The 57,671-nt window shown below is 30.0% G+C and carries 52 protein-coding genes and 1 tRNA gene (1 of these 53 running past the window's edge); 18 read left to right on the top strand and 35 right to left on the bottom strand.

Annotated features, from left to right (window positions below):
* The 4 genes in view from ACN0WB_RS09825 to ACN0WB_RS09810 are tightly spaced (at most 43 nt apart) and all read left to right on the top strand, a layout consistent with a single transcriptional unit that may run on beyond the window.
* Positions 1–681, top strand: the 3' portion of a protein-coding gene (locus ACN0WB_RS09825) for a tetratricopeptide repeat protein (RefSeq protein WP_417431283.1). The gene continues 51 nt to the left of window position 1, outside the view; 681 of the gene's 732 nt are visible here — the last part of the coding sequence; its start codon lies beyond the left edge, outside the window; it ends in the stop codon at positions 679–681.
* Entirely contained in the window at positions 681–2,414 is a 1,734-nt protein-coding gene (locus tag ACN0WB_RS09820) for a BatD family protein (RefSeq protein ID WP_417431282.1), read from the top strand. Before ACN0WB_RS09825 ends, ACN0WB_RS09820 begins: the two co-directional genes overlap by 1 nt.
* Before the next feature lie 43 nt (positions 2,415–2,457).
* On the top strand, positions 2,458–3,054 hold the full coding sequence (locus ACN0WB_RS09815) for a MarC family protein (protein ID WP_417431280.1): 597 nt from the start codon (positions 2,458–2,460) through the stop codon (positions 3,052–3,054).
* 9 nt (positions 3,055–3,063) lie between these two features.
* Positions 3,064–3,261 (top strand): hypothetical protein, encoded by a 198-nt coding sequence (locus tag ACN0WB_RS09810; RefSeq protein WP_417431278.1) that lies wholly within the window; start codon positions 3,064–3,066, stop codon positions 3,259–3,261.
* Here the strand turns inward: ACN0WB_RS09810 and ACN0WB_RS09805 are convergent.
* The 7 genes from ACN0WB_RS09805 to ACN0WB_RS09775 all read right to left on the bottom strand — a co-directional run bounded on the left by ACN0WB_RS09805 (position 3,251) and on the right by ACN0WB_RS09775 (position 10,376).
* Positions 3,251–4,234, bottom strand: a complete 984-nt coding sequence (locus tag ACN0WB_RS09805) for a chorismate-binding protein (protein ID WP_417431276.1) — start codon at positions 4,232–4,234, stop codon at positions 3,251–3,253. The genes ACN0WB_RS09810 and ACN0WB_RS09805 overlap by 11 nt on opposite strands.
* Before the next feature lies 1 nt (position 4,235).
* Entirely contained in the window at positions 4,236–4,658 is a 423-nt protein-coding gene (locus ACN0WB_RS09800; protein WP_417431275.1) for a PaaI family thioesterase, read from the bottom strand.
* 1 nt (position 4,659) lies between these two features.
* Positions 4,660–5,226 (bottom strand): 1-acyl-sn-glycerol-3-phosphate acyltransferase, encoded by a 567-nt coding sequence (locus ACN0WB_RS09795; protein ID WP_417431273.1) that lies wholly within the window; start codon positions 5,224–5,226, stop codon positions 4,660–4,662.
* Positions 5,227–5,600: 374 nt separating this feature from the next.
* On the bottom strand, positions 5,601–7,280 hold the full coding sequence (locus ACN0WB_RS09790) for a PspC domain-containing protein (RefSeq protein WP_417431271.1): 1,680 nt from the start codon (positions 7,278–7,280) through the stop codon (positions 5,601–5,603).
* A 4-nt stretch (positions 7,281–7,284) separates the two neighbouring features.
* On the bottom strand, positions 7,285–7,620 hold the full coding sequence (locus ACN0WB_RS09785; RefSeq protein ID WP_417431269.1) for a PadR family transcriptional regulator: 336 nt from the start codon (positions 7,618–7,620) through the stop codon (positions 7,285–7,287).
* 336 nt (positions 7,621–7,956) lie between these two features.
* On the bottom strand, positions 7,957–8,937 hold the full coding sequence (locus tag ACN0WB_RS09780) for a PLP-dependent cysteine synthase family protein (protein ID WP_417431267.1): 981 nt from the start codon (positions 8,935–8,937) through the stop codon (positions 7,957–7,959).
* A gap of 212 nt (positions 8,938–9,149) precedes the next feature.
* A complete protein-coding gene (locus tag ACN0WB_RS09775; protein WP_417431265.1) occupies positions 9,150–10,376 on the bottom strand; it encodes an ABC transporter permease in 1,227 nt (408 codons plus the stop codon).
* A 4-nt stretch (positions 10,377–10,380) separates the two neighbouring features.
* Here ACN0WB_RS09775 and ACN0WB_RS09770 point away from each other — a divergent pair, with 4 nt between their 5' ends.
* Complete coding sequence (locus ACN0WB_RS09770; RefSeq protein ID WP_417431263.1) at positions 10,381–11,577, top strand: exo-beta-N-acetylmuramidase NamZ domain-containing protein; 1,197 nt, start codon at positions 10,381–10,383, stop codon at positions 11,575–11,577.
* 6 nt (positions 11,578–11,583) lie between these two features.
* Here the strand turns inward: ACN0WB_RS09770 and ACN0WB_RS09765 are convergent, their stop codons facing one another.
* The 6 genes from ACN0WB_RS09765 to ACN0WB_RS09740 all read right to left on the bottom strand — a co-directional run bounded on the left by ACN0WB_RS09765 (position 11,584) and on the right by ACN0WB_RS09740 (position 17,025).
* On the bottom strand, positions 11,584–11,787 hold the full coding sequence (locus tag ACN0WB_RS09765; protein ID WP_417431261.1) for a hypothetical protein: 204 nt from the start codon (positions 11,785–11,787) through the stop codon (positions 11,584–11,586).
* A complete protein-coding gene (locus ACN0WB_RS09760) occupies positions 11,788–12,393 on the bottom strand; it encodes a DUF3575 domain-containing protein (RefSeq protein ID WP_417431259.1) in 606 nt (201 codons plus the stop codon).
* Between the two features lie 2 nt (positions 12,394–12,395).
* Positions 12,396–13,571 (bottom strand): thioredoxin family protein, encoded by a 1,176-nt coding sequence (locus ACN0WB_RS09755; RefSeq protein ID WP_417431257.1) that lies wholly within the window; start codon positions 13,569–13,571, stop codon positions 12,396–12,398.
* 196 nt (positions 13,572–13,767) lie between these two features.
* Positions 13,768–13,840: transfer RNA gene (locus ACN0WB_RS09750), tRNA-Phe, on the bottom strand.
* Positions 13,841–13,931: 91 nt separating this feature from the next.
* On the bottom strand, positions 13,932–15,773 hold the full coding sequence (locus ACN0WB_RS09745) for a lysophospholipid acyltransferase family protein (protein WP_417431255.1): 1,842 nt from the start codon (positions 15,771–15,773) through the stop codon (positions 13,932–13,934).
* 13 nt (positions 15,774–15,786) lie between these two features.
* Complete coding sequence (locus tag ACN0WB_RS09740) at positions 15,787–17,025, bottom strand: aspartate kinase (protein WP_417431253.1); 1,239 nt, start codon at positions 17,023–17,025, stop codon at positions 15,787–15,789.
* Between the two features lie 214 nt (positions 17,026–17,239).
* Here ACN0WB_RS09740 and fbp point away from each other — a divergent pair, with 214 nt between their 5' ends.
* The 7 genes from fbp (at position 17,240) to ACN0WB_RS09705 (ending at position 23,871) form a co-directional block, all read left to right on the top strand.
* Positions 17,240–18,250 carry a class 1 fructose-bisphosphatase gene (gene fbp, locus ACN0WB_RS09735; RefSeq protein ID WP_417431251.1) on the top strand — a complete coding sequence of 337 codons (1,011 nt, stop codon included), beginning with the start codon at positions 17,240–17,242 and terminating at the stop codon, positions 18,248–18,250.
* Positions 18,251–18,414: 164 nt separating this feature from the next.
* A complete protein-coding gene (locus ACN0WB_RS09730; protein ID WP_417431249.1) occupies positions 18,415–18,864 on the top strand; it encodes a hypothetical protein in 450 nt (149 codons plus the stop codon).
* Positions 18,818–19,729: a hypothetical protein gene (locus ACN0WB_RS09725; protein ID WP_417431247.1), complete on the top strand. Its 912-nt coding sequence runs from the start codon at positions 18,818–18,820 to the stop codon at positions 19,727–19,729. Before ACN0WB_RS09730 ends, ACN0WB_RS09725 begins: the two co-directional genes overlap by 47 nt.
* Positions 19,730–19,742: 13 nt before the next feature.
* Complete coding sequence (locus ACN0WB_RS09720) at positions 19,743–20,306, top strand: DUF6705 family protein (RefSeq protein WP_417431245.1); 564 nt, start codon at positions 19,743–19,745, stop codon at positions 20,304–20,306.
* A gap of 295 nt (positions 20,307–20,601) precedes the next feature.
* On the top strand, positions 20,602–20,871 hold the full coding sequence (locus tag ACN0WB_RS09715) for a hypothetical protein (protein WP_417431243.1): 270 nt from the start codon (positions 20,602–20,604) through the stop codon (positions 20,869–20,871).
* A gap of 181 nt (positions 20,872–21,052) precedes the next feature.
* On the top strand, positions 21,053–22,060 hold the full coding sequence (gene menC, locus ACN0WB_RS09710) for an o-succinylbenzoate synthase (protein WP_417431241.1): 1,008 nt from the start codon (positions 21,053–21,055) through the stop codon (positions 22,058–22,060).
* Between the two features lie 137 nt (positions 22,061–22,197).
* The gene (locus ACN0WB_RS09705; protein WP_417431239.1) at positions 22,198–23,871 is read left to right on the top strand and encodes a glutamine--tRNA ligase/YqeY domain fusion protein; all 1,674 of its coding nucleotides are present in this window, start codon (positions 22,198–22,200) and stop codon (positions 23,869–23,871) included.
* Positions 23,872–23,904: 33 nt separating this feature from the next.
* Here ACN0WB_RS09705 and ACN0WB_RS09700 read toward each other — a convergent pair whose 3' ends face one another.
* Both ACN0WB_RS09700 and ACN0WB_RS09695 read right to left on the bottom strand, forming a co-directional pair.
* A complete protein-coding gene (locus ACN0WB_RS09700) occupies positions 23,905–24,108 on the bottom strand; it encodes a hypothetical protein (protein WP_417431237.1) in 204 nt (67 codons plus the stop codon).
* A gap of 19 nt (positions 24,109–24,127) precedes the next feature.
* Positions 24,128–25,096, bottom strand: coding sequence for a YpdA family putative bacillithiol disulfide reductase (locus tag ACN0WB_RS09695; protein ID WP_417431235.1), 969 nt, complete (start codon positions 25,094–25,096; stop codon positions 24,128–24,130).
* 52 nt (positions 25,097–25,148) lie between these two features.
* On the opposite strand from ACN0WB_RS09695, the gene ACN0WB_RS09690 reads away from it, so the two are divergent.
* Positions 25,149–25,781, top strand: coding sequence for a hypothetical protein (locus tag ACN0WB_RS09690; protein WP_417431234.1), 633 nt, complete (start codon positions 25,149–25,151; stop codon positions 25,779–25,781).
* 11 nt (positions 25,782–25,792) lie between these two features.
* On the opposite strand, the gene ACN0WB_RS09685 is transcribed toward ACN0WB_RS09690, so the two are convergent.
* The 13 genes from ACN0WB_RS09685 to ACN0WB_RS09625 all read right to left on the bottom strand — a co-directional run bounded on the left by ACN0WB_RS09685 (position 25,793) and on the right by ACN0WB_RS09625 (position 43,280).
* Positions 25,793–30,007 carry a T9SS type B sorting domain-containing protein gene (locus tag ACN0WB_RS09685; RefSeq protein WP_417431232.1) on the bottom strand — a complete coding sequence of 1,405 codons (4,215 nt, stop codon included), beginning with the start codon at positions 30,005–30,007 and terminating at the stop codon, positions 25,793–25,795.
* A 52-nt stretch (positions 30,008–30,059) separates the two neighbouring features.
* Complete coding sequence (locus tag ACN0WB_RS09680; RefSeq protein ID WP_417431230.1) at positions 30,060–30,344, bottom strand: chaperone modulator CbpM; 285 nt, start codon at positions 30,342–30,344, stop codon at positions 30,060–30,062.
* 1 nt (position 30,345) lies between these two features.
* A complete protein-coding gene (locus tag ACN0WB_RS09675) occupies positions 30,346–31,257 on the bottom strand; it encodes a DnaJ C-terminal domain-containing protein (protein WP_417431228.1) in 912 nt (303 codons plus the stop codon).
* 285 nt (positions 31,258–31,542) lie between these two features.
* Positions 31,543–32,868: a hydroxymethylglutaryl-CoA synthase family protein gene (locus ACN0WB_RS09670; protein WP_417431226.1), complete on the bottom strand. Its 1,326-nt coding sequence runs from the start codon at positions 32,866–32,868 to the stop codon at positions 31,543–31,545.
* A gap of 431 nt (positions 32,869–33,299) precedes the next feature.
* Positions 33,300–35,807, bottom strand: coding sequence for a M1 family metallopeptidase (locus ACN0WB_RS09665; protein ID WP_417431224.1), 2,508 nt, complete (start codon positions 35,805–35,807; stop codon positions 33,300–33,302).
* A 185-nt stretch (positions 35,808–35,992) separates the two neighbouring features.
* Positions 35,993–36,301: a type II toxin-antitoxin system RelE/ParE family toxin gene (locus ACN0WB_RS09660; RefSeq protein ID WP_417431222.1), complete on the bottom strand. Its 309-nt coding sequence runs from the start codon at positions 36,299–36,301 to the stop codon at positions 35,993–35,995.
* A complete protein-coding gene (locus ACN0WB_RS09655; RefSeq protein ID WP_417431220.1) occupies positions 36,298–36,537 on the bottom strand; it encodes a hypothetical protein in 240 nt (79 codons plus the stop codon). The genes ACN0WB_RS09660 and ACN0WB_RS09655 overlap by 4 nt, the downstream gene beginning before the upstream one ends.
* A 52-nt stretch (positions 36,538–36,589) precedes the next feature.
* Entirely contained in the window at positions 36,590–37,384 is a 795-nt protein-coding gene (locus tag ACN0WB_RS09650) for a thymidylate synthase (protein WP_417431218.1), read from the bottom strand.
* 118 nt (positions 37,385–37,502) lie between these two features.
* A complete protein-coding gene (locus tag ACN0WB_RS09645; RefSeq protein WP_417431217.1) occupies positions 37,503–37,943 on the bottom strand; it encodes a hypothetical protein in 441 nt (146 codons plus the stop codon).
* 74 nt (positions 37,944–38,017) lie between these two features.
* Positions 38,018–38,779 carry a hypothetical protein gene (locus tag ACN0WB_RS09640; RefSeq protein WP_417431215.1) on the bottom strand — a complete coding sequence of 254 codons (762 nt, stop codon included), beginning with the start codon at positions 38,777–38,779 and terminating at the stop codon, positions 38,018–38,020.
* A gap of 107 nt (positions 38,780–38,886) precedes the next feature.
* On the bottom strand, positions 38,887–40,233 hold the full coding sequence (locus ACN0WB_RS09635; protein WP_417431213.1) for an alpha-amylase family glycosyl hydrolase: 1,347 nt from the start codon (positions 40,231–40,233) through the stop codon (positions 38,887–38,889).
* Between the two features lie 169 nt (positions 40,234–40,402).
* Entirely contained in the window at positions 40,403–42,859 is a 2,457-nt protein-coding gene (locus ACN0WB_RS09630) for a TonB-dependent receptor (RefSeq protein WP_417431211.1), read from the bottom strand.
* 70 nt (positions 42,860–42,929) lie between these two features.
* Positions 42,930–43,280 carry a hypothetical protein gene (locus ACN0WB_RS09625; RefSeq protein WP_417431209.1) on the bottom strand — a complete coding sequence of 117 codons (351 nt, stop codon included), beginning with the start codon at positions 43,278–43,280 and terminating at the stop codon, positions 42,930–42,932.
* Between the two features lie 90 nt (positions 43,281–43,370).
* Here ACN0WB_RS09625 and pfkA point away from each other — a divergent pair, with 90 nt between their 5' ends.
* From pfkA to ACN0WB_RS09610, 3 genes are all read left to right on the top strand, one after another.
* Positions 43,371–44,357: a 6-phosphofructokinase gene (pfkA, locus tag ACN0WB_RS09620; RefSeq protein WP_417431207.1), complete on the top strand. Its 987-nt coding sequence runs from the start codon at positions 43,371–43,373 to the stop codon at positions 44,355–44,357.
* Between the two features lie 32 nt (positions 44,358–44,389).
* Positions 44,390–45,394: a type I glyceraldehyde-3-phosphate dehydrogenase gene (gene gap / locus ACN0WB_RS09615; protein ID WP_417431205.1), complete on the top strand. Its 1,005-nt coding sequence runs from the start codon at positions 44,390–44,392 to the stop codon at positions 45,392–45,394.
* An 84-nt stretch (positions 45,395–45,478) separates the two neighbouring features.
* On the top strand, positions 45,479–45,850 hold the full coding sequence (locus ACN0WB_RS09610; RefSeq protein ID WP_417431203.1) for a DUF4345 domain-containing protein: 372 nt from the start codon (positions 45,479–45,481) through the stop codon (positions 45,848–45,850).
* Between the two features lie 37 nt (positions 45,851–45,887).
* On the opposite strand, the gene ACN0WB_RS09605 is transcribed toward ACN0WB_RS09610, so the two are convergent.
* From ACN0WB_RS09605 to ACN0WB_RS09590, 4 genes are all read right to left on the bottom strand, one after another.
* Positions 45,888–46,730: a mechanosensitive ion channel family protein gene (locus ACN0WB_RS09605; protein ID WP_417431201.1), complete on the bottom strand. Its 843-nt coding sequence runs from the start codon at positions 46,728–46,730 to the stop codon at positions 45,888–45,890.
* Positions 46,731–46,887: 157 nt separating this feature from the next.
* Positions 46,888–47,406 (bottom strand): hypothetical protein, encoded by a 519-nt coding sequence (locus ACN0WB_RS09600; protein ID WP_417431199.1) that lies wholly within the window; start codon positions 47,404–47,406, stop codon positions 46,888–46,890.
* 83 nt (positions 47,407–47,489) lie between these two features.
* Positions 47,490–49,703, bottom strand: coding sequence for a TonB-dependent siderophore receptor (locus ACN0WB_RS09595; protein WP_417431197.1), 2,214 nt, complete (start codon positions 49,701–49,703; stop codon positions 47,490–47,492).
* A gap of 222 nt (positions 49,704–49,925) precedes the next feature.
* Positions 49,926–51,824 (bottom strand): ABC-F family ATP-binding cassette domain-containing protein, encoded by a 1,899-nt coding sequence (locus ACN0WB_RS09590; RefSeq protein ID WP_417431195.1) that lies wholly within the window; start codon positions 51,822–51,824, stop codon positions 49,926–49,928.
* Positions 51,825–51,937: 113 nt separating this feature from the next.
* On the opposite strand from ACN0WB_RS09590, the gene ACN0WB_RS09585 reads away from it, so the two are divergent.
* Positions 51,938–53,071, top strand: coding sequence for a hypothetical protein (locus ACN0WB_RS09585; protein ID WP_417431193.1), 1,134 nt, complete (start codon positions 51,938–51,940; stop codon positions 53,069–53,071).
* Here the strand turns inward: ACN0WB_RS09585 and ACN0WB_RS09580 are convergent.
* Positions 53,068–53,931: a glycoside hydrolase family 25 protein gene (locus tag ACN0WB_RS09580; protein ID WP_417431192.1), complete on the bottom strand. Its 864-nt coding sequence runs from the start codon at positions 53,929–53,931 to the stop codon at positions 53,068–53,070. The genes ACN0WB_RS09585 and ACN0WB_RS09580 overlap by 4 nt on opposite strands.
* 126 nt (positions 53,932–54,057) lie before the next feature.
* Here ACN0WB_RS09580 and ACN0WB_RS09575 point away from each other — a divergent pair, with 126 nt between their 5' ends.
* Positions 54,058–56,070, top strand: coding sequence for a M3 family metallopeptidase (locus tag ACN0WB_RS09575; RefSeq protein WP_417431190.1), 2,013 nt, complete (start codon positions 54,058–54,060; stop codon positions 56,068–56,070).
* A 170-nt stretch (positions 56,071–56,240) separates the two neighbouring features.
* Here the strand turns inward: ACN0WB_RS09575 and ACN0WB_RS09570 are convergent, their stop codons facing one another.
* Positions 56,241–57,251 carry a lysylphosphatidylglycerol synthase transmembrane domain-containing protein gene (locus ACN0WB_RS09570; protein ID WP_417431189.1) on the bottom strand — a complete coding sequence of 337 codons (1,011 nt, stop codon included), beginning with the start codon at positions 57,249–57,251 and terminating at the stop codon, positions 56,241–56,243.
* A gap of 3 nt (positions 57,252–57,254) precedes the next feature.
* Positions 57,255–57,605: an aspartate 1-decarboxylase gene (gene panD, locus ACN0WB_RS09565; protein ID WP_417431187.1), complete on the bottom strand. Its 351-nt coding sequence runs from the start codon at positions 57,603–57,605 to the stop codon at positions 57,255–57,257.
* Positions 57,606–57,671: the final 66 nt, after the last annotated feature.

Here is a 57,671-nt window from a genome sequence, read left to right as displayed (position 1 = left end):
GCACAAGAAAGTTATAATTCTTTAGTTTACGAAGGCAATTCTGCTTTCGGTAAAAAGAATTATGAACGCTCGTCTTCAAAATTTATGGAAGCTGCCAAAATAAAAGACAAAGATTTTGCAGCACATTATAATCTCGGCAATTCTTTTTACAAAAGAAAAATGTACGAAGAAGCGCGTGCAGAATATCAAAAAGCGGAAACTAATGCCACTACTTTACAGGATAAAATGGCTGCTCAATATAATATTGGAAATACTTTCATGGAAACTCAACAACCAGAGAAAGCCGCAGAATATTATAAAAATGCTTTAAAACAAGATCCTTATAATGAAAGTGCGCAACGCAATTATCAAATTGCAAAATTGAAAGAAAAAGAAAAAAAAGAACAACAAAACCAAAAAAATAAATCTGGAGGAAACGGTAAAAATCAAAATAAAAACCAAAATAATGAAGACGGAAAAGGTGATACGCCACAACAAAAATCTGGTGGAAATAACCAAAATAGAATCGGAAATGGTGAAAATGGGAATCAACCCAATAAAAAAACAAACGAAAAAAATATTCCTGAAGATTTAGAAAAAGCAATTTTAGAACGTTCAGAAAACAAAGAAAGAGAAACTGCTCGGAGAATTTTAAATAAAAACGCAAACTCAATGCCACAAAGCAATGAGAAGGATTGGTAATGAAACAATTTCTTAGTTACATATTATTTTTAATTTCTGCCATTTCGGTTCACGCCCAAGTGAATTTGGCTGTAATTTCTGATACTCGTGATTTGCAAGAAAATCAACAAATTAAATTAACGATAATATTAGAAATCCATGGCAATGAATATACGCAACAAACGCCCATTCAACTTCCAGATTTTTCTAAATTTGATGTAGTTGGAACGGCCTCTGAACAAAATACTAGTATTAATCAACAACTAAATCAAATTATTTATCAAGTTGTTCTAAAGCCAAAGCATTCGGGTAAAATAAAAATTGGTTCTGCTCTTGTGACTGTAAATGACAGAATCTACAAGACAGAACCCTTCGATATTTTTATTTCTGAAACAGATAAAAAAATAGCTGCAAAAAAAGATATCGATAACGATTTACATATTAATCTTGAGATAAAAGATCGTAATGTTTATGAAAACCAACCTACAATTGCAGTTCTAAAAGCTTACAGCAAAAATTATAATAATTTTAGAAAGCTAAATCACATTAAATTACCTCAAATTAATGGTGTGAAATTTCATCCAGTTAATAATAAAAAATCGGATATTGAGCAAAATCCAACTACTAAATTAGCCTCCCAAATCATTGGTGTTTATCAAATAAGTACTACGGAAAATGGCAAAGTAGAAATTCCTGCTGTTTCTGCAATTGTGAAAAAAAGTTCAGGAAATTCAACACTTAAATCAAATAACGTATTTTTAAATGTAAAAAAATTACCTGAAAATGCACCAGAAAATTTCAAGAATGCTATTGGAAAATTTAAAATAAATTTTAAAACTTTTGCAGCAGAAAATTACATTGTAGGCAAACCTTTTCACGCAGATATTACGATTTCTGGAGAAGGAAATTTCCATTCTATGGATTTACCAAAACTTGAAAGTTCACCAGATTATACTTTTTTCGCTCCAAAAATTATTTATAATACTCAAAATTCAGAAAATGGTTCTAAAGGAAATGTCGTTTTAAAATATATTGTTATACCCAAAAAAGATGGACAAATCTCTTTAAAAACGGAAGATTTTTCTTTTTTTGAACCCACAAAAAGCGTGTATGAGAATTTAAATTCTGACACTTTATTAATAGCTGCAATGACGGCGGAAGACCTCAATAATTCCAAAAGCACTTTAGATAAAGTGAATGATTATACAAGTAATGTTTTAGAAACGGTAAGTTCACCTAAACTGATTTCTGAACAATTAAAAATCCCGGAAGTACACGAAATAAATTATAAAATAATATTTGCAAATCTAATCATATTAGGTGGATTGGCATTTTTTGTTTTTGCTTATAGAAAGAAAAAACGCAGAAAACATAAAAAACACAAACACGTAAAAACACCAATTTCAAGAATAGAAAATATTCAAGAAGCAGAAGAAAGATTAAAAAAAGAAACGCCCATTGATTACGACACGGAAATTATTTATTTAGAAAGATTAAAAAATTCAAAAGATTTTGAAGGATTTTTTAAAGCTTATGAAAATCTCCACCAAGAGTTAGAAAATAACAGCCAACTTCGTTTCAATACTACTTTTCAAAATTATTTATCCCAAAATAATGGTGAAAAAGTGGCAGAAGATTTCAGAAATTTAAACCAAGAAATAGCAATAGAAAAATTTGCACCTTTACATTCTGAAGACAATATTGATAATCTTTTTCTAAAATTAAAAAATATCTTTTCTAAAATTGAAAAATAATCATTTATAATTTATATTTTTGCGAAATTAATAAAAATTCAAAATGTTCGAATTATTTTCTTTGAAAGAAACACTTACCGCTACAATGGTACTTTTTGCCGTAATTGACATTTTGGGTTCTATTCCAATTATTGTATCGTTGCGACAAAAATTTGGACATATAGAAGCAGAAAAAGCCTCCATTGTGGCGGCAATTTTAATGATGGCATTTCTATTTATTGGTGATAAAATTTTAAAATTAATTGGAGTTGATGTTAATTCGTTTGCGATTGCGGGTGCATTTGTTATTTTCATAATTGCATTAGAAATGATTTTAGGAATTGAAATTAATAAAACCGGTGAAAGTTCTTCTGCATCCATTATTCCCATTGCATTTCCTTTAATTGCGGGAGCAGGAACTTTAACTACCACTCTTTCTCTTCGCGCAGAATACCACGATATTAATATCATTTGCGCCATACTTTTAAACTCTATTTTCGTTTATATTGTTTTAAAATCTGCAACTTGGCTTGAAAAAAAGATGGGAAAAGGAAGCTTACAAGTTTTACAAAAAGTTTTCGGAATTGTACTTTTAGCAATTGCTATTAAATTATTTACCGCTAACTTTGCGCAACTATTCAGTCAGTATATTCATTTTTAAAATTATCTAATGAAAACCGTTTATAAAATATTTCTAGCTCTTTTTGTAATTTTTATTGCAATCAATTTTTATGTAATTAATTGGGAAGCTGGTTTTTTTGCAGGAGAAAATTCAACATTTATATTTTCTATTGCAGCTGGTTTGGTGGGAATTTTTATAGTATTTGTTTTAAATACTTGGAGTAAACTTTCTACTGCTAAGAAATAAATTCTAAATTTTTTAGAATTGCTTCAGATTTTAATTCTGTTTCTTGCCATTCTTTTTTAGGATTGCTTTGCGCGGTAATTCCGCCACCAACAAATAATTCTGCAGCATTTTTGTAAATTTTTGCACATCTCAGATTTACAAAAAAATAAATTTCTGATTCAGTTTCTACTTTGCAAAAACCTGCATAGAATTCTCGAGGTTTTTTTTCGAAATTTAAAATTGCATTTTTACAAAAATCTTTGGGAATTCCGCAAACCGCAGGTGTTGGATGTAAATTTAAAATTAAATTCTCTAAATTTTCTTTTTCAATTTTTAATTTAAAATCGGTTCTTAGATGTTTAATATTTCCTGAAATATGGTCTTTTGTTTCAGAAATCTCAGTTTCTTTAGAATATTTTTTTAATACTGATTCTATATAAAAACTCACCGTTTTTTGTTCTTCAATTTCTTTTGAAGTCCAATCTTTTTCTAAAGCTAAAGTTCCGGCTAAACTCATGGTTTCAAACTCCGAAGTTTCTTTATCAAATTTCCCTAAAACCTCAGAAAATGCACCAATCCAAGATTCTTTTTCAGTTTTGAATAAGTAAACAAAAGCATTATTGTAAGATTTTATTAAGTTTAAAAAACTTTGAGAAAGATTAATTTTCTTTTGTTTTAAATCAATTATTTTTCGTCTGGAAATGACCAATTTTGGAATTTGATTTTCAGTAATGAAAGAAATAACTTCACTAATTTTTTTTGAATAATCAGTTTCAGATTCTTGCTTTAAATTCTCAAGTTTGAAATTTAAATCGTCAGAAAACCAAGATTTCTCTAATAAATCTTCTGATGAAATTTTTTGGAAATCACCTTTAAAATTTAATTTTTCTGATAAATCAAAACTGGTAAATCCAATTTTTTGACAGTCAGATTTTAAATCATTGAAGAAAATATCTTTAGAAAACGGAAGTCGAAAGAAAATTTGAGGAGGCATTTTATTTTGCAATCACGTTATTTGTCATTGTGGTGTAATTAATTAATTCCCCTTTTTCATTACGAATTTTAATTTCTGAAACATGCACTGTTTTTCCTTTTCTAATGAATTTTGCAGTTCCTGTAACCGTTCCTTTACTTATACTTCGAAGGTGATTAGAATTAATATTGGTTCCAACTGCGTAAAATTTTTCGGTATCCAGAAAAACATTAGACAAACAAGAACCTAAAGTTTCAGCTAAAACGCAACTTGCTCCTCCGTGCATAATTCCGAAAGGTTGATGTACTTTTTCGGTCACAGGCATTGTTGCGGAAAGTGAATCTTCAGTAAGTTGTGTAAAAAGAATTCCAAGATTTTTTGCTAAAAGTCCATTTCCCCAATTATTAAGAAAATCTAATGTTTCTTGTTTTTCTTGCTCTGTCATATTAATATATTTTGGGATTCCAATTTTCCGGAACTGCAGGTGTAATTTTATTGTAATACTCTTCTAATTCTGACATAATATCTTCGTAAGTACGTGTTTCCAAATCGTTAACAGAAATTATTTTGCCTAAATGGATTTCTTTTTTACCAAAATCACCTGCACCTAAAACGATTGGAACTTGTGCTTTAATCGCCATATGATAAAATCCTTTTTTCCATCTTGTAACCCAACTTCTGGTTCCTTCTGGTGTTATAACTAGGCTAAAATCTTCTTTTTTAAATTGATCACAAACAAAATTAACGAGATCATTTTTTTGTGAACGATCAATCCCAATTCCACCCATTGCTTTAATTGCAAAACCATACCACGCTTTTGTATGTTGATCTTTTATAATTACTTTTAAAGGTTTTCCTAAAGACCAATAGGCGAAGTTTCCTAAAATATATTCCAAATTAGCGGTGTGTGGCGCGACAACTAAAATACAACGATCTAAATTATCTACATCTCCATCAAGAACAACTTTCCAGCCGAGAAGTTTTAAACCTAATTTTCCTATTAATTTTTTCATATTTATATTTTTATTTCTCTTTGATTGCCATTTTTTTATTTGGCATTTTATTGTTTTTTAAACATGGTTTCATATAATTTTAAAAACAAAAAGTATAACCAACATGTGGTTATACTACAAATATTAAGTATATGATTTTGGTTAAAATAAACTGGTAATGAAATTCACTACTGTGAGAACGATATCTAAAACGAGCTGTACCATAGTTTTTTCTTTTTATTAATTTAATTTAAAATTAACGGAACGAAGATAATAATTTGAAATTACAAACCATCATAAAGTTTTGTTAATATTTAATAATAATTTGAGAGCGAGAAAAGTGAATGTATAATTTAGTTTAAAAGATCATTCACTTTTACTCATCCACTCTCAGGTTATTTTGTTTTAATATCAATATGTGCTTTATCCTTATCTACGTCAATTTTTATGTTTCTTAAATCCTTTGGACTTAAAATTACTTTTTTCACATAGTTTTCTGCTTCATCTTTTCCTACTTTTTTTCCATTTATAATAATTGAATCTGCATCATCTGACGGAATATTTATTGTTGTTCCATTTATTTTAATATTAGCAGAATTATCGGAATTATCGTCATCTTTATCATAATCGTCATCTAAAGAAAATCCGCGTTCTTCATTTAATGCAATCACTTTCATATTTTTTGGAACTACAAGTTCATAGTTTACATCGTAATCGCGTAATCTATAGCTATATGGATAAGAAATATAATTAGGAAATAAAATTTTATTATTTTGTATTTCTACCGGAACTTGCATTTTTAAAGGAATATTATATCCCTCTGCATTTTTCTTAATCACTAAATAAGGTGCAGAAACATCTTTGTGAGTTACATCTATTGATGGATAATCTCTTTTAAAAACTGTTTTTTTGTCAGAATAAATATTATCCCAATAAGATTTAAAATTAGAAGAAATTTCTACTTTTTTTACATCTACAAAAAGACTGTCGGACGTTGTATTAATCGCAATATTCTGCGTTTCTTCATTATCACCAGAATATTGTGAGTTATATCGTGCAGCGGAAAAACCAATAGTTGCCAAAAGCACAATCCATAAGAAAACCAATGCACCGATAACATATCCTGTAAATTTCAAAGTTGTTTTTGGTGAAATTAATTTAATTGCTAAAAGGAAAAATATAATCGCTGGAATAAATGTAGAGAGAAAAGCAAATCCGGTGATTAAATATTTTAAATTATAATCTTCTAAATAAAATCCAAAATTTCCAGAGAGATTCAAAGCACTGTCACTAAACCAAGTAGAACCAAATATGGCTGCAGATCCAATAAGACAACCGATACCCATTAATCCAAAAATTCCACCTAAAATATATCGGAAAGCGTTCCAAATTGCAGATCCTGCGTATTCTACATTTCCTTTATTGGCGTTATAAAATTGTCCAACTTTTTCACTAGATTCATTTGCAAAACTTACAATTTTATTTGATTCTTCTTTTAAATTGTCAAAATTAATTGGTTTGCCTTTCATTTTCAGAAAATCTGCAGCTGATTCTGCTTCAGGCAGAACCAACCAAAGAATTCCATATAAAAATGCAATTAAAAGTGCACTTCCAGCTGCAGGAATCATAATTAAAAATACCGCGACCCAAATAATACGCATTACTGTAATATCTAAACCAACATATTGCGCTAAACCTGCACAAACACCGGCAATTTTCTTCTTTTCTGGATCTCTGAAAAGTTGTTTTTGTCCATTAAAGTGTGAAGATTTTTCTTCTTTTTTTGCTGAAGAATTTTCAGAATAATAAGCCTGTTCTTGCTCTTCAATTTTTTCTGGAGCACCAATTTGGGCAATTACTCTTTCTACATCTTCATCATTAATCACTTCTCTTTTACCAAGAGATTCTTTGAAAATTTCCACCATACGGATTTCAATATCGTGCATTACTTCATCTGCTTCGTTTGCATCTAAAGTATTTCTAAGCGCTGCTAAATAATCGCTGAGTTTTATATACGCGTGTTCTTCTATTGTAAAAGAAAAACCAGCAAGTCCTATTGAGAGTGTCTTATTCATGGTATTAAATATTTGAAGGTTTTGTTATTTTGTTTACGGAAACAGTAAGTTCCGTCCAGGTTATTTGAAGTTCAGCAAGAAAGCTTTTGCCTTTTTCAGTAATCTGATAATATTTTCTTGGCGGTCCGCCGGTTGATTCTTCCCATCTGTAGGAAAGAAATTCTGCATTTTTTAATCGGGTAAGAAGTGGGTAAAGTGTTCCTTCCACTACATCCAAGTGTCCTTTTTTCAGTTCCTCTATCAAATCGGAAACATACATTTCACGATGATCAATAAGGCTCAAAATACAGAACTCTAGAATGCCTTTCCGCATTTGCGCTTTGGTGTTCTCTGTATTCATTTGTAATTATTTATTTTGTTTTTAAGGTCAAATGTAATCGTCCGTCTAAATTTGTATTTGTTTATATATTTTATAAATGGCGATTTCATAATTTGGTTATTGTTAATAAATTTTAAAAATTAAATAGACTCTATCTTAATTGTACTATGCAAAGATATGTAATTAAATTAGTATTATGCAATACAAAGTAGTAAAATATTTTAAAATAATAAGTAATTAATTGATTATCAGTTATATTAATTTTTATTAAATTTATTAAAAAATAAAAAAACTTTCAGTTTTGCCACTGAAAGTTTAAATTTTAGATTAAAAATGCTTTTTTTTAAATTTAATTTTTTACAACCAACCTTGTTCTTTCATCCAATCGTCATTATAAATTTTAGCAACGTATCTAGAACCGTGATCATGTAAAAGCACTACAATTATATCATCTTTTGTAAACTGATCTTTCATTTGAACTAAAGCAGAAATCGCACTTCCTGCAGAATAACCACAAAAGATTCCTTCTTCTTTTGCTAATTTTCTCGCGTAAATTGCGCCATCTTTATCGGTTACTTTTTCAAAATGATCAATTACATTCATATCAAAATTTTCAGGAATAATGTCTTCGCCGATTCCTTCTGTGATATAAGTATAAGCGTGACTTAAATCCAAAATTCCTGTATCGTGATATTCTTTTAAGATAGAACCAAAAGTATCCACTCCAATAATTTGAATATTTTCGTTTTTTTCTTTGAAGAATTTTCCACACCCTGTAATTGTTCCTCCAGTTCCTGCTCCTACTACAAAATGTGTCAAATTTCCTTCGGTTTGTGCCCAAATTTCGGGTGCGGTTTGCTCATAATGCGCTTGTCGATTAGATAAATTATCGTATTGATTGACGTACCATCCATTTTCAGTTTCTTCAGCTAAACGTTTCGAAACACTATAATAAGATCTCGGATCTGTAGGTTTTACATCCGTTGGACAAACGATAACTTCTGCACCCATTGCGCGTAGAATATCACATTTTTCTTTAGATTGTTTAGCGTTTGTAACGAAAATACATTTGTAACCTTTTATAATTGCGGCTAAAGCCAAACCCATTCCTGTGTTTCCGGAAGTTCCTTCAATAATAGTTCCACCCGGTTTTAAGCGTCCATCTTTTTCTGCATCTTCTACCATTTTCACCGCCATTCTGTCTTTCACAGAATTTCCTGGATTAAAAGTTTCAACTTTTGCTAAAACTAAAGCAGGGAAATCTTCTCCCAAAACTTTATTTAATTTCACCAAAGGTGTGTTACCAATGGTTTCTAATATATTTTCTGCGTATTTCATACAATATTTTTTGAAAAAGTGCATTGTTAATTGATATCACAATACTTTTAGATAAGCAACTTTTTCGGTGGCAAATTTACGAAAATATGGGACAAGTAAAAAAGTTAGATTATAGTTGAATGGATGAATATGAGTTAAAGTTAAAAGATCACTCAATCTAAAAACTTTATTAAAAAATCCAATATCTCAATTACAAATTTAATGTCTAATATCTAATCATACTTAATCGCTTTCACAGGTGAAATTTTACTAATCAAAAAACTCGGTAAAATTAATGACAAAGCCGAAACAAAAAGAATTCCAAAAGAGATCATAAAAAAATAAATTGGATTTAAATCAACAGGAACGACACTTACATAATAATTTTCCGGATTTAAAGTAATGATTCCAAAATATTTTTGGAGAAGTAACAAACCTATTCCCACAACATTTCCAATTACAATTCCTGGAATCATTATGAGCAAAGTATAATTAATGAAAATGGATCGAATTTGTCCGTTATTTGTACCCAAAGTTTTTAAAATTCCAATGGAATTAGTGCGTTCAATAATTAAAATTAAGAGAACCATAATAATATTAATGACGACTACAATTAACATTATCGCAATTATTAAAGCAATATTGACATCAAAAATATTAATCCATTCTAAAATTTCCGGATATTTATCTGTCGCTTTTTCGGCGTAATTTTTCAAACCAATTAATTTTTCCACTTTAGGAAAAACTTCGTTGATATTATTAATGTTCTTTAGAAAAACATCCATTCCACCAATATCATTTGGTCCCATTTCCTGAATTTTTCGCACTTGATTAATTCCACCAATGATGAATAAATCATCAATCATTTTAATATCGGTTTTATAAATTCCGACCACTTCAAACTTCCGATAAATTGGACTTTTATTTTCTTTGGAAAAAATGGCAACGATACTGTCTTTTAATTTTAAATGTAAATCTGAAGCAATTTTTTTTGAAATTACAATTTCATTACTATAACCAACTTCTGAAATTTTTGGCGAAACACCTTCAATTAAAAAATTTTTAAAGCGTTCTGCATCAAAGTCTTTTCCCACTCCTTTAAAAATGATTCCTGCAAAATTATCTTTGGTTCTTAGAATTCCGCTTACTGTTGCATATTTCTGAGTGCTTTCAACCTCTGATAAATTTTTTATTTTTTTTATATTAAAAGATTTATCTAAAATTGTTGAATTATAAGAAGAATTAGAGCGTGTAGATTTAATAGAGATATGTCCGCTAAAATCCGCCAATCTTTCTTTGATGGCTTTTTTAGAACCCAATCCTGTAGAAACAGTTATCAGCGAAACGATTATTCCTAAAGCTACAGAAAGCCTACCAATAAAGACAATTACCCGTGAGAGATTATTTTTATTATCTTTGGAAAACGCTATTTTTTTAGAAAAATATAATGGAAATTTCAATAAAATGAATTTAAGACTCAAAATTAAAGATTTACTTCTGATTTGCCTAATTTATTTTGGCTTCACTTCAATTTTTAACGCACAAAATTTAGAAAAAAACTGTTTCAAAACTGGAGCGGATAGACCAGAACTTTATCTTCCGCTTTTAAAAAATAAAAATATTGCAGTTCTTACGAATCAAACTGGTTTATTAAATGATAAAACTTTTTTAGTAGATTTTTTAATTAAGAATAAAATTAATATTAAAAGAATTTTTGCGCCAGAACACGGTTTCCGAGGTGATGCAGATGCAGGAGAACACGTAAAAAATGGAGTAGATTTAAAGACTGGAATACCAATAATTTCACTTTATGGCGATAATAAAAAACCAAAACCTGAACAGTTGAAAGGAATTGATATTGTGGTTTTTGACATTCAAGACGTAGGAGTGAGATTTTACACTTATATTTCTACTTTATCTTATTTAATGGAAGCTGCGGCGGAAAATAATGTAGAAGTGATTGTTTTAGACAGACCAAATCCAAATGATGGTTTTATTGATGGCCCAGTTTTAAAAAAAGAATTTTCCAGTTTTGTTGGTTTGCATGAAGTTCCTGTAGTTTATGGTTTAACAATCGGTGAATATGGAAAAATGGTAAATGGAGAACACTGGTTGAAAAACGGTATTCAAGCGAAATATACATTAATACCGATGCAAAATTATCATAAGAAACAGCGTTATGAAATTTTAGAAAAACCGTCTCCAAATTTGCCAAATGCAATTTCAATAAATTTATATCCGTCGCTTTGTTTTTTTGAGGGAACTCAAGTTTCAGTTGGACGTGGAACGGATTTGCCGTTTCAAATTTATGGTTCGCCTTGGACGAAAGATTTGCCGTATCAATTTACACCAAAACCGAGTGATGGTGCAAAAGATCCGTTTCTAAATGGAAAAGTTTGTTATGGCGAAAATTTATCAAAAAAGAATTTAGATTTAAGAGAAATAAATTTAAAATGGTTGATAAAAGCTTATGCAGATTACAAAAACCCAAAAGAAAGTTTTTTCTTGAAAAACCTTTGGATAGATAAATTAGCAGGAAATGATGAATTGAGAAAACAAATTATTGCGAAAATTCCGGAAGCGCAAATCAAAAAGTCTTGGCAAAAAGATTTGGAAAAATTTCAGAAAATTAGAGAGAAATATGTGATTTATGAGGACTAGTTTTAATTAATCAAAATCATGAAAAGTATCATTTTTTTTAGTTCTATTTATATACCACATTCCAATTGTTAATCCTACAACTCCTGCGATAGCCGTCATTAAAGCACGAGAAAGTCTGTCTGAATAAGTACTTCCGATATAATTCATTAAAAATAAAATAATGAAAGTGAGAACTGCAAGAATGAAATATTTTTTACTTTTAATGTCCATTTATCTAATTTTATAGGCAATCATTAATCCGCCTCGGTAAGGAAGAAATTCACCACTTTTATTAAGTGTATTTTCTCCATCATATCGTTTCCCAGTTATGCGATCGTAACCTTTGTAAAAATCCTGTGATGTTCCTGCAGTTGCGTACAAATCAACATTCCAATTCTCAGACAATTTAAATTGATACCCAATTGTAGCACCAACTAAAACAGAAAATCCCTTCTGAAATAGATTGGAATTTTCAAAGACTTCATTATTGCTATTTATATAAGGTCTTTTCTCCCAATAAGACCATTTTTGCAAATTAAATGCTGCAGTAGAAATATTTGCACCGATATACCAATGTTCTAATGCTTTTTTAAAATAATATCTTCCTTCAAAAGAAACTGAATAATATTGCAATTCATGACCTGCAAAAGATTTCCAAGGAGAAATAAATACATCTCCCTGTAAAGTATATTTTTGAGATAATTGGTATTCTAAACCTGCATTTAAAATTCCAATAGGTAAAAACAAAGCATTCGCTTTTACATAAATCAGTTTTGTTTCTTGTGAAAAGAAATTTAAAAAAATGAAAAATAAAATTAAAAAACTAAATTTTCTCAATTTTATTTGTTTAATTCATTTAATAAAGCGTCTGCTAAACTCGAATCTTTCCCCGATTGTTTAGAAATATCCAAAGACATTTTTGCAAAAGATTTTGCTTTTTCTAAATCTCCAGTTTTCTGATAAAGCGTGGCTAAAATATAAGTATTATCTGCATTTTCACCTTTCATTACAGATTTCTCTGCCCATATTTTCGCTTGATTAAGAGAATCTTTGTTAGTAATGTTTTGACTAAAAATCCACGCTGCTTTATCTAATTCTGAAGCTTGAAAATTATCTGGTTCCTTATAATATTCTAAAGCCGCTTTTTCATATCCTACGAAATTTCCTGTTTGTGGATAAAGCATTATTTTCAAACGGTTCAAAGCGTTTTCTGCTTCAATTTTCCCAACAATCGGTATCGCATTTTTAAAATAATAATCTTCATTAATGGTTCCATCATTTAGATTAACTGCTGTTTCTAAAACTTCGGAAAGTTTAATTTGTTGATCAAATTGTGTATAAGTTTCCAACGGAATAAACTTTAAAATATCCTCTTTTCGATTTATAAAAATTTTATAATTAGGATCTTTTACAGATTTTATGAAATATAAAATATAGGAAATATCATCTTTTGATAAGTCTTTTCCATTTTTTAAAGATAAATATCTTTCAGCTGCTTTTTTGGCAAATTCATAATCTGAATTGGCATTATTTTTAATAATTGTTTCTAAAAATTCTGGGTCACTTTCTCCTTTTTCAAATAATGCTTTAGGTGATTGTTCAGCATTTAAAGGATTTCCTGCTTGTTTGCCTAATTCCAAAAAAGATTCTTCATCCATATAACCTAAAGCTTTCTGTATCACTTCTCCATCACCATTTATAAATAAAAGGCTTGGATATGAATGAATCATATATTTTCTGGCAATTTCTGGACCTTCCCCTTTTTCCATATCAATATGTGTATTGATAAATGTTTTATTAAAAAAATCTTTTACAGCGGGCTTAGGAAAAATATTTTTTTCTAATAATTTACAAGGTCCACACCAAGAAGCATAAGCATCTAAAAAAATTATTTTTTTTTCTTTTTTCGCTTGAGCTAAAAGTTCTGCAAAAGGTTTATTAGAAAAATTAATACTTTCTTGAGAAAACACTTGTAGTGAAAGAAACAGAAATAGGAGATATTTTATATTTTTCATTAATTATTTTAGGTTGCGAAGTTAAAAATTATTTTTTCTTTTATTCTTTGTTTTCTTATAAATAATGTTAAAAGATGGCAAAATAAACTTCTTTTAAATCTACTTACGACAGTAAATACAGAATAGATTTAGAACAAAACTGAAAAAAATCCTCACATTATAAAAATGTGAGGATTGTGTTTAAACGAATGTTTTGTGGTTTCTCCAGGGATCGAACCAGGGACACATGGATTTTCAGTCCATTGCTCTACCAACTGAGCTAAGAAACCATTACTTTGTTGTTTAAAGTGGTGCAAAAATAAAAACTTTTATACTAAGTCCCAAATCATTTGTGACATTTTTTAAACAAAATTGCTAAACCTACTGATTTTCAGTTTCAATATTATCTTGCTCTCTTCTATAATGTTCACTCATTTCTTCTAAAACAGGTTTAATAGTGCTTTCTGGCAAATCACTTATTCTAATATACATTAATCCATCAATCGCATCATTAAATGTTGGATCTACGTTAAAAGCAATTACTTTTGCGTTTTGTTTAATGTATTTTTTTATGAGAACAGGAAGACGCATTTCAGGTTCTAAGTCATCAATAATTTTATCTAATTTGTTAAGATCCGAATCTATATCTTCAAAAAACAAATGTTTATCCCGTTCTTTTAAAATGACTTTAAATTCATTTTTCGGATGAACATATTGTGCTACAGCTGAGTCATAATAATGAGAGCGCATATATTCTATCATCAAAGATTTAGAAAATTCTGAAAATTTATCTGAAATACTTACGCCGCCCATTAAAAATTTATGCTCCGGATTTCTAAGACAAACATGAACTATTCCGCGCCATAAAAGGAAAAGTGGCAAAGGTTTTTGTTGATATTCTTTTGAAATATAAGCACGTCCCATTTCTATAACTTTACGGAAAAAAGGTTGAAGTTCTAAATCAAACTCAAATAATGAACTAGTATAAAATCCATCAACACCATATTTTTTCATAATTTCTCCTCCCAATCCCATTCTGTAGGCACCCACTAATTTTTGATCGGAATTATCCCAAAGAAATAAATGATGGTAATATTGATCGTATTTGTCCAAATCAAATGGTAAATTACTTCCCTCTCCAATGGCACGAAAAGTGAGTTCTCGCTGTCTTCCAATTTCTCGCATTATGGACGGGATATCTTCATACTTAGCAAAAAACATTTCATAATTTCCATTAGCAAAAAGCATTTTCTCCTGCTCTTTCAGTTTTTTTATTTCGGCTATTAAATCTTCCTGTGGCGTTTCATCAATAATATTTTGAACAATATTTGCCGATTTTAAATTCGGAAATTTCAATGCTAGATTTGGTAATTTTAAAACATCAATTAAACTTTTTCTCTTATCATAGTATGATTTTAAACGATAAACCTTGTTTCGTAAATAACTTCCAAATTCCGTTATATCTTCATGTTCATCTAAAACTTTCACACTTACTGCTTTTCCAATTCTTATTCTGATTGGTTTTTCCCTTTTATTCATCATTTCTGACGGAAGCAACAATGTTTGTAAATTGGGATGTATTTTTGATAATTTATAAAAAAGAGAACTATTTTTTGCATGGAAATACATTGGAACAACTGGAACTTTTGCTCTTTTAATTAATTTCAAAGCTGTTTTTTCCCACTCACGATCTAAAATTTCTCCAAATTCATTATTGGTATTAGAAACTTCTCCTGCAGGAAAAATACCGAGACAGCCGCCGCTTTGGATATGTTGCAAAGCGCCGCGCATTCCTGTTGCGCTATTATAAACTTCTTTTCTATTTTCAAATGGATTTACAGAAATTACGTAAGGTTGCATGGGTTCAATCTTAGTTAAAAGAAAATTTCCCATTACTTTAAAATCTGGCCTTAATTCCATTATAATTTTAATCATCAAAACGCCATCAATGGCTCCCAGTGGATGATTACTTACAACAATAAAAGGTCCTGTTTTCGGGATTTTTGCTAAATCTTCTGCAAAAACAATATATTTCAAATTTCTATATTCAACCCAAGCATCAAAAAATTCTTTGCCTTTTAGATGTTGCAATTTTTCGTACATGGTATTAACTTCGTCAATTTTTGTTAATTTCATAATAGCTGCTGCAATAGGATTTTTTAAAAATCCAATTTTATGCAAACCTGCCGCGGAAATTAAATCTTGCTTAGAAATTAAACTCATAATTTATTAGTTTTTAGGAAATTACCATTTGCACGGTTTGTTTAGAAATCTGCTCCAAAAGGACATTTTTCCCAGTATAAAATTTTTCTATATTTTTTAAATTTGCATTTCTGATTGTAAATAATGAAACATTCTCTGTCAATTCTGTATTAAAAAAGTGATGAAGTTCGTCATTTAGCAAATTTATGTTATTAAATTTATCTTCTAAACATAAAGCCAGAGAAATTGCCGAATTCTGCATCAAAGAAATTTTAATATTATATTTCGCTAAATAAGAGAAAATTAAACTCAAATGTTCTTCTGCAATAAAAGAAAAATCTCTCGTAGAAACATTCATTAACATTTGGTTTTCTTTTAAAATATAAGTTTCGGTGTATTCATTTTCATCACTTACACTTACTTTTGTTCCTTCATTTTTTGGATCTAAAAAAGATTTTACAAAAAATGGAATATTTTTTTGTTTTAAAGGTTGCAAGGTTTTTGGGTGAATTACAGATGCGCCATAATAAGCCATTTCTATTGCTTCTTCGTAAGAAATTTCTGATAAAAGATTGACATTTTCAAATTTCCTTGGATCTCCCGTCATAACACCTGGAACATCTTTCCAAATCGTGAGATGATCTGCGTTTAAACAATAAGCAAAAATCGCAGCAGAATAATCTGAACCTTCTCTTCCTAAAGTTACAGTGAAATTATGAGAATCTGAACCAATAAAACCCTGCGTTACAAAACATTTAGAAGAATTTAAAATTTTAATATTTTTTTCCGTTTCTTCCCAATTTACATTTCCTTCTCGGTATTGTGAGTCGGTTTTAATAAAATCTCTTGCATCTAACCAAATATTTTTAAATTGAATATCATTTAAATATTCACTTAAAATTTTAGAAGAAATCATTTCACCACAACTTACAACTTGATCATACACAAAATTATAACTCGGCGATTTATTTCTACGGAGAAAAGAATTGATATCATCAAAAAAAACCGCTATTTCTGCTAAAACAGGATGATTTGCAGAAAATAATTCACTCGTAATTTGAAGATGATTTTTTTTAATTTCTTCAACTAGTTCTTCATAATTCTTCTTATCAAAATAATTTTGCACCACCTTTTCTAGTGCATTAGTAGTTTTTCCCATTGCAGAAACTACAATAAGACAATTTTCAAAATGTTCTGTTTCTAAAACTACAGCCACATTTTTTATTCCTTCCGCATCTTTTACGGAAGCACCACCAAATTTAAAAATTTTCATTTAAAGAATTATAAATCAATTAATTATATAATGAGTTGAAATAATACAAAAGTATTGAACTTCCAAAAATATTAATTTAGACTGAGATATGAAAACGATTGAATGCAAATTGATTCACAAAAACTATTGTCTTTTTTTTAGACGATAAACTTTTCTGTTTTGATAGTATTCTGAAAAAGTTTTCCGAAATTTGTGAGCAACAAAAAAATAAAATATGTCCGAGCAACCATTTCAGACTTTAGGTGAATTTATTATTGAAAAACAAGACGATTTTCTTTATTCAAGTGGAGAACTTTCACGTTTGTTAAGCGCCATTCGTCTTGCTTCAAAGGTGGTAAATCGGGAAGTGAATAAAGCGGGAATTGCTGAAATTATTGGACAAGCTGGAAATCAAAATATCCAAGGAGAAGATCAACAAAAATTAGATGTTTTAGCAAATGATATTTTTATTGAAGCCCTTTCTCAAAGAGAAGTTGTTTGCGGAATTGCTTCTGAAGAAAATGATGATTTTATTGTTGTAAAAAGTGGTCCAAATGCACATCTCAGTAAATATGTGGTTTTAATGGATCCTTTAGATGGCTCTTCAAACATCGATGTAAATGTTTCTGTAGGAACTATTTTTTCAATTTATCGTAGAATTACAGAACCGGGAGAAGCTGTAGAATTAAAAGATTTTTTACAAAAAGGAGTCAATCAAGTTGCAGCAGGTTATGTTGTTTATGGTTCTTCTACAATGATTGTTTATACCACAGGAAACGGTGTAAATGGATTTACTTTAGATCCTTCAATTGGGACTTATTATTTGTCGCATCCAAATATGACTTTCAGCAAAACTGGAAAAATCTATTCAATAAATGAAGGAAATTATATTAAATTTCCACAAGGCGTAAAAGATTATATTAAATTTTGCCAAGAAGAAAAAGAAGATCGGCCTTATACTTCCAGATATATTGGTTCTTTGGTTTCAGATTTTCATAGAAATATGATAAAAGGCGGCATTTATATTTATCCTTCCACTTCACAATCTCCAAATGGAAAATTAAGATTATTATATGAATGCAATCCGATGGCGTTTTTAGCGGAACAAGCGGGCGGAAAATGCAGCGATGGATTCCAAAGAGTTTTAGAAATTGAGCCCACTGAATTGCACCAAAGAGTGCCGTTTTTCTGCGGAAGTTCTATAATGGTAGAAAAAGCAGAAGAATTTATGCGAAATGCGAAATAAAATAATTGAGCCAATCGAAAAAAGAATCGACTACGTTTGGATTTCCTTGAACTCAAGTTCTTCGAAAGCACGCACTTCGCTTTTCATCTTGGCTACAATGGTTGTAAATATTGCGCCTTGAAAATGCCAACATTCATTAAAATATTAATATTAAAAACTAATTTATGAAGAGAAAACTATTTAATTTTTTAAGTTTTGGAATCTTTATATCAGTTCTACTTTCAGGCTGTAGAGCTGAAAATGAAACAGTAGGATTTGAAGGAAATAAAAAGCAAGATTATGTAAATAAATCACTATGGAATGAAGACGAAGTTTTCATTAAGAATGTGAAAAAGATTTATGAAAAAAATGCTAATGAAGTTCAAATGTATTCAAAATTTGGCTCTGTGGCGTGGGATTACGCCACTTCAATGAATACCTTTAATGAAACATTTTTAATGGCACCTGTCTTAAAGAATAATCAGGTGGTGGCAATTGTTACCACAAAAAGATTAGGAAACAAGGTGTTTTTCAAATTTACAAAACAAGATACGGAAGTAAATGATTTTTTTAAAATTATAATTTTTAATGACCGTGAAAGTATTAGTGGTTCAGATAATCGTAAAAATGAATAAAACTTCAAGCTATGATTTGGAATGTAAAACGGTGATTTTAGTGGTTGGTGTAATTGAGGGCGGTGGTGGTACGCAAAGTGAAATAACGACAACTAAAACAGTTTGTAAAAAAGTTATAAAAGAAATAGCTGAAGATAACACTTGTATAAATGTGTCACCAAATGGAGAATGTAATATAGGCGACGGCGGTGGAGGCGGTGGCGGATATCCCTACGAAGATACGGGAGAAAAAGATCCGTGTGAGAAAGCGAAAGAGGTTTTAAATAATACAAAAATGAAACCTAAAGTCGAAGAGTTAGAAAATTTTGCAAAAACATCTAAAGATGACGAAATTGGTTATAAAGATAACAAAGACGGAACAGTATCACCTGCGGATAAAAATGGAAAACATCGTGTAACTTTCGATGATGTCTCCACAATGAATGGTGGTTACCATAATCATACTTTGAGTGGTTTGCATATGTTTTTTTCACATGATATTTCAACAATGCTAGAAATTGCAAGATATCAAGGCATTGGAAATTCAGGAAATGCTTATTTAGGAATGGTTTCTTCTGATAACCATTATATTATAACTTTTAACGGAAACCATAATGATTTGCCCGCAAATAGCTTTAGTGAAGAAAATTTATATTTGTGGGATACTAAACAAGCGATCGATTGGTATAGTATGCTTAATAATTCACAATATTCTTCAGATAAAAAAAATCTGAATGATACTGGTTTAAATAAGATATTCTTTAGTACGCTTGAAAAAATGGGACTAACAGATAAAATAAATCTTATAAAAGTAAATAACGACGGGTCCACATCTAAAATAACAAAAAATTCAGATGGTACTATTTCACCAATACCATGCTCTTAATAAACAAAATATTATGAAAAATATAATCTCAATTCTATTAATTATCTTTTCTTTTTCCTGCAAAGCACAGCAAGAATACCCCTTGAACACAAACTCAAATGAAATTCCTGTAAATTCTTACATAAAGGACTATAACCATGAATTAGATACTTATGTTGGGACATGGAAAGCCAATTATAATGGAAATCAAACTACATTATTTATTACAAAAGAGATAAAAAAATTATTCGATTTTGATACCAACCATAAATTCTTTTCGGATGTACTAACCGTAAAATATGAAATAAAAAACTCATCCGCAATAATTTTACAAAGTACACTAAATAATATGACTTTAAGAAATAATATTTTTAGTATGTCAAATGATTCATCAATTAATGAAGTGGGGTTATATTATTCTGGAACGAATTGTGGTGTTGGATGGGGAAGAATTTATATTAAAAAGCTTAATAACACACAAATTAGCTGGGCTTATTACCCAAATGATACCATGCTTACTGCAGCAACGTGCCCAGGAAATCCAGATTTAACAATTTATTTACCTGAAACAGAGAATTTGGTTTTTACAAAGCAATAGTGAAGAAACTACAACTAATATTTTTATATCTTGCTGTGTTTTCCTGCAAAGCACAGCAAGAATATCCGTTAAGTACTTCAATATCAGATATAACTCAAAATTCTTACATTAGGGATTATAATAATGAATTGAACCCTTATGTAGGGGTATATAAATCTACTTTTAAAGGAAAGGAAATGAAATAAAAATCATAATTACTAAAGAAATTAAAAAGTTATTTCACTTTCCAAATTTTAATTATTATAAAGATGCATTATTAATTACATATACTATTAAAAATTTTAAAGGACTCGTTTTGCAAACTACAGAAAATAATAATACTACCAGAAATTTTATTTCCGATATTACTTTTAATGATGCTTCCAACGCTTTAGTCTTTTATTATACCGGTACAAATTGTGGTGTAGGTTGGGGAGAAATTCAATTAAAAAAAGTAAGCAGTTCCCAAATATCATGGACTTATTACCCAAATGATACAACACTTACTGAAGCAACATGCCCAGGAAATCCAGATTTAACAATATATTTGCCAGAAACAGAAAACTTAGTGTTTACAAAGCAATAATAATCGCTACAGCCAAGATTATATTAGCAATAGGCGGAGTCTCATCTTCGGCTAATTTGAGATTTTGTACTTCGCTTAAAGTTTATCACTAAAAAGCCCACCCATCGCCAAAACACAAAACGTTCAGAAGAACAAACTTATCAGATGATTTCTAAAATGTTTACTAACTTTCTACAAAAAAATGATCTCCACTTTCCAAAAATATATTTTAGAATTTAAAAATCCAAGCGGAACTTCGCGCGGCATTCTAAAAACTAAAGAAACTTTCATTCTTGAAATCTTCGATGGAGAAAAAAAAGGAAATGGCGAATGCGCCCTATTTCGAGGTTTGAGTTATGATGATGTCCCAGAATACGAAGAAAAACTGTCTTGGCTTTGTGAAAATATTAATCAAGATTTTAATGTTTTAAAACAAGAATTAAAATATTTCCCTTCTATTTGGTTTGGCTTTGAACAAGCGATTTTAAATTTAAAAAACGGAAAAAATCTATATTTCCCGAGTGAATTTACAAAAGGAAAATCTTCTATAAAAATAAACGGATTAATTTGGATGGGAAATGCAGAATTTATGCAATCTCAAATTGAAGAAAAATTAGAAAAAGGTTTTGATTGCATTAAATTAAAAATCGGCGTTGATTGGAATTCTGAAAAAGAAATTTTAAAGAAACTTCGTCAAAAATTTAGCAAAGAAAAATTAGAATTAAGAGTTGATGCAAATGGTGGATTTACTTTTTATGAAGCAAAAATTGTTTTGCGAGAATTAGCAGATTTAGAAATTCATTCTATTGAACAGCCTATAAAAGCGGGGCTTGTTTCAGACATGGAGAAACTTTGTGCAGAAACAAAAACTCCAATTGCGTTAGATGAAGAATTAATTGGCGTCATCAATTTTGAAGAAAAACAACAACTTTTAGAAAAAATAAAACCACAATTTATTATTTTAAAACCTGCATTAATTGGCGGATTTTCTGGTTGTGACGAATGGATTTCTTTAGCCGAAAAACTTAATATCGGTTGGTGGATTACTTCTGCGTTGGAAAGTAATATCGGTTTAAATGCAATTGCACAATATACTTTCATCAAACAAAATAAACTTCCGCAAGGTCTCGGAACTGGTGCGCTTTTTACCAATAATTTTCCAAGTTCATTAGAATTAAAAGGCGACCAACTTTCATTTAAAAATAGATAATTTGCGAATGTGAAAATGTGCTGATTTGATTATTTTAAAATCAATTCATCAATTCAAATTTTAAATATTATCAACTTTACTTCTTTACAACTAAACGACTTCACAACTTTACAATTTTCCTTAACTTTGCGCTCATTATGGAAGAAGAAAAAAAATCTCTCAATTTTATTGAGCAAATTATAGAAAATGATCTTGAAAATGGTTTACCTAAAAGCCAACTTCGTTTTCGTTTTCCGCCAGAACCAAACGGTTATCTTCACGTAGGTCACACAAAAGCGATTTGCATAAATTTTGGTTTGGGCGAAAAATATAATGCGCCCGTAAATCTTCGTTTTGACGACACCAATCCTGAAAAAGAAGAACAAGAATTTGTAGATTCTATTAAAAAAGATATCGAATGGTTGGGTTTTAAATATGATAAAGAATTATACGCTTCCGACTATTTTCAACAGCTTTATGATTGGGCAGTTGAAATGATAAAAGATGGAAAAGCTTATATCGACGAACAAAAATCTGAAGAAATTACGGAACAAAGAAAAAATCCTTTTGAAGATGGCGTTGATTCACCTTTCCGAAATAGACCAATTGAAGAAAGTTTGAAACTTTTTGAAGGAATGAAAAACGGTGATTTTGAAGTTGGAACTATGAGTTTGCGCGCAAAAATCGATATGAAATCGCCAAATATGAATATGCGAGATCCTGTGATGTACAGAATTTTGAAAAAAACACACCACAGAACTGGAGACAAATGGAAAATTTATCCAATGTATGATTGGGCGCATGGAGAAAGTGATTATTTAGAACAAATTTCTCACTCACTTTGTAGTTTAGAATTTGAAAATCACCGTCCACTTTACGATTGGTATTTAGATCAAATTTATAAAGAAGGTACAGTTAGAAATAAACAACGCGAATTTGCAAGAATGAACGTTTCATATTTAATTACTTCTAAAAGAAAATTACAAAGATTGGTTGCAGAAAAAGTGGTGACTGGATGGGACGATCCAAGAATGCCCACAATTTCTGGAATGCGTAGAAAAGGTTATACACCGACTTCTATCAAAAATTTTATTGAAAAAGTCGGCGTCGCAAAACGTGAAAATTTAATAGACATCGCACTTTTAGAATTTTGTGTTCGTGAAGATTTAAATAAAGTGGCGAAAAGAGTGATGGCTGTTTTAGATCCGGTAAAATTAATTATAGAAAATTATCCACCAGATAAAGAAGAATGGTTAGAAACGGAAAATAATCCTGAACAAGAAAACGCTGGAACGAGACAAATCCCTTTTACGAGAGAACTTTTTATAGAGCGAGAAGATTTCCGCGAAGAAGCGAATAAGAAATTTTTTAGATTAAAATTAGGTGGCGAAGTGCGTTTAAAATCAGGTTACATTATAAAAGCTGAAAGAGCTGATAAAGATGAAAATGGAGAAATCAAAACGATTTATGCGACTTATGATCCATTAAGTAAATCTGGAAGTGGAACTGAAGAGAGTTTAAGAAAAGTAAAAGGCACTTTGCATTGGGTTTCTGCAAAATTTGCTTTGCCAATTGAAGTCAGAATGTACAACCGGCTTTTCACTGTGGAACAACCCGATGCAGAAAAAGAAACTGACTTTTTAGATTATGTAAATCCAGATTCTTTGGAAATTATTCACGGTTTTGGAGAACCAGCTTTTGCAGAAGTTGCAGTGGAAGAACCGTTGCAATTTCAGAGATTAGGATATTTTACGAAAGACCGAGATTCAACAGAAAATCATTTGGTTTTTAATCAAACTGTAACTTTGAAAGATAGTTTTAAACCAGAATAAATTTAAAGAAAATTTAATAAAAACGTTGATTATTTAATCAACGTTTTTTCTTTTAAAACCGCCATTAACCGCAATAATTAAAAATCCGGAAAATTCAATTCCTACACTTGTAAATAAAATTATGGTAAAAATATATTCTGGTAAATTTAGATAATGATTTAAAATTAATGACAATGACATTGCAAAAATCCCAAAGACAAATAAAAATTTTCCTAGTTGTGAGTTTGTGATTTTCATATTCAATATTTTTATAAAATTACAAATTATTTTTAGAAACAATATCTTGCACAATCATTTCTGCATGAATTCTTGAGTTTTCTATGAACCAAAGATGCGTGTCTTTTCCGCCACAAACAACGCCCGCTAAATATAAATTTGGTACATTGGTTTCCATTGTTTCTGGAGTGTAAAAAGGATTTAAACAATCTCCTTGAAGTGTAATTCCAGAGTTTTCTAAGAATTTAAAATTGGGTAAATAACCTGTCATTGCAAGAACAAAATCATTTTCAATCTCTTGAATTTTTCCATTTTCATCTTTAAAAATTATGGAATTTTCTTTTATTTCTAAAAGTTCAGAATTAAAATGTGCGTTAATAGATTTTTCTTTTACTCGGTTTTCAATATCCGGTTTTACCCAATATTTTACGCTTTGAGAAAATTCAGAATGACGAATAATCATCGATACTTGTGCTCCTTTTCTGTAAGTTTCTAAAGCGGCATCCACCGCGGAATTACTTGAACCAATAACTGCGATTTTTTGTTTCGCAAAAGGATATGGTTCTTTATAATAATGAAAAACTTTATCTAAATCTTCACCTTTTACGTTCATCATATTTGGAATATCATAAAATCCAGTGGCAATTATGACATTTTTTGCTTCATAATTATTTTTAGAAGTTTGAACTAAAAAAAATTCGTTTTTGGTGATTTTTAAAACTTCTTCGTAAAGATTTATATTAATATTTTTTTGTCGAGTAATTCCTTGATAATATTCTAAAGCTTCTCTCCTACCCGGTTTTGGAGCAGTAGAAATAAAAGGAATTTCGCCGATTTCCAATTTTTCTGCGGTGGAAAAAAAAGTCATGTATAAAGGATAATTGTATAAAGAATTGACAATAGTCCCTTTTTCAATTATTAAATAAGAAAGATTTGCTTTTTCTGCTTCCAACGCACAATTTAATCCAATTGGTCCTCCGCCGATTATTATAATATCATAAATTTTCATCTTGCAAAGATATTGAACAAAAAAATTCTTATATTTATTAAAACTAAAAAATATGAAAAATACATTTTTAATTTTTCTTTTAATTGTTTCTGTTTCATGTAAAAAAGAAGTAAATAATGATGTCGTAAAAAATGATTCTGTTAAAATAGAATCTGACTCTATTCAAAAGAATGAAGAATTAGCCGCAAAAGAACCAACGTTAAAAGAAATTGACAGCGACATTCTTCTCTATATTAAAGAAAAAAATTATTCAAAAATTGCAGATTTTATTCATCCCGAAAAAGGCGTTCGGTTTTCTATGTATTTAACTGTTTTACCAAAAACTGATCAACTTTTTAGCCGACAAGAATTTTTAGAAAATTTAAATTCAAAAAAAGTGTTTGTTTGGGGAGAACAAGATGGGACTGGAAATTTATATAAAAGCACTTTAAAAAATTATTTAGATGAATGGGCTTTTAGCGGAGATTATTCTACCGCTTCTATTTCTGAAAATAAATTTGAGAAAAGCGGAAATTCACTTAATAATTTGGAAGAAATATATCCAGAAGGAAAAATTATGGTTAATTATTTAAAAGGGACAGATGAAAATCCAGATTTTACTTGGTCCAATTTAATTTTTGTTTTTGAAAAATATGAAGGTAAAAATTATCTTGTTGCCATAATTAATGATCGTTGGACGATTTAATTTTTTTAAATTTAATTTCTATTTTTTAATACAACCCAACCCGTAAAAACTCTACCATCGGGAAGTGTAAGAATATACCAATAAGAATTGGTGTAAACATTTCGTGCTAGTTCTTTACCATTCCATTCTAAACGCGTATTGCTTTCTTGTTGATAAACTAATTTTTGATATCTATCAAATATTTTTAAAGAAGCAACTTTGCCCTCGAAAACATACAAATTATCAATTATCCAAGTATCATTTATACCATCGCCATTTGGTGTGAAAACATTTGTTAAATGTAGAATTAGTCCTTTTTTAATTTTACCAAGACAATCTGATCCTTCAAATTTCACATAAAAAGTCACCACTCCTTCTGGTAAATCATTAAACACATTAGAAATTTGAAAATGAATTCCATCTATTGAATATAAAATTGTTTTACTCCCTGTTGCGATAACTGTGTAATTATCATTATTAGGAATTAATTCTGTTATAATTGGAACTTCATACATTTTCACATTAAAATTGGTAGAAAAAGTACAACCATTTGCAGCCGTTACATTTATTTTATAAACGCCTTCGGTTTTTGCATTAAGCAATTCACTATTTGTGGAAACTATTTCTCCAGAAGGATTTAGCCACTCAAAACTCACAATATTTAAGCCCGAAAAATCTGGTTTAATATCAACAAAGCCATCCGGACAAAAATAATAATCTGGCAAAGAGAAAATAGGTGTTTTTTTCAGTGTGAGATTAATTTCAACCAAGTTTGGACAAAAATTTGGAGCAATAACTTTTGCGAAAATTTTCTTTGGACCAGAATTTTCATTAAATAAATAAGCAGACGGATTACTTATTTTATTTGTATTATTATTGATATCTAAAACCGAAGGATAATATTCAAAAGTTGCAGGTTTTGAATATATTTGATTTTGAAACTGAGTTAAATCCACATTTTCTACACCATCATTTCCTATATCACAAGTATTGGTAATTGTAAATGGACCAGAATTATCTAGAACGACTTTTGTTCCTGTATTTAAATCTATAGAAGTTGTATCAAAACATCCAGGAATATTTTCTACACGAACCCAAAGTTTTGTAGGAAGTGGATTTGCACTAAAACTTTCTGGATTTGGAATTGCGTTATTACTTGTTTTTGCATCCGATTCTGTATAATAAAACGAAAATTTATTATCGGAACTATTTTGGTTGACCATTCCATCTGTGAAAGCATTTAAATTTACATCATAAAGTCCGTCTAAATTATCATCACAAATATCATTGATGACAGATTTTAAAGCTTTTGGTGGCAAATAAGTATCTAATAAAATAGAGGTAACTGAATAACATGAAGTAATTTTAGAAGTAAATCTTACCCAAACTGTTTCTTTAGAATGTGTGGAAATGTAAGTAGAATTTATTTGTGTAGAAGCAATTCCTGCATTTGCATCTGCTTCTGAAACGTAATAAGAAATTGTAATATCACTTAAAGAAATGGTATTTTCACTTTGTGTAAAAAGTTGTGGAATTGCATCATTAAGATTAAAAGATTCATTAAGATTAAAATCAAAATCACATTTTTCTAAAACGGCACTTTTTAAAACAATTGTTGGTAGAAAATTTAATTGTAAGTTTATTTTAGTTGCAGAATAACAACCGCCATTTAGAAAAGTAACTTTCGAAAAAACTGCATTTGTCGCTTTTACTAAATAGTTTTGGGGAGTAGAAATAAGTCCAGAAAAAGAATGAGAAGATTCATTGTAAGAGGTATAAAACGTAAAAGAAACAGGATCACTTCCAGTATAAATTTTCGGTTGAAGTTGAGTTAGATCAAAACTTTCTTGTCCGTCATTATTATTATCACAAACCGAATTTCTAATCTCTGTAATTTCTGAATTTACAACAGGAGTGGAAGTTAGTTTTAAATTAATTTCAAAAACATCAGAACATCCGTAAGAAGTAATTTTTACAAATAATTTCCCTGTATTTATTAATTGATAGGTGCTTATAGAATTGGTGTCATTTTGTGCATCTGAAGAAGTTAAATAATAAGTAACTGCGGCATTTTGTGAACCAATAATTTGAGTATTCAAACTTCCTAAATTTACACTTTCTGTACCGTCATTATTAAAATCACAAATATCAAATTGAGATTTTGCAATTATAACATGAACTAAATTTATGGTTAATTTTTTTAAAGCGTAACAATCTGTAGAATCTGAAAATTTCACAAAAATAGTTTTCCTTACAAAATTGCCATCATCTGTAATTTCATATAAATTACTTATTGCATTTTTATCTTCTTCTGCATCAGATTGAGTAAGATAATAAGTTATAGAAATCCCCGTGAGCGGATTTATTAACATATCTTGAGTGTAATCATTTAGATTTACAGTAATATCTTGAGTTCCATCAAAACAAATAAAAATCGTACTATCTTTAGCTTCTATCTTGGTAAAAGTGATGTCTAATTTAATTTCTCCCACACTGAAACAACCTCCCGGAAATTCTACACGAACGAAAACACTATATTTTCCTTCTTTTATTGTTCCTATTTCAGAACCATTTCCTGCAAAAGCCTGTTCGTAAGTACTATAAAATTTAAAAGTAACCGTTGGATCTGTTGAAATTAAAGGCGCAATATTTAATAAAAAATCGAAAGGTTCTGTATGATCATTTAAATAATCACAGGTTTTAAAAGCAAAATCAATGGGTGTATTAATTGCAGGAGCTGGTAAAAAACTAATATTTATTGGCCCGAAAGTTTGGCTACAACTTGGTGTAATATATTTTATATAGAATTTGGAGTTATTAACAAGATTTGCTGTTGTAATTTCATTTAAATTATTATCTGCATTTTCTTTTGATGTAAAATAATGAACTGTTCCACTTAAAGGTGAATTAAATAATTTTGAATTCAATATAGAAAGAACAAAATCGTTTTCTACACCATCATTATTTGTATCACAAATTTCTACCTCAGAAGTAAGCAAACTTTTAGAAATTAAATTTAATTTTAAAACTGAAGTACGAAAACAAGTAGGATCTGTGGGATTTTGTACTCTTACATAAAAAACTTTATTGTCATTTAATTGAAAACTTTTCGGTTGTGGATTTGTTCCCGTTTGCGCTTCAGCTAAAGAATTATGAAAACTGAAAATTAAATTAGACGATATTTGTGGCGTAAGATTACTAGTAAAATCATCAAGATTTACGTTGATTGGTGTTTTACCACATAAAATGGTTGTAAAATCTTTTGCTAGCGGAAAATCTGCTGCAAAACTAACATCTGTAGAATCTTCTAATACCAAATTATTATTACCACAAAGTAAGTAACTCACTTTTACATTATACTTCTGGTTTTTTTCTGGACAAACTGTAATCGTATTTCCTGTTCCAATGTTCTTATTATTTTCATCAAACCAAGAAATTTGCGGTGTTATTTCTGCACCATTTGGTGTAAATTTCCAAGCTTCTTTATCAGCTTCCCAAATACCAGTATTTCTTCCCGGTGGAGAAATCCCTACACTTGCATCGCTATTAATAATACCAATTAATGATTCTTTAAATTTCGATTCAGAACATGGAAGTGGCTTTTCATCAATAAAAATTTCTATTTCTCCAGAACATTCATTTAAAACAACTTGTGAAGTAGAAGTTTGATTACAACCAACCATTCTTCCTTTATAAAAATTAATTACTAGTTTTCTACAAGGTGCCGCTCCAATTACAGAATAATAAATTTCAGAATCATTATCTTGAGAAAAAATTAAATCTTGCGCTACTCCAAAAATACTATTCAACGGCAAGGATGGATTTGGATTTGTAGTTTGAATATTTGGATAATTAATATTTCCTAATTGGTTACTGTTAAAAGTAATTACACCATTACTACCAATAATTACTTCATTATAATTATTATTAAAAAAACAGAAATTAAAAGGAATTACTACTTTTTTAAGAAATAAATCATCCACATTTGCATTCAAAGGAGTTCCATCATTAAAAGCACCATTTGGTTTATAATCTTCTGCATTTACTTCATAATTGGAAGTTTCATAAAATTTAGGATAACTTGCAGTAAGAGAAAGACACCCTCCATTTAGGGGATAATTACAATCTATTATAGGATTTTCATTTCCAGCTAAATCTGTGATTTTTGGAACAGAAGAATTTTGTGCCTTAATTGTTACAAGTAAACAAGACATAAAAAGCACGTAAAAAAGTAAATATTTCTTCATTTTTAAAATTAAAATAAATTACTTTTCAAAATTTGTGTTATTCTCTAATTTCTCAGTGAATGCGATTTTTGTATTGAACAAGATTACGATTTTCCGCTAATAAAACTTCCATTTTATCTAATAAATTTTGGATAATTTCTAAACCTGGTAAATTTACTTCCAAATCATAATGCCAATTGGCAAAACGTTCCAGATTCGGTAATTCTTCGTAATAAATATATTTCACATGATTTTCCTCAAAAGTTTTTAGCAAACCATATTCCTCCAAAGAATCTAAAAAATGTATCTCAATATTATAGTGTTTTACCACATCTTCTCTTGATATTTTATCTTGCATCTTATTTCAATTTTTGAAGTTCTTCAAACAATTCTTTTTCTTTTGTACTTAAATTTGTTGGTAATTTTATTTTATAAGTTACCAATAAATCGCCGTTTTGTCCCTCTTTTTTGTAAACTGGAAATCCTTTTCCTTTCAAGCGAACAACCGTGTCATTTTGAGTTTCTGGTTTCACTTTTAATTTTACTTCACCATCTAAAGTCTTTATTAAAACTTCGCCGCCTAAAACCGCGGTATAAAGTGGTAAATCTACATCCGCAAAGAGATTATCGTCAATTCTTTTAAAATCCTTATCAGGAGAAATATTAAAAGTAATATACAAATCGCCATTTGGACCACCGTTATGACCTGGATTTCCGTGACCTTTTAACTTTATTTTTTGTCCATCAGAAACTCCTGCAGGAATTGTAATTCTTACTTTTTTCCCATTAATATCAAAAGTTTGTTGGTGCGTTTTTGCTGCATCTCTCAAACTTAAAGTAAGTTCCGCAGAAACATCTTGTCCTTTGAATTTATTTGAAGCACTTCCTCTAAAACTTTGTCCACCAAAACCACCACTTCCACCAAACATACTTTGGAAAAAATCTGAAAAATCTTCACCTTCACCAAATTGATTTCCTCCGAAACCGCCACTTTGTGCGCTTCTATTTTGGCGTTGTTGTTGACTTTGTCTTTCGTATTCTTCACCGTGTTTCCAGTTTTCTCCATATTTATCGTACTTCTTACGATTTTCTGGATTACTTAAAACTTCATTAGCTTCGTTAAGTTCCTTAAATTTTTGTTCCGCAACTTTATCATTTGGATTTAAATCTGGATGTAATTTTCTAGCTTGTTTTCGATAAGCTTTTTTAATTTCATCTACGGTTGCCGTCTTCGGAATCCCTAAAATTTTGTAATAATCTATGTAAGCCATTGTTTAATTAGTCTTCTCAAATTTACCGAAATTAAAATTTAATCTTTAATAAAATTAAATAAAATTTAGATTTCAAATTGAAAATGCAAAAACTTTACCATTAAGAAATTGGAATATTTTAAGATTTTAAATCTTGCGAATAAGTTTGTCATTCAAAACGAAACGAAGTGAAGTGACGAATCTTTTCGTTAATTATTACTTTTTTCAAACTTTAAAACGAATTAATTAAAAACTTTAAATTGGAAGTTTCGAGACAAACTTTTGTAAATTTTGTGTTAAAAAATTTTATTTAAAACTATAAAATCTTGCGCCCAAAGAAAACGGATTTTCTCTTTCAATTTTATCTAAGCCAAATCCAGAATAATTGTCTTGTATAGAAGAATTTAATTGTTTGCGGTGCAATTTTTCATAAGTTTCAAAATCAATTTTTTGTCTCTGATTTAAAACTTTAAAGAGATTCCATTTTTCAACCACCATTTTCCAATTTTCAGAAATTTTTGCCGTAAAAACTTTTGCTTTAGAACCACTTCCGTAAGCCAAAAATCCAATTTCTTTTCCTGCTAAATTTTCATTTTCATTAAAAGAAACTTGCATCGCAGAAAGCAAAGCCATAAAAATTGAAGCAGTGTACATATTGCCAATTTCGGAAGAAGCGCGTTGCGAAGTCTCTATTTTTTCATTAATAAATTTTAAATAATTCTCAGATTTAGCAACCGCTTTTTGTTCCTCTAAAGTATCAAAAGATAAATTATTTTCTATTGCAAACAATTCTGTAAAAACGCGTTTTCCGTGGAAAGCGTAAGGCAAATGGAAAATTAAAAACCTCCAATTTTCATAAGGTTTTTTAATATTAGTTTGAAATTTGTAATGTTCATACGCTTCTTTGATTCTATTCTGATAACATTGATTGGAATATTGTCCGTCAAAAACCGGTTCATCTGTATGAATTTCTATTTTATCTGACGTGGTTTCTGGCAAGTTTTGGACTTGATTTTTCTCAATAATTCTTCTTGGTTTAAAAAAATCAAAAACTGATTCCGTTGCAACGCCCCAAATACTTTCAAATTCTAACAAATTCGGTTTATCTGAAATCAAAACTGCGACAGAACCGCCTCCTTGTGTATATTCTCCAGAAGAAGCTAATTCATATTTTGCATAATCCGAAGCAATTATAACGGCTTTTTTTCCTGGATTGGCTTTGCAAAAATCAATACAATTTTGTAATGCATCAATTGCGCCGATGCAGGCAAAAGTCAAATCGACGACATCACAGTTTTTAAAAACCCTTTCGCCAAATTTCTCTGCTAATTTTTTTTCGACCATTTGCATCGCGAAAGTTGCAGTCGGTTTTGCGGCGTCCAAAGCGCTTTCTGTACCTAAATAAATTCTGGAAATTTCACCGGGATTAATATTGTAATCGGTAATTAATTTATATAAACTTTCCGCTGCAAAAGTTGCTGCGTCTTCGTGAACATCAGCTAAAGCCATTTTATGTAAACCTAAACCTTTTTCTAATTTTGCGGCTTCAATGCTTCTCTTTTCTGCTAAATCTTTAATATCTAAATACAGTTTCGGCACATAAAAAGTGGCCGCTTCAATCCCAATGTTCATCGTCTTCTTTAATTTAAATCAAAGATAAAAATAAGATTTTTAAAGTAGTGATGATTTATACAGAAAAAATAATGTTCGCTAGCGAAATAATTAAACCACAAAAGTCACAAAAGATTTTAGAAATATTAAAGTGATTAATAATGTTTTAGAAAAGTGCAAAACAGTTTTTTGACTTCGTCAAATTTTGAAAAAAAAATAAAAATAAATGGTAAAAAAAACCTTGTTAAGGTTTAAAACCTTGACAAGGATAATTTATCGAGAGCGCTTCATTTCGTAATATCGATAGGCGGAATTTTTAGCCCCGGTTGAAGTGGAAATCTTTTTTTAAAAATAAAACGTGCAGAAAAGGCACGTTTTATTTTTAAAAAAAATTGGAACGGAAAACGGGACTCAACTTCAAAAAAAGCGAAACCGTCTTGCTTCAAAAAAAATTATTTATAAGCTTCAATTGTTTTGTTTAAATCTTCGACTTGGGCTTTTAAACTTGCACTAAAAGGATTGGCTTTTAAAGCTTCCGTTTTTTTATCTAAGCCGCTTTTCAACATTTGAACAATAAGCATTTTAGCTTGCGGATTCGCTTCCACTTGACCTTTTGCCTGCATCAAAACTTTAGTAATATTATGTGTGGCTTTTGTGTTATCCGAAGTCATAATCCAGTTGAAACCTTCTTCCGCTTTTGCGCCTAATTCTGGCTTTTGAAATTTTAAGAACGGATAAAATGCGACCAAACTTCCAATTGCAGGCATTTGAGAAGTAATTTTTTTATCCACAATTGTCGGAAGCAAAGTCATCATTAAATCTTCAGAAACTGAGGAAAGATCCATTTTTTCAGCTAAATTAGCTGCTTTTTCTGGATCTAAAGCCGCGATTCCTGCGAGAGAACTGGCTTTTACAGCATTAGAAATAGCGGACATATTTTTCTCAAACCAAGGCAAATATTTTACATTTTTAGTTTTCACCAAGGCAGAAATTGCTGCCGCTTGAACTAATGTTTTCGAATCATTTTGTGCTAATTTTTCAACTTCGCTCAATGCCATTTTTGATTGATCGGTTTTCGATAAATCCAAAGCATTCAAAGCCTGAATTTTTAATCTAAAAAATGAATCTTTTAGAGCAGCAACTAAAGTTTTCAGCGCTGTGGGATTTTTATCTGCATTTTTTGCAGCATCTTCTACAGCTAAATATTTTGCTTTAAAATCTTTGGACCCATTAAATTGCATTAAATATTGTTCTGATGTTTTGTTTTCGGTAATTTCAGAAATAATTACGCCGTCTGGATTTAAATTGATTAAATCTGGGTTTTTTGCAGCAGAAAAAGTGAAAGAATTTTTAGCTTTCGCATTTACCCAAACTGTTTCTCTATTTGCAACACCATTTACAAAAACATCAATATCCAAAGGGAATTGAAATAAATTATTTTGTGTTTGTGCGATGGAAACCGTCACTTCTTTTTTAACTGGTTCGTAATTATAAGTGTAAGTTAATTTTGGATTTCCACTTCCATAATACCATTGGTTGAAAAACCAGTTTAGATCTTTTCCAGAAACTTTCTCTAATGATAAACGCAATTGTTGTGCTTCTCCATTTCCGTAAGCGTTGGTTTTTAAGTAATCATTTAATCCAGCGAAAAATGCATCATCACCTAAATATCGACGCAACATGTTTAAAATTCCACCGCCTTTGTTGTATGAAACTGCATCAAAAACATCTTCGCGCGAATCATATTTAAAACGTACTAAATCTTTAGATTCATTTTTCTGATTAGCTTCATATCCTTTGATTTCATTCATAATATGATAATCTGCTGCATCTTTTCCGTACTTGTGTTCTTGCCACAAATATTCAGAATAATTGGCAAAACTTTCGTTCACCGTGATATTACTCCAACTTTCTGCAGTTACTAAATCACCAAACCATTGGTGAAAAAGTTCGTGTGCAATTGTATTTTCCCAAGTATTTTCATCAATTAAATCTCCTGTTTTTTGGTAAGCGCCTTCGCCGTGAAGTGTTGCAGTTGTATTTTCCATTGCGCCAGAAACATAATCGCGACCGACCATTTGGGAATATTTATTCCACGGATAAGGATAATTTAATTTTGTGGAAAAGAAATCGATCATTTCCGGCGTGTTTCCAAAAATCCCTTTTGCGAAAGGCTCATATTCTTTTTCTACATAATAATCGACAGGAATATCTTTCCACTTGTCTTTTACCACAACAAATGGTCCGATTCCCATGAAAAATAAATAGGTAGAATGGCGTTTATCCATTACCCAATGATCGGTTCTCAAATTATTTCCTTCGTCTTTGGAATCTTTTAAAACGCCATTGGAAAGCGTTACATATTTTGAAGGAACCGTCATGTAAATTTCCTCTGTTGTTTTTTGATTTGGTTTATCAATTGTTGGAAACCACGCAGAAGACGATTCTGTTTCACCTTGTGTCCAAATTTGAGTTGGTTTATCTGGATCTTTTCCGTCTGGATTGATGAAATACAGACCTTTATTGTCCGTAATTGCAGCACTTCCGCCGTCTTTTACTTCATTTGGACGCGCTGTATATTTAATGTAAACTGTGTAAACCTGATTTCTGTTATAGGTTTTATCTAAATTAATTTTTAAAATATCATTGCTATAATCATATTTTAAAGTTTTGTTTTTCCCATTTTCAGATAATGAAACTTCGTGAATCAACATTCCTTTTGCGTCTAAAACCAAGGAATCTGTCGGGTAAAAATACGGACTTGCAGTGAGCCATTCTTCGCCTGCCATTTGCTGTTTTTGAAAATCAAAACTGACTTTCAATTTGGTGTGTTTCAGTTCTGTATGTTTCGTGTGCGTTTGTCTGTAAACGGTTGTTCCAGACGTGTCGGTTTGTGCATTTATGAGATTTCCTGAGAAAAAAGCAGCCAAGAAAAAGACGGCGATGGTTAATTTTTTCATTAAAAAGTTCTTAATTTATCTTATTAGTGTAAATTTCAAGACGTTTGTTAAAAATTAAATAAAAAAAATCCTGATTTTCAAACTTTGATGAAGTAAATTAAATCGCAACCGGCGCTTTTATTCAACGACAAGTGCAGTTTAAGAATTTAGAAAAATATACCAAAAAAAAAAAGGCTTTTCTAAAATCAATTTTTATTTAAAAGTTCGATTAATTTTTTTGGGTCTTGTTTGCAATGCCAGAAAAGTTTAATAATAATATCCTCACTAATAAATTCATAAATCAATTTTACTTGCTTTTTTCCGATAAGTGTAAAACGTAAATTAGGAAAACCCATTAATGTTTGATGTTGAAAAATCCCATCATTTAAATTTTGTTTAAACTTTTTAATATCATTTCTTAAAATGGTCAATTCTTTATTCGTCCATCTTCGTCGAACAAAATCAGTAATTTCTTCCAATGAATTCAAAGCCGTATCCGTAAAAATAATTTTCATTTTTTATTGAAAATTGAATCCATCAATTCTTCTGAATATTCTTTGAATCGTCCTTCTTCAAAATCACTTTGACTTTGATTTAAAACTTTTTTTAAAACGTCAGAACTCTCGATTTCTTTCCAAGAATTTGTTTCTTCTTCTGAAATTTCAACACTTTTTACTCCTTTTAATTGCAAAAGCATTTTTTTCAAAAAAGAGATATCCGCTTTATCTTCTAATGTTACAGTAAGTTCCATATCTGAATTTTTATCAAAGTTAGTAATTAATTTGAAACTTTGTCGAAGTAAATCAAATCGCAACCGGCGCTTTAATTCCCGGTTCTGGATTGTAATTTTCTAAAGTGAAATCTCCAAAATCGAAATCAAAAATATCTTTAATTTCTGGGTTTAATTTCATTGTCGGCAATTCTTTTGGCGTACGTGAAAGTTGTTTTTCAACTTGCTCAAAATGATTATTATAAATATGAACATCGCCGAAAGTGTGCACATAATCGCCGACTTTTAAATCACAAACTTGAGCAACCATCATTAAAAGCAAAGCGTAACTCGCAATATTAAACGGAACGCCCAAAAAAACATCTGCGCTTCTTTGATACAATTGCAGTGATAATTTTCCATCGGCTACATAAAACTGAAACAATGCGTGACACGGCGCTAAAGCCATATTTGGAATTTCAGAAACATTCCACGCGGAAACAATTAATCTTCGGGAATCTGGATTTTTTTTAATTTGATCGATTACTTCAGAAATTTGATCGATTACTTTTCCATTTGCACCTTCCCAACTTCGCCATTGTGCGCCGTAAACTGGACCGAGATCGCCGTTTTCATCTGCCCATTCATTCCAAATTGAAACGCCGTTTTCGGTTAAATATTTTGTGTTTGTATCGCCTTTTAAAAACCATAATAATTCATAAATAATTGATTTTAAATGCACCTTTTTTGTCGTCACCAAAGGGAAACCTTTAGATAAATCGTAACGCAATTGATAACCAAAAATGCTTCGCGTTCCCGTTCCGGTGCGGTCTGTTTTGTCGGTTCCATTTTCTTTTATATATTGAAGAAGATCGAGGTAATTTTGCATTGAATTAATTTGAAAATGTGTTAATGTTTTAATTTGAAAATTATACTTCACAAAAAAGAACAGTTTTCAAATTTACCAAATTTTTATAATTTTTTGGCTACTATTATTTAATGAAATTTCACCAAATATTTTTTATCGTTTGTTTTGAATTGTTGAGCGAAAAATCTTCGTCTTTCTTCTTGTCAATTAATGCTTTTGCTAAGGGGCTTTCAGGTGAAATTAGAAATATTTTTTTATTATTAAAATCGGTATTTCCCAGAGAAACTGAAATATAAAATAAGCCATTTGAAGTTTCAACCAACGAACCAAAACCTACTTTTTCCGATATTGAAATTGGAATTAATTTTAAAGAATTTTTGGCTTTCAGATTTTCATTTAACTGAACCTGCAGATTGTTAATTTCCTGTTGCACCATTTCGCGCGTAGTTTCATATTTATCGCCCATCGAACTTTTGGTTTCGTTGTTGGAAGCGCGCGTTTCGGAGATTAGATTTTCTAAAGTTTTTATTTTTAAATCTAATTTTTCGTGAATTATTTTTAAAATTTCGGGTTTGTTCATTGTTTTTTTAACCACAAAAGGTTCAAAAGTTTTTTTTAAAGTTGGAATTGATTTTGTTTTAAAAATAAAAAATTTTACTCTCTGTCATTAATATTATAATCTAATTTTATTTCTTTTAGAAGTTTAATTGCCTCTTTTTTCTGGTTTTCGAGCATTCTATTATACGAAGCAATTATAGCTCCTTTCATAAAAATCAGATTTGAAAACTGTCTGATTTGTAACGGATCATTCCTCAAAAAATGATAATTACCTGCATATTTTTCTCTATTCATTCCAGATTCTATAGTGCCCGTTTTGGAGAAATTTCGATAATCAAAAAATGAATTTGATTGATCAATTATTTTCATACTAAAATCGGAAACTGCTTTTCCTTGCATTACAACTTCATCCGATCTCAAATCATAATTTGTAATTAACTTTAATATCTTTTTATTTCTAATGAATTTTGCACCGCCATTACTTTTTAATTCTGAAATTGCAATTTTATTGAAAGTCACAGCATCATAAGACATATTAAAACGACTTAAACGATACACTTTTTTCATATCTTGTTGGTCAAGATTAGTTTTTCCTAAAATCATAATTAAAGAATCTGAAGTCTTTATATATTCCTTTTCTTCTTTCAAGGTTTCATTTATTGCTATTATATCTGCAGCTAAATCCTTCGTCATCGTTCGCATGATTTCTTTTTCTTGTTTATTTTCCGAAATTCTTTCTCTAAGTCCTTCGGCAAAAAAGCCCATTGTTACTGCGAGAAAAATCATTAGAAATTCCAAAAAATATTGTTTCCACTTTTTTTCTTGGTGAGGTACGTGTGGATGATGGTGAACTTCCATAGTTAAGTTTTTTGGTTAAAGTTTTTTCATATTCAAAAATAGATAATTAATTTAAAAAAACCTTTCAAATTTGCTTTTGAAAGGTTTAAATAATTACTTGAAAATATTTATTTCACATAAACCGAATAACCTGAAACTAGCATTTCAAAAGATTTATTGGTAGAGAAATCCCGATTTTCTTTGGTAAATAATTCTTTAAAATTACCAGAAACTTGAACATCATCAAGTGTAAAATTGACGGCTTCTTTGGATAAATTTAAAATAACCAAAACTTCATCTTTTCCATTCTTTCTAATGTAAGCTAAAATTTTATCGTCTGCAGATGTTTTTACGAAATAGGTTTTAACGTTCGCATCGCCACCTCTTAAAGCAGAATTAGATGATTTTAAAGCAAATAAAGTTTTATAAAAATCGGCTAATTCGTATTTTCCGTTCCATTCGATTGGATCTTTTTCAAAAAATTCCAAACGTTTCATATTTGGTAATTCTTGACCGGAATACATTAACGGAATTCCATTCCAAGTCGCTGAAAAAACAGCTAAAGGTTTTGCAATGACGCCGTATTTTTCATATTCTGTTCCGTTCCAAGTATTTTCGTCGTGATTACTTGTAAACCAAGCTCTCATAGAATTATCGCCGAGCGCGGAATATTTCATCAATAAATCTCGCAAATCTTGAAGTGGTAAATTTTTCTTGTAATAATCTTCTGTTTTGTGCATCCAAGTCCAAGAATAACTTGCGTCAAAGACTTTTCCATATTCTGGATTATCCAATTCATCAAATTCTCCAATGAAAAAAAGCGGTTTTGTTTTTTCAACTTCTGGGCGTGCTTGTTGCCAAAAATCAACTTCTACCCAACTTGCTAAATCGCAACGGAAACCATCGATGTTTGTTTCATTTACCCAAAATTTCATGGCATCAATCATGGCTTTTCGCAACTCTGGTTTGCTGTAATCCAATTCAATAATATCGTCCATTCCACTTGCAATGTGAAAACTTCCATCCGCGTCGTGTAAATAATATTCTGGATGCGTTTTTGTCCAAACGTGATCCCATCCGGTATGATTTGCAACCCAATCAATAATCACGTGAAATCCCATTTTGTGCGCTTCATCAACTAAATTTTTAAAATCTTGCATCGTACCAAATTCAGGATTAATGGACGTATAATCTGAAGCCGCGTATTGACTTCCCATACTTCCTTTTTTCTTTTCCTGCGCAATTGGCGTAATTGGCATAAACCACAAAGTTCCGACTCCCATTTTTTTTAGGCGTGGTAATTCTTTTGCAAAAGCGTTAAAAGTACCTTCTTTAGTGTATTGTCGAATATTAACTTCGTAAATATTTGTGGTGTGTTTCCACTCATTTGGTAACTGCATTGCGGTATTATTTTTTTGGATAGAACAAGATAAAAGAGCAAAGCCTACAACGGCAAGAAATATTATTTTTTTCATTTAAAGTAAAAATTTGTAAAAATTAAAAAACAAAGCGAAAGATAAGAAATAATATTACAAACATTTAAACTATAAGATATTAAAGTTTCCTATCATACTGTTTAATCACCAATTGAGCATCAAAAATTTTATAATTTCAAATAAAATATATAATAAAGAATTACTTAACTTAAAAATTCTTAATTATTTTCAAACTAATATTAGTTCCCATATTATAAATCCCGAGATGACCATTTGGAGAAGCGGAATATTCTTCAAAATATTTTAATCTGCTTAAATGATCTTGATAAGCAACATTAAATAAATTATTTGCTAAAAGATAAACATCAACTAAATTATTTCCTTTTTTATTTAAAATTGAAGTCCCAAAACTGAGATTAATTAAAGAATATCCTTTTGTAGGCGTTTCTGTATCGGCGTAACTGTAAACTCTATTTTGAGTTGCGGTATATTGTAATTGCAGTTTCACAAATGTTTTTGAAAACGTATTAGAATTTTCTGTCAAATCATAACGCACTTCTGAAAGCCATCTAAAAGGAGGCATTTGCGGCACATATTGGTTTCCTGCATTTTTTGCAGCGCCAGAAAAACTGTGATTATCTCCATAAATCAATGAAGCAGAATTTTCAAAGTGAAGATTTTTAATGATGTGAAAATCAATATTTCCTTCCAAACCGTAAAGTAAAACTTTGCCTTGTTGAAATTTATAAGTTGGGTATTTTTGACCGCCGCTTAAACTTAAAGAATCGCTTCCAGAAGCAGTTTGCAACTTAGAATTATAAATATAATTATTAATCTGATTCATAAATAAACTTACTCCAATATTTAAAATTTTAGAAGTATAAGTTCCACCAAAATCTCCTTGCAAACTAAATTCTGGTTTAAATTGTTCATTCCCAATTTGAAATAAACCAGTTCCTGGATGAACGCCGTTCGCGGAAATTTCGGAAACATTTGGAGCTCTGTAACCTCTTGCTAAATTGGATTTTATTGCCCAATTTTTATTGAAAATATACGTTGCACCAAGACTTCCAGTAATACCATCAAAATTCGTAGAATATTTACTGAACACTTTATCCGCGCCAAATCTATCATTTCCATAAACTGGCTCATCAAATCCATTTACAGCATTTTTTTTGATAAATAATTCATCATTATTAAACTTTCTATTGTCGTAACGAATTCCACCTGCTAAATTTAGTTTGTCCCAATCTTTTTTAAAGGACACAAAAGCACCAAAATCAAATTGATTGTAAGAGGGAATTACAAATTCTGTTCCTCTCAAAACATCATTTTTTTGAACCATTCCATTTACACCGAAAACGATTTCCCAATCATCAAATGGAGGTAAATTATATTTTAAATCATAATTAAATGTATTTAATTTTAAATCTAAGCCTGGAACATTTTGATAGGGAATTTCTGGATGACTGTATTCCTTTCTTTCACTGCTTTGATAAGCAAAGTTTGCATCTAATCTGCTATTTCCGAGATAGAAAGTATTTTTTAAAAATGCTCTGTAATGTTGCACTTTTTGATGTAAAACTGAAATTTTATAAGTGTTCAATTCACTTTCAGGGACAATTGGGCGGTAATTATCTAGTTCCGTAATTTGTTTGGTAAATTTTCTCGACAAAGAATCTCTCGTTCCGTCGGGTACTTCTTGTAAATCATTAAATAAAGAAAGATTTAAATGACTAAATCCCCATTTTTTATGCAAGCCTAGAAAAACGTCTGCTGCAGTTTGATTAAAACCTGTGTTATAAACTCTTCCATCAATTTTATTTCTATAATTTTTGGCTAACTGTTTAGAAAATCTCGCCCCATATTCAAAACCATTTTTATTTCCAGTCAAAAATAAAGAACCTCCAAACATTCCGTTATTTGTTTGAAATTCTGTAGTTGCAGAACCAGAAATTTTATCTTTTGGACCAGCTCCTGTTGGAATTAAATTTACGATGCCCGCCAAAGCATCAGAACCGTACATTAAACTTGCGGGTCCTTTTATAACTTCAATGTGGTCTATTCCATAATTATCCACTTCAACTCCATGTTCATCTCCCCATTGTTGTCCTTCTTGCCGAATTCCATCATATAAAGTTAAAATTCTATTAAATCCTAAACCTCTAATTATGGGTTTTGAAATATTTGGTCCACTCGTAACGGTGCTTATTCCAGGCGTTTTTGAGATTGCATCAATAATATTTGTGGATAAATTAGTATCAATATTTGCTTTATTTATACTTCCAATTGGTAATGGAGATTTTTTAATTTGTACCGCTTTTGAAGAACCTGTAATAACAACTTCGGCAATTTCTGTTTCACTTTTATCTAATTTAAAATCTGTCGTAGTCTCACCTTTTACAGTAATATTTTTAGAGTAAGATTTATAATCTGCCACAGTTGCTTCAATTAAATAAGTTCCAGCTGGAATATTAGAAAAATGATAATTCCCAGCTGAGTCAGATTGTATGGAATTATGTAAATCTGTAATGGTGATTTTTGCGTTTGCAATGGGAGTATTTGTATTAATATCTAATACTTTCCCCGAAATAGAGTTTTGAGAATAGCCTAAAAACCCAAGAAATAAGCCTAAAAAAAGACTTAATGAATATTTAAATTTCATTTTTTTTATTTAAAATTATAGTTGCAAAATTTTTAGAAAAAATTGCATCAAAATAGTTGAGAACTAATATTTAAATAAAACTGGGCGGACCGCGAAGGAAGAAATTAAATTGTGTAGAAACATTTTTCTCAGTACAAATTGTTTCTAAAATAGAATCTTTAAAACGAGAATTTGAAATAGAAAAATCAGTAGTTTCTGGTAAAAGAATGGGCGCAGAAGCAAAATGACAAGACAAACAATCATCATTATTGTTTATTGTACTTTTCTTGCTGATTTTTGAAGAAGAATTTTTAAAATAAAAATCTTTATAAAAGTAGCCGCCATTATGATGATGAAAATTGGCAGAAAATAAAAACGCAAAAAGATAAATGCTTGTGAAAAGCACCGATAATTTTGAATTAAATTTTCTATTTCTAATCATTTCTGCAAAGTTATGCAAAAATATAAAACTTAAATTTTAATAATATTAATTAATACGGAATTTCGTAAATTTGCACTGAAAAAATTATATATGACAGAAAGTGCGGTGAAAAAAATAGCAGTTTTTACTTCCGGCGGTGACGCACCTGGAATGAATGCAGCGCTTAGAGCCGTTGTAAGAACCGCAAATCATTTTAATGTAGAGTGTTTCGGCGTTTGGGAAGGTTATAATGGACTCATAAAAGGAGAATTTATTAAAATGGGACCTCGTTCCGTGAAAAATATAATTAACAAAGGCGGAACAATCTTAAAATCTGCTCGTTCTTTAGAATTCAAAACTAAAGAAGGAAGACAAAAAGCTTTCGAAAATTGCCAAAAAGCAGGAATTGACGGTTTGGTTTGTATTGGAGGTGATGGAACTTTTACCGGTGCAACAATTTTTAATGAAGAATTTGGGATCAAAACTATTGGAATTCCAGGAACAATTGATAATGATATTTTTGGTTCTGATAATACAATTGGTTATGACACGGCTTTGAATACAGCAATGGACGCAATTGATAAAATTCGAGATACTGCAACGTCTCATAATCGTGTGTTTTTTGTAGAAGTAATGGGACGTGACGCAGGTTTTATAGCTTTAAATAGTGGAATTGCAGCCGGAGCTTTAGATATTTTAATTCCAGAGAGAAAAGATAGTATTGATGATTTGTTCGACACATTTGATGCCGCTCAAAAAGCGGGGAAATCTTCCAGTATTGTGGTGGTTGCAGAATGTGAGAAATTAGGTAATATTTATGGTTTAGCAGAAGCTACCAAAAATAGATTTCCTGATTATGATATTCGAGTAGCAATTTTAGGTCACATTCAGCGCGGCGGATCACCTTCTTGTGCAGACCGAGTTTTGGCAAGTAGATTAGGTTACGGCGCAGTTGTAGGTTTAATGGAAGGACGAACGAATGTGATGGCTGGTTTACAAGCAAATAAATTAGTTTTTACACCATTTAGAGAAGCTATCAAAAAACATAATAATATTAATGAAGATTTATTAAGAATTTCAGAAATATTAGCAATATAAAATTAACTAAATATAATATTAAATTAAAAATTATGTCTAAAATTAAAGTAGGAATTAACGGCTTTGGTAGAATTGGAGGCTTAGTCTTCAGTGCAATGTCTGAAAGAGAAAATATCGAAGTTGTAGGTATCAATGATTTAATTGATGCAGAATATATGGCGTATATGTTAAAATATGATTCTGTACACGGAAGATTTCCAGGTGAAGTAAGAGTGGAAGGAAATGATTTAATTGTAAACGGAAACAGAATTAGAGTAACTTCAGAAAGAGATCCAAATAACTTAAAATGGAATGAAATTGGCGCAGATTATATAGTAGAATCTACTGGTTTATTTTTGACAAAAGATACGGCACAAGCACACCTAAACGCAGGTGCAAAAAAAGTTTTACTTTCTGCTCCATCAAAAGATGATGCTCCAATGTATGTAATGGGAGTAAATAATAAAGAATTAAAAGCTACAGATACTATTTTTTCTAATGCATCTTGTACAACCAATTGTTTAGCGCCTCTTGCAAAAGTTTTACATGATAATTTCGGAATTGAAGAAGGATTAATGACCACAGTTCACGCAACAACTGCAACACAAAGAACGGTAGATGGACCATCTCACAAAGATTGGAGAGGCGGAAGATCTGCTCTTTTAAATATTATTCCATCTTCTACAGGTGCAGCAAAAGCTGTAGGAAAAGTAATTCCTTCGCTAAATGGAAAATTAACCGGTATGTCTTTCAGAGTTCCAACAGCAGATGTTTCTGTAGTTGATTTAACTGCAAAATTAGAAAAACCAACGTCTTATGATGAAATTGCACAGGCAATGAAAGCTGCATCAGAAGGCGAATTAAAAGGAATTCTTGGTTACACAGAAGATCAAGTGGTTTCTCAAGATTTTATTGGCGACAAACACACTTCTACCTTTGATAAAGGCGCAGGAATTATGTTATCTCCAAAATTTGTAAAAGTAGTTTCTTGGTATGATAATGAAGCAGGATTTTCTAATAAATTAACTGATTTATTAGTTTATTCCGCAAGTTTATAAATACTCATTTGAATAAATTTGAACCTCTCAAAAACTTTGGGAGGTTTTTTTTATTATCTTTATTTTAAAAATAACAATACAGAAATGGAATTAATTTTACAAACTTTACTAGGATTACTCGCCTTTATTTGTCTATTGGGCGGTCTAAATCTTTTACTAAAAGGTTCAAAATCTTTTTTACCCGAAAGTTTATCCCCGCAACTTACTTTAGATAATCTCTTTAGGTTTTTAAGTGGAATTTATTTTGGATTAGGTTTTTTAATGGTGTGGTTAATTTTCCAAGTGAATAAACAAACTGATATTTTTTATTTCATTGGAATTGTAGTAGTGTTTTCTGGTTTAGGCAGATTATATTCAAGAACCAAAGTTGGTTCTGCAGGGAAATATATGGATGTTATTATGGTTTTTGAAATTCTTTTAGGAATCACAATTATTGCGATACAATATTTCAGATAGAGAAATCTTCAATAAGAAATTAATTATTTTCAGTTTTTTAATTTATTGAAGAAGTCATATTCTGCAAAGGATTTACCATAGAAATTCCTTCCTCATCTAATTTAGATTTCAGCTGAACATAAGCGGCACTTCTCACTTTTAGGAAATTTTCTCCGTTTTTCATCCAAAATCGAACTTCAAGATAGTAAACTCCTAAACTTTGTTTCACTACAATAATTTGGGTTTCATCAATTCTTTCAGCACCTTCAATTTTAGAAACTTCATCGTGCAGTAATTCTTTTACTTTGGTTAAATTTTCTGTATTTGGAATTTCAAAAGTGAGATAAATTTTACGATTCTCTGAAGCCGTCACATTTACAAATGGTGCAGTAAATATCAACTGATTCGGAATAAATATTTTTCTACCATCATCTGCCGTTACTTTTGTGGTAAGAAAGCCTATTTCTAAAACTGTCCCAGAAATTCCATCAATTGTAACATAATCTCCCACCTGAAATGCTTTATCAACTCCAACTAACATCCCGGAAAATACACTGGAAACTAAATCTTTTAGCGCAACGCCTGCAATAACTCCCGCAACTCCGAGACTACCCAAAAATTTATAAAGAAATCCATCTAGTCCCATTATTTCTAATGCAATAAAAGAACCGATCAGAATAAAAATAAATTTAAAAAATCCGACGAGAGAAGCAACTGTTTCTGCTTTTTTACTTTTCGGATAAATTTTGTGAACTAATTTTAAAGATAATTTACTCAAATACGAACTTGCAGCAAAAATAACCAAGAAAACTAAAATTCCCACCACTAATCTCGGTGTAAATTTCGCGAAACTTTCTACCCATTTGTTTATCGAAGCATAAACTGTATCAAAATAATTCATAAAAAAAATAATTAGTAGCAATATAAAAAAAGCTACAAACTATTAGTTTAAAGCTTTTTAAAATATTTTTATCTTTTAATAAATTCAAATTTAATTAATTTATAAAAGTGAATTTGTTTTATTTATGTCTCAATTTTTATGCCATAAAAATTATTTTTTAACTTAAATATAAAAGCAAAATTCCCAAAATAAAACCACCCAAAGTATAAATTAGCCCTCTTTTAAATGCTTTAGATTTCACATTAAACATCCAGAAACTTGAGACTACAAAAAAGAAAAGTGAAACGCCAAAGAAAATATTGAAAACTGATAACTTATTTTTTGATTGCGCTTTGTGCAATCCTGTCATTTTTTTTAAAATAAATGGCAACTCTTTTTTAGTGTATTTTACTTCGCCGGTATTGCTATTGTAAGAACCATTTTTAAATAAGACAACATTTCCATTAATTTTTAAAATCTCAAAGTTTTTTATTTTTAATTCTTTACCTAAATTTTTTTCGGATAAATTTTGGGCAATATTTTGTTCAATATTTTTTTCTTTTTTTAGAAAATCGGTGTCTCTGTAAATTAATAAAATTCCACTTACAGCATACATCGCCATAATTCCTGCCATAAAAAACCCTAAATAACGGTGCGTAATTCGCATAAAACTTTTAGTATCTTTTATTTTTGCCATAGTTTTAGTTTTAAAATTTAAAAAAGCGGCAACCAAAGTTGCCACTTAAAAACTTAATATTTATGAATTTAATGAATGAAATTTTAAAGTTTGTAAGTTAAAGTAAAATAAAAATTTCTAGGCGTAATTGGGTTTACAGAGTAACTTTCGTGTACATTGTAATTTATTACGTCAAATAAATTCCCCACTTTTCCCATAATGCTGAATTTTTTAAATTCATATCCAGCTGAAAGTGCAACTGTCGCATAATCTTTTACAGGAATTAATCTTGTTGCTTGATTTTGAGCAGCTAAAGAAGCTTTTGTATCATTATATCCTGCAATTCTATCTCCAATAAAATACACACTTGCTCCTGCTTTAAAACCTTTTAACTGATTTGTAAATGTGTAAAAAACGCTTGCATTTGCAGTAGTTGCAGGAGTTCTCACACTTCTTTGGTTTTCTACATATCCGAAATTTGCCGGTGTATCTTTATAAACTGAATGGTTGTAAGAAAATCCTGCAATGATGGATAAATTTTTAGAAGGATTTCCTGTAACATCCAATTCTACACCTTGGCTTTTTAATTTCCCCGCAAATTCTTTTATTGAAGAATCTGAATTGGGATTTCCTTGCGCATTAAATTCTGCGGTTTGATAATAATTTTGATTTATAATTTGATAAACTGTCACATTTAAAGCTACTGCATTATTCCAGAAATTTTTCTTTAAACCAATTTCATATTGATCAATTATAGAAGGTTTGAGTGAATTTAAATTGATATCACTTCCAGTATTTGCAGAAAAGGAATTGGTGTAAGTTCCGTAAAAACTTAAATTTTCATTCGGCATATAAACCGCTCCAAATTTTGGAGAAAATGCTCTATCAACTGTTCCTGCAGAATTTACAGTCTTATTTGTTGCAAAAGTTTTCTTTTCAGATTCTTTGTTCTCTATATAAGAATATCTTAAACCTGCTAAAATTTTAAATTTAGAAGTTAAATTCACAAAATCTTGTGCATAAACTCCAAATCTTTGTGTAGGAATTCTATTTCTATTTATTTTATTTGCCACAGGAATTGCTCCACTTGCCCAACTGGAAGGATCGTCCATATAAATTTTAGTATTTACTAAATTTCCATTTGTTCCGTAACTTGTAGGATTATCGTATCCATAAGTATCTGCTTGTAAAAAATCACCGTCTGTTCCAATTAAAATTTGGTGTTTTACTTTTCCAGTATTAAAATTTCCGTTAAAATTAAATTGTGCAGAAGTATAATTTTGTTCTTGATAATATCGATTTAAAGGACGTTCCAAAGATAATCTGTCATTACTATCGTAAGTCCAACGCAATCTTTCTGTGCTGTAATAATCTTTAATATAATTTTGATAAGCTAAAACTGCATTTAGAGTCCAATTATCATTAAACTGGTGATTCACAACAACATCAGTAGTAGTTTGTTGCACATTTTGATATTGCCAATTGGCTCCAACAAAATCACTTCTATCTAAAATATCATTAATTTTAAAAGTTCCGTCTTTATTTTTTATAGTTCCTAAACCGAAATCTGGAGTAAAATCATTTTTCAAATAATCTCCTTCAACAATTACTTGAGTATTTTCGCCAATATTAAAAACAAAAGAAGGATTAAAATAATATTTTTTATTTTTTACCACATCCCGAAAACTTTCTGAGGTTTCATAAGAACCATCTACACGAAATGCAATTGTTTTAGAAAGTGGACCATAAAAATCAACAGTTGGTTTATAAGAATTCCAACTTCCTGCATTAAAGGAAACACTTCCACCTTGCTCAAAACGCGGTTTTTTTGTTACTAAATTCACAATTCCTCCTGCCGCTGTATTTCCATAAAGCATCGCATTACTTCCTTTCAAAACTTCTACTCTTTCTAAACCAGAAACTTCTGGGAAAACACCGCTATTTACTCGGGTTCCATTTTTAAAAATATTATCACTTCCGAACGTAAAACCGCGCGCTCCAAAACTGTCTTGTGAACTTCCGCGAGAAGAAGTTACATACAACCCATTTACATTTTGTAACACATCGCTTAATTGTTTTGCTTGTTGTTGCTCAATAATTTCGTGGGTTACAATAGAAACTGCTTGTGGAGTTTCCATTATTGTCAATTGAGATTTTCCTGCTTGAAGTCTAGCTTTATTTGGATTTCCTGTTTTATGCAATTGTACATCTTCAATTTGCTGAATTTTTAGCGTGTCACTTACTAAATCCAATTTCATTTGTGCATTTGCAAGTCCGGAAAAAAGTAAAAGTCCGATGCAGATATAAGTTTGTTTCATGTGTTGTTTAGAATTGTTTTAAATAATGCCGCAAATTTATATCTTAAATTGATTTAACCAAAGCTTATTTAGAATAATTAAAAACAAATGAATTTATCAGAATTTAAATTATTGATTTTATGAAGTTTACGCAAATATGATTTAAATCATAAAATTGAAGATTAGATTATTTTATTGTGAAAAAAATATAAATATTCCAAAAAAATATAAAAAAGGAAGTATTTATTCTTGCAATTCTAACCAACGCAATTCCATTTCGTCTAAACTATCAGAAAGTTTTTGAATCTCTTCGGACGTTTTTGCAATCACATCATAATCAGTTTCATTATTTAAAGAATTGGCTAATTCTTCTCTTTTCTTTTCAAATTCTGGAATTTCTTTATTTAATTTATCTAATTCCGATTTTTCTTTAAAAGATAATTTCCTGCTTGTTTCTTCAGCTTTTGTTTGAATCTTCTCAGTTTTAGAAATAGAAATTTCATCTTTTTTAATTTCCTTTATATCGATTTTAACATCGGATATTTTTTCTTGTTTCTTTTCATATTCTCTGTATTCAGAAAAATTCCCAGTAAAATTTTTAATTTTTCCATTTCCCTCAAACGCTAAACAATGCTCTACAATTCGATCCATAAAATATCTATCGTGAGAAACAATAATTAAAGTTCCTTGAAATTGTTGTAAAAAGTTTTCTAAAACCGTTAAAGTTGGCAAATCCAAATCATTTGTGGGCTCATCAAAAATTAAAAAATTTGGGTTTTGATACAAAACGTACATTAAATGCAAACGTCGTTTTTCTCCACCAGAAAGTTTAGAAATTGGTGAATATTGCGTTTGATCATCAAATAAAAATAATCTTAAAAATTGCGAAGCAGAGATCGTTCTTCCATTTGCAATTGGGAAATTTTCAGAAATATCTTTAATAAAATCTATAACTCTTTGATCTTCTTTATACTTCAAACCTTTTTGAGAAAAATAGCCAAATTTTATAGTTTCACCAGTTTCAATTTTCCCAGAATCGAAGGATTCTAAACCTTGAATAATATTTAATAAAGTTGATTTTCCTGCTCCATTTTTACCAATAATTCCAACTTTTTCACCTCGCTGAAATTGATAAGAAAAATCTTTAAGTAAAACTTTACCTCCAAAACTTTTAGAAATTTTATGTAATTCTAAAATCTTTTTTCCCAAACGTTTCATTTCAAATTCGAGTTCCAAACTTTGTTTTCGAGTATCCATTTTAGCGACTTTCTCTGTTTCATAAAAGTCTTCTTGTCTGCTTTTAGATTTTGTAGTTCTTGCTTTTGGCTGTCTTCGCATCCATTCCAATTCCTTTCGGTAAAGATTATTTGCTTTATCAATTGTAGAATTCAGATTGTCTTCCCGAATCATTTTATTTTCTAAATAAGTTGCATAAGAACCGTGGTGAAAATATAAATTATGGTCTTCAATTTCCCAAATAATATCACAAACTGCATCTAAAAAATAGCGATCGTGAGTTACTAAAAGTAGCGTAACTCTTGCTTTTCCAAGATAATTTTCCAACCATTCAACCATATCTACATCGAGATGATTGGTTGGTTCGTCCATTATCAAAAGTGTGTGTTTGTGTTCCGCTCTGGTTTCTACCAAAAGTTTTGCGAGAGCAACACGTTTTATTTGCCCACCGGAAAGCGTGCGCATTTTTGCTTCTAAATCTGTGATTTTTAACTGTGAAAGAATATTTGCCATTTCATTTTCCAAATCCCAAGCTTTGTGAATTTCCATTTCAGCCAAAGCTTTTTCCATATCATCTGGATTTTCAGAATGCAAAGCGGCGTGGTAATTTTTTAAAGCCATGATTGGCGCAGAACTTAAAGTCATCATAAATTCTTCGATGGAAAGTTCTCCTTCAAAATCAATTTCTTGATCAAACAAAACCACTTGAATGTCTTTGTTTATAATCACATTTCCACTATCTGCAATTTCTTTTCCCATTAAAATTTTAAGAAGCGTCGATTTCCCTGTTCCGTTTTTTGCAACAATGGCAATTTTATCACCTTCATTCACGTTGAAAGTAATATTTTTAAATAAGGTTTTTACACCGTAAGATTTTGTGAGATTTTCTGCCGTAACGTAATTCATAAAAAAAGAAATCGAAAGTTGATTATTTCAAGCGGCAAAAATACGAAATATATAAGCGGCAATTTGATTTTAAAAAAGTGACATTTTAGCATCGAAAATAATTATATTTGAAGATGAACTTTCGCACAGAATTAATTTTAAACGCAGATGAAGTACCTCCTAATTGGAATTCTCTAGTGGCGAAAAATAACATTCTGTTATCTTACGAATTTTTAAAAGCCTTACAAGAAAGCCAGCCAAAAAATATGCAGAATTATTTTGCGGCATTTTATATTGAAAATGAATTAATTGGCGGTGCACTTTTGCAGTATTTAGATTTTAGAAAACACTCTATTTTTAGAGAATCTTCAACTTTAAATCTTAATAATTTATCAATGAAAATATTTGCTTCTAAAATATTAATTGTCGGGAATAATTTAGTGACCGGGCAAAATGGATTTTACTTTAATTTAGATTTAATTTCAAAAACTGAAGCCATTAAATTGCTTGAATGTTCCACAAATCTTGTTCAGCAAAAAATTAAAAAAGCGAGTCTGATTTTATTTAAAGATTACGAAAAAACACTTTCAAAAATTATAAAAAATAAATTACCAAAAGTCTTTCACTCCTTTTCTGTGCAACCAAATATGATTTTAGAATTACAATCAAACTGGAAAAATTTTGAAGATTATTTAGAAAGTTTTAGTACAAAATACAGAACGAGAGCGAAATCTGCAGAAAAAAAATTAGGTGAAATTCTGAAAAAAGAATTGACTTTAGACGATATTAAAAAGCATTCAAAAACTTTACATCAACTCTATTTACAAGTAGCAAATGAAGCAGATTTCAATACATTTCTACTGCCTATAAATCATTTTTTTACTTTAAAAAAATATTTAAAAGATGATTTTAAAATATTTGCCTATTTTGAAAACAATGAAATCATTTGTTTCTACACACTTTTTATTAACTATGAAGATATCGACACTTACTTTTTAGGTTATGATAAGAAACTTCAGAAATCAAAACAACTTTATCTCAATATGCTTCTAGATATGGTGAATTTTGGAATTTCAAATCAGAAGAAAAGTATTATTTTTGGAAGAACTGCATTGGAAATAAAATCTACAATCGGTGCAAAACCACAAGAAATTTTTGGGATTGTAAAACATCAGAATTCACTTTTAAATTTAATTTTAAAGAATTTAATTCCTAATTTAAACCCTTCAAAACCTTGGATTGCGAGAAATCCGTTTAAGAAAATTTAATCCAAAGTCAAATGTTTCAAACTCCAAAGTCCGCCGTTGTAAACATTAAGATCCACTTTAGAATTGATTCCATAAACAATTCCTTTTTCAGAAAATTGCCAAAAACTCCAATTATCTTCCGGATTTGGTGTCGGAACATCGTTATAATTAGCCAACCAAAGTGGATAATCTTTAAAATCATCTGCTAAAAAATCTTTGTAAAAATAATAATAGGTATAAATAATAGGTTTTACTCCATACTTTTCTTCTACTATTTTACACCAAACTTTTAAATCTTCCTTCAGTTTTTCGTTGGTTTTTCGACGTGGAATTTTCTCAATATCCAAAACTGGCGGCAAATCTCCACTTTCCAATTTTACATTTTCCAGAAAATTATTGGCTTGTTTTACAGGATCTTCATCTGCACGATAAAAATGATACGCACCACGAATTAATTTATTTTGTTTGGAAATTTCCCAAAATTCTTTAAAATGTTTATCGGCATTTCTATTTCCCATTGTTGCGCGCAAAAGTACAAATTGTAGCGGAATACTTCGGTTTCCAATTGTTAAGCTATCCCATAAAATATCTTCTTTTCTTTGGTAATGTGAGATATCAAAACCAAACACTTTATCTGTATTATCACCAATTATTTTAGTAATTCTATTGGTTTCAAACTCATTATTTTTAAGTTTTTTATGATCAAATTTATTGAAATAAAGTGCGTAATAAAATCCAATTTTTTCCTTTAAATAATAACCAGTTCCCAAAAGAATAAAGGCAAAAATCACCAATAATATTTCCCGACGGAAAAAATAATTTCTTCTTCGTTTTTTGTGGATTTTTCGTTTCGTTTTTCTTTGGTAATTTTTCTTGGTCATTCCGATTGCAAAACTAAACTTTTGGAGTGAATTTTTAAAAAATAAATTAATTTATGAAACCATTTGTCACAATTTTATTTTAGGCATTAATTTTGACTTTTTACTTTTAATTAAAAATTTCGAAACATGACAAATCCGCTTTTAGAAAAATTTCATACAACACACGAAACAGCACCTTTTAACGAAATTACAGAACAAGATTTTGTTCCGGCTTTTAAAAAGCTAATTGACGAAAGTTTAGCAGAAATTGAAGAAATAGTTTCAAATTCTAATAAACCGAATTTTGAAAATATAATTGAAACTTTGGCTTTTTCAGGTGAACAATTAGACCGGGTTTCAAACATTTTTTTTAATTTAAATTCTGCCGAAACCAACGATGAAATTCAGAAAATAGCGCAGGAAATTTCGCCACTTTTAACGGAATATTCTTCAAAAATTTCACAAAATGAAAAACTTTTTAGCAAAATAAAAGAAGTTTACAAGCAAAAAAATGAAGAATTAAACGGCGAGCAAAAAATGCTTTTAGAAGAAACTTACAAAGGTTTTGTGCGAAGTGGCGCAGATTTGAACGAAGAGGACAAGAAAAAATTAGAAAAAATAAATATTGAATTGTCTTCCAAAACCTTAAAATTTGGTGAAAATGTTCTAGCTTCTACTAATCAATATTTTAAACACATTTGGAATGTTGCGGAATTAGAAGGAATTCCCGCAAGTATTTTAGAGCAATATGCGAAAGAAGCGAAAGACAGAGATTTTGATGGTTATGTGATTACATTACAATATCCAAGTTATATTCCTGCAATGACTTACGCCCAAAACAGAGAATTGCGAAAAGAACTTTTTTTAGCAAATGGCAAAAAATCTTTTGATAAAGGAGAATTTGATAATCAAGATTTAATTAAAGATATTTTAAAACTAAAGCAGCAAAAAGCAAAACTTCTCGGCTACAAATCTTACGCAGATTATGTTTTGGAAGAAAGAATGGCAAAATCACCTGAAAAAGTTTTGGCTTTTTTAGATGAACTTTTAACCAAAGCAAAACCGTACGCAGAAAAGGAAATTGAAGAATTAAAAAATTTAGCCGAAAAAGATGGAATTAATGATTTGCAATCTTATGACCATTCTTTTTATGCGGAAAAACTTCGCAAAGAAAAATATGATTTGAATGATGAAGAACTAAAACCATATTTTCAATTAGAAAATGTGCAAGCTGCTGTTTTTAATTTAGCAGAAAAATTATTTGGTTTAACTTTCAAAGAAGTGACAGATGTTCAAAAATATAATCCTGAAGTAAAAACTTATGAAGTTCTAGAAAATGGAGAATTTAAAGCCATTTTGTACGCTGATTATTTCCCAAGAAAAGGAAAAAGAGCCGGAGCTTGGATGACGAGTTATAGAAGTCAATATCAAAAAAATGGTAAAAATATTCGTCCGCACATTTCTGTGGTTTGTAATTTTTCTAAACCAAGTTCAGAAACACCAAGTTTATTAACTTTTAATGAAGTTACGACTCTATTTCACGAGTTCGGACATGCAATTCATGGCATTTTAGCCAATACAATTTATCCCAATTTATCTGGAACTTCTGTGAAATGGGATTTTGTGGAATTACCTTCACAATTTTTAGAAAATTTTTGCTATGAACCAGAATTTCTAAAAACTTTTGCCAAACATTACAAAACAGGCGAAGTTTTATCTGATGAAAAAATCGAGAAAATTTCCCAATCTAAAAACTTTATGGAAGGTTATCAAACGATGCGTCAATTGGGTTTTGGAAAACTCGATATGGCTTATCACAAAACTTTGGAACCGATTGAAGATGTGAAAGCTTTTGAAGATTTACAAACCAAAGAAACTCAACTTTATGCTATAAGCAGAGAAACTGCTATGAGTCCGAGTTTTTCTCATATTTTCCAAGGTGGTTATTCTGCAGGTTATTATTCTTATAAATGGGCGGAAGTTTTGGATGCAGATGCTTTTCAATATTTTAAAGAAAATGGTTTGTTTAATAAAGAAATTGCGGCAAGGTATAAAATTTTATTGTCTTCTGGAGGAACGAAAGATCCGATGGAATTGTATAAAAATTTCCGTGGAAGTGAGCCGAAAGTTGAAAGTTTGTTGAAACGAGCGTTTGGATAAGTTCAGTTTCTAGGTTTTAGGTTTTAGAATCTAGGTTTTAGGAAGTTAAAAAAAATAAAACTTCTAAACTAGCCCCGATTGCAGTGGAAATCCTTACATTTTTTAAAAGAAAATGTAAGATTGTAATGGAAAGCGGGTAGAAAGTGAAATAAATGAAAAACGTCTTGCTTCTAAATCTTAATTCTCCTAGCTTTTGCGAGCATCGGAATAGAAATTAATCCCATTACAGCCATAATTACCAATTGCATTGTGTGGGAAATAAAAGCGTAAGAAAGTCCGACTTCACCACCAATTTCTGGGTTTTTACCCATTGAAAAATAAAGCGCCATAATACCAATTTTTAATGCAAAATGAAATGCGCCAATTCCTCCAGAAGCTGGAACCATCATTCCCAAAGTTCCAACAACAATAATGAAAAAACCGTCTGCGAAAGTAAAATTTGAAGTTTCTGGAAGTGCAAAACACACCAAATAAGCCGCAAAATAATAGGAAATCCAGATGGCAAGTGAAAGTAAAATAAACTTAAATTTTTGCTTTAAATGAAAAATGGTTTTCAAACCTTCTAAAATTCCATCAATAAATTGAAATATTTTTTTTAAAAATGAAATTTTTGCAAGTCTTTTTTTAAAAATAAAAAATAATATTATTGCGATTATTAAAAGGGAAAATATAATAATTATTTTATCGGGATTTACTTTGATATCTGCATATTTATAAAAAGAATATATGGCTTTAAATTTAAAAATTAATGTCAAACCTAAAAATAAAAGCATACAAAGAAAATCTACAACTCGTTCTAAAATAATAGTTCCAAAAGATTTATCTACTGGAACTTTTTCTACTCCATAAAGAGCAGTGGATCTTGCAACTTCACCACTTCTGGGAATAGTGAGATTCATTAAATAACCAAAAGAAATTGTCCAAAGTGAATTTGAATTCGAAATTTTATAACCCATCGGTTCTAGTAATAAATTCCACCGAATTGCACGAAACCAATATGCCGTTAAACCAAAAATCATCGCCGCAAAAACCCAAAAATAATTAGCGTTTTCTAAAGATTTTAAAATTTTATTAAATTCTAGTCCGCGAAAAGCAAGCCACATAAAAACGGCAGCAATTGCAAGTGAAATGAGAATTGTTAGAAAAGTTTTTAGTGGGTTTTTCTTTTTATTATCTTCCATTAATTAATTTAAGAGATTGGTATTTTCATCTGGAAAAATTATTTTAGGTTGAAAAATTTTGGCTTCTTCGGGCGTCATTTGCGCATAGGAAATTATAATAATTATATCGCCTTTTTGCACTTTTCTCGCAGCGGGACCGTTTAAACAAATTTCACCGGATTTTCTTTTACCTTTTATAGCATAAGTATCGAAACGTTCTCCATTATTTACATTTACAATATAAACACGTTCTCCTACTAAAATTCCTGATGCCTCCAAAAGATCTTCATCAATTGTTATACTTCCTATATAATTTAAGTCTGATTGTGTAACTTTTACACGATGAATTTTAGATTTAAATATTTCTATTAACATACTGCAAATTTATATAAATTAGTTTATTTGATAAGGAAAGAAAATAGAAATAAGCCTAAAAAAGAT

Origin of the sequence: Halpernia sp., assembly GCF_048269545.1 — a bacterium.
In the GTDB taxonomy this organism is placed as follows: Bacteria; Bacteroidota; Bacteroidia; order Flavobacteriales; family Weeksellaceae; genus Halpernia.
The sequence above is the reverse complement of the archived record's forward strand: the minus strand, read 5'-3'. Positions and strand labels throughout refer to the sequence as shown.

Bases quoted from the DNA above. Each gene is read 5' to 3' on its own strand.
- ACN0WB_RS09640 (WP_417431215.1), bottom strand. From the start codon at position 38,779: ATGGAAGTTCACCATCATCCACACGTACCTCACCAAGAAAAAAAGTGG.
- ACN0WB_RS09650 (WP_417431218.1), bottom strand. From the start codon at position 37,384: ATGCAAAATTACCTCGATCTTCTTCAATATATAAAAGAAAATGGAACC.
- ACN0WB_RS09570 (WP_417431189.1), bottom strand. From the start codon at position 57,251: ATGGAAGATAATAAAAAGAAAAACCCACTAAAAACTTTTCTAACAATT.
- pfkA (WP_417431207.1), top strand. From the start codon at position 43,371: ATGACAGAAAGTGCGGTGAAAAAAATAGCAGTTTTTACTTCCGGCGGT.
- ACN0WB_RS09690 (WP_417431234.1), top strand. From the start codon at position 25,149: ATGAAAAATACATTTTTAATTTTTCTTTTAATTGTTTCTGTTTCATGT.
- gap (WP_417431205.1), top strand. From the start codon at position 44,390: ATGTCTAAAATTAAAGTAGGAATTAACGGCTTTGGTAGAATTGGAGGC.
- ACN0WB_RS09755 (WP_417431257.1), bottom strand. From the start codon at position 13,571: ATGAAAAATATAAAATATCTCCTATTTCTGTTTCTTTCACTACAAGTG.
- ACN0WB_RS09785 (WP_417431269.1), bottom strand. From the start codon at position 7,620: ATGAATACAGAGAACACCAAAGCGCAAATGCGGAAAGGCATTCTAGAG.
- ACN0WB_RS09665 (WP_417431224.1), bottom strand. From the start codon at position 35,807: ATGAAAAAATTAACCATCGCCGTCTTTTTCTTGGCTGCTTTTTTCTCA.
- fbp (WP_417431251.1), top strand. From the start codon at position 17,240: ATGTCCGAGCAACCATTTCAGACTTTAGGTGAATTTATTATTGAAAAA.
- ACN0WB_RS09580 (WP_417431192.1), bottom strand. From the start codon at position 53,931: ATGACCAAGAAAAATTACCAAAGAAAAACGAAACGAAAAATCCACAAA.
- ACN0WB_RS09730 (WP_417431249.1), top strand. From the start codon at position 18,415: ATGAAGAGAAAACTATTTAATTTTTTAAGTTTTGGAATCTTTATATCA.
- ACN0WB_RS09800 (WP_417431275.1), bottom strand. From the start codon at position 4,658: ATGACAGAGCAAGAAAAACAAGAAACATTAGATTTTCTTAATAATTGG.
- ACN0WB_RS09595 (WP_417431197.1), bottom strand. From the start codon at position 49,703: ATGAAACAAACTTATATCTGCATCGGACTTTTACTTTTTTCCGGACTT.
- ACN0WB_RS09790 (WP_417431271.1), bottom strand. From the start codon at position 7,280: ATGAATAAGACACTCTCAATAGGACTTGCTGGTTTTTCTTTTACAATA.
- ACN0WB_RS09795 (WP_417431273.1), bottom strand. From the start codon at position 5,226: ATGAAAAAATTAATAGGAAAATTAGGTTTAAAACTTCTCGGCTGGAAA.
- ACN0WB_RS09675 (WP_417431228.1), bottom strand. From the start codon at position 31,257: ATGGCTTACATAGATTATTACAAAATTTTAGGGATTCCGAAGACGGCA.
- ACN0WB_RS09700 (WP_417431237.1), bottom strand. From the start codon at position 24,108: ATGAAAATCACAAACTCACAACTAGGAAAATTTTTATTTGTCTTTGGG.
- ACN0WB_RS09660 (WP_417431222.1), bottom strand. From the start codon at position 36,301: ATGAAAATTATTTTTACGGATACGGCTTTGAATTCATTGGAAGAAATT.
- ACN0WB_RS09635 (WP_417431213.1), bottom strand. From the start codon at position 40,233: ATGAAAAAAATAATATTTCTTGCCGTTGTAGGCTTTGCTCTTTTATCT.
- ACN0WB_RS09725 (WP_417431247.1), top strand. From the start codon at position 18,818: ATGACCGTGAAAGTATTAGTGGTTCAGATAATCGTAAAAATGAATAAA.
- ACN0WB_RS09765 (WP_417431261.1), bottom strand. From the start codon at position 11,787: ATGGACATTAAAAGTAAAAAATATTTCATTCTTGCAGTTCTCACTTTC.
- ACN0WB_RS09770 (WP_417431263.1), top strand. From the start codon at position 10,381: ATGAATTTAAGACTCAAAATTAAAGATTTACTTCTGATTTGCCTAATT.
- ACN0WB_RS09780 (WP_417431267.1), bottom strand. From the start codon at position 8,937: ATGAAATACGCAGAAAATATATTAGAAACCATTGGTAACACACCTTTG.
- ACN0WB_RS09680 (WP_417431230.1), bottom strand. From the start codon at position 30,344: ATGCAAGATAAAATATCAAGAGAAGATGTGGTAAAACACTATAATATT.
- ACN0WB_RS09585 (WP_417431193.1), top strand. From the start codon at position 51,938: ATGAACTTTCGCACAGAATTAATTTTAAACGCAGATGAAGTACCTCCT.
- ACN0WB_RS09685 (WP_417431232.1), bottom strand. From the start codon at position 30,007: ATGAAGAAATATTTACTTTTTTACGTGCTTTTTATGTCTTGTTTACTT.
- panD (WP_417431187.1), bottom strand. From the start codon at position 57,605: ATGTTAATAGAAATATTTAAATCTAAAATTCATCGTGTAAAAGTTACA.
- ACN0WB_RS09810 (WP_417431278.1), top strand. From the start codon at position 3,064: ATGAAAACCGTTTATAAAATATTTCTAGCTCTTTTTGTAATTTTTATT.
- ACN0WB_RS09600 (WP_417431199.1), bottom strand. From the start codon at position 47,406: ATGGCAAAAATAAAAGATACTAAAAGTTTTATGCGAATTACGCACCGT.
- ACN0WB_RS09815 (WP_417431280.1), top strand. From the start codon at position 2,458: ATGTTCGAATTATTTTCTTTGAAAGAAACACTTACCGCTACAATGGTA.
- ACN0WB_RS09575 (WP_417431190.1), top strand. From the start codon at position 54,058: ATGACAAATCCGCTTTTAGAAAAATTTCATACAACACACGAAACAGCA.
- ACN0WB_RS09740 (WP_417431253.1), bottom strand. From the start codon at position 17,025: ATGAAAATTTTTAAATTTGGTGGTGCTTCCGTAAAAGATGCGGAAGGA.
- ACN0WB_RS09695 (WP_417431235.1), bottom strand. From the start codon at position 25,096: ATGAAAATTTATGATATTATAATAATCGGCGGAGGACCAATTGGATTA.
- ACN0WB_RS09670 (WP_417431226.1), bottom strand. From the start codon at position 32,868: ATGAACATTGGGATTGAAGCGGCCACTTTTTATGTGCCGAAACTGTAT.
- ACN0WB_RS09605 (WP_417431201.1), bottom strand. From the start codon at position 46,730: ATGAATTATTTTGATACAGTTTATGCTTCGATAAACAAATGGGTAGAA.
- ACN0WB_RS09705 (WP_417431239.1), top strand. From the start codon at position 22,198: ATGGAAGAAGAAAAAAAATCTCTCAATTTTATTGAGCAAATTATAGAA.
- ACN0WB_RS09630 (WP_417431211.1), bottom strand. From the start codon at position 42,859: ATGAAATTTAAATATTCATTAAGTCTTTTTTTAGGCTTATTTCTTGGG.
- ACN0WB_RS09820 (WP_417431282.1), top strand. From the start codon at position 681: ATGAAACAATTTCTTAGTTACATATTATTTTTAATTTCTGCCATTTCG.
- ACN0WB_RS09805 (WP_417431276.1), bottom strand. From the start codon at position 4,234: ATGCCTCCTCAAATTTTCTTTCGACTTCCGTTTTCTAAAGATATTTTC.
- menC (WP_417431241.1), top strand. From the start codon at position 21,053: ATGATCTCCACTTTCCAAAAATATATTTTAGAATTTAAAAATCCAAGC.
- ACN0WB_RS09610 (WP_417431203.1), top strand. From the start codon at position 45,479: ATGGAATTAATTTTACAAACTTTACTAGGATTACTCGCCTTTATTTGT.
- ACN0WB_RS09720 (WP_417431245.1), top strand. From the start codon at position 19,743: ATGAAAAATATAATCTCAATTCTATTAATTATCTTTTCTTTTTCCTGC.
- ACN0WB_RS09655 (WP_417431220.1), bottom strand. From the start codon at position 36,537: ATGGAACTTACTGTAACATTAGAAGATAAAGCGGATATCTCTTTTTTG.
- ACN0WB_RS09745 (WP_417431255.1), bottom strand. From the start codon at position 15,773: ATGAGTTTAATTTCTAAGCAAGATTTAATTTCCGCGGCAGGTTTGCAT.
- ACN0WB_RS09645 (WP_417431217.1), bottom strand. From the start codon at position 37,943: ATGAACAAACCCGAAATTTTAAAAATAATTCACGAAAAATTAGATTTA.
- ACN0WB_RS09625 (WP_417431209.1), bottom strand. From the start codon at position 43,280: ATGATTAGAAATAGAAAATTTAATTCAAAATTATCGGTGCTTTTCACA.
- ACN0WB_RS09590 (WP_417431195.1), bottom strand. From the start codon at position 51,824: ATGAATTACGTTACGGCAGAAAATCTCACAAAATCTTACGGTGTAAAA.